Genomic DNA, 47,838 nt, shown 5'->3' on the forward strand with positions numbered 1-47,838 from the left:
CAGTTTCAGATTCTGCGCTGCGGTCATATTCGGGTAGATACCCGGGGACTCGATCAGCGTTCCCACACGGGCCAGACACCGGTACGCCTCTTTCCCGCTTCTTCCGAACAGAGTGAACTCCCCCTCCGTCGGTTTCGCAAGGCCGCATATCATCTTGAGAAATGTCGTCTTTCCGGCGCCGTTTCTGCCGATCAGACCGTAGATATCTCCCTGCCGGATATGGATGTTCACCGCGTTTACCGCCTTATGCCTGCCGTACTGCTTGGTCAGGCCGTTTGTGCTGAGTAAATACTGCATGTTTCATGCCTCCTTTGCTTTACATAAACTATCTTATCCGGCAGATACTAATGAAACGCAAAGCAAAGTTTAAGAAATGTTAAAGCTTCTTTGCAAGGCGGAATCCGATGCCCCAGACCGTCTCGATATACTCCTCGTCCGTCACTGCCTTTAATTTCTTCCGTATATTGCTGATATGCACATTGATCGTCTTGTCTTCGCCGATGTAGATGTCATCCCAGGCGTAATCGTAGATATCCTGTTTGGAAAACACCTTGTTCGGATACGAAAGCAGAAGCTCCAGTATCTTAAACTCCTGCCTCGTAAGTTCCAGTTTTTCTCCCCTTACCGACGCTGTAAAAGACTCCGTATCCAGCTTAAGCTCCCTGTACGCAAGCGCCTCTGATTTTCCCTCCCCGCCAGCCGAAAAACGGCGGATCTGTACGCCCACCCGGGCGATCAGTTCCTGAATATCAAAAGGCTTCGTCATATAATCTTCCGCCCCAGATGTGAGAAGCTCTACCTTACTGTCGATTCCGTCTTTCGCGGACACGACAATCACCGGGACGGACTGCGTCTCCTTAAGCTTCGGGAGCAGCTCTTCCCCGTTCATCCCCGGCAGCATCAGGTCGAGCACCGCCAGATCAAAAGATTCTCCCCTGGCATGCAAAAGTCCCTCTGTCCCGGAAAACGCCTGCGTACATTCATAGCCCGCCTTCTCAAGCGCCTCGGCCATCATGTTGTTGATATCGGTGTCGTCTTCAATAATCAGTATTCTGCTCACGTAAGCGTCCTCCTTATGCCTCGGTAACTGTGACGGACACGGTATCTCCCGGCTGTTTTCCGATCTTTTCCCGGATATCTTTGCGTATCCCGATGATATGGCAGACCGAACCGTCCTCATTCTTAACGCCCATATTCACAATGCTTCCGGTGTATGGAACACCGTCAAACGTCGCCCGGACTTTCACTCTACCCTTTCCGAACTCTTTCCTGATGTCGTACGGAAACCGGACATAGGCGCCGCCCTTGTCCGGCACCGGCTCGATCACGGCACGAAATTCATACACTTTTCTTTCCCTCTCTTTTCGTCTGACAGGGTGGCGGATCACTGTTTTTAACTTCTCCGGTTTGCATCTTCGCACATCGCTTAAATAGATCTCATGGTGGTATCTGTGTTCTGAAAAGTCCGGCACATACCCCTGTTCTTCAAGGAACCGGTTCATCTTCTCCACCGTCTCCAGCTCATCGTCATAGGGACCGATATGCATACACTGCACGCACACGCCTTCTTCATAAGTCAGAAATTCCACTCTGGAGAAATCTGTCTCCTTTTTTTCTGTGGCCTCCCGAACCGCCCAGTCAAATTCCTCCTTCGTCACAAATTCCGGCAGACGGATCAGGGAAATCCACTGGAAATCTTTCTTTCGGCTGTAATCCACACCTTTTGTCCCGTCCTGCCACCAGAATCCCTCCAGCGGAGGAACAACATAGTCGAAATACCCGTCCATTTTATGGTTTCCCATCTTGCTCATTTTGATCGTGTAGGCCATGCCGTATAACAGGCCGATCGCCTTCTTATAATCGCCGTCCTCCTCATTCGGGTTGCCTTTCCCTCTCACCGCAAGAAAATTCATGGACGGGATCTCGATGATCTGCGGCTTCTTCGGCGGCAGATAAAATTCTTTGTATTCTTTCTTATAATCAAATGCTGCCATTTTTCGTTCTCCTTTTTGCCTTCGCACAATGGATCTTCCACTTTTAATTTTCTTCACTCTGCAGTCCGATGTAAATGCAGACTTCGGCATGCTCCATATCCGCATTCTGATATTCCTCAAAATCGCAGATATACGTTCTCGGAAGATCCGTCTTCCATATTTCCTTCCAGACTTGTGCAACCGCAGCGGAAGATGTTCGCATATCGCACACGATCTTGAATCTGGCATATCGTCCGCCGGGAATGTTCCTCTTTTCGTATTCTCCACTCTTTCCGCCGCTACTGCCTCCTTCTTTTTCATCTACTGCACAGGCTACCATAATAGTATAGTCGTCGTCTACGCCTCCGTCATACTCCGTATACAGCCCGATGGCTTTCCCGTCAGTTTTATTCTTTATATTTTCATACACGCCGTCCTCATAGAAGCGTTTCCACAATCCGCCGATGGTCATTTCCATATCCGGCGCGTGATTGTTTGTACGGGCAGATATGCCCTCCACCGTTTTTTCCTTAAGTTCAATAATTTCATAATTCATAGTTTCTGCTCCTTTCGCTTTCTCCGTTTCATCTTACCAAAGCAAACAGGACAACAGTATGTCATGAATCTGAATATTGCTCTTCCAGTCTCTTCCCAATCTGCGACAGTTTCTCCCGCAGCTCCTCCGGTTCCAGAAGCTCTGCTTTGCCGCGGAAAGACAGAATCCATCCGAGAATACTCTCCTCGTCTGTAAACCCAAAAGAAAAAAGAAGCCTGCCGTCCTCCTGAACAGAAAAACAGTCCGGTCCGTACTCCTCCACAAGCCGCCACCGGTACATAGGTTCTATCAGCGCCTTCACCCGATACACACAAGGGAACAGCCGTTCATTTGAGAGATCCGGCAGAGGAGCCTTCCGCTTTTTAAATGTTTCGCCCGGTCTTAATCCGGTCATCCGGTTCAGCTTAAAGAGACGGTAATCTCCCCGCGCCGTACAGTATCCCCACACATACCAGCCAGCCCACCGGAAAATCAAATAGTACGGTTCCATTTCTCTGCTGCTCTCTCCTGTCGGCGAATAATACTGAAAACGAACCGTCCTCCCGGCGTCTGTCGCCTCCCGGAGCATCCTAATCTTCGGAACCAGAGAATCTTTGTACCAGGAGGACAGATCGATCAGAATACTCTGGCTGCCCGGCATAATCGCGGAAGATCCGGCGGAAAGTTTCTCCATAAGCTGCGCCACCTGATTCGTGCCGCTGACACTGTCCAGACTTCGAAGCCCCGCCAGAATATCCTGCATGTCCGACGAGGTAAGAAGAGTGCTGTCCATCTTATATCCGTCCATAATGGAGATTCCGCCGTTCGCCCCCTGGGTCGTCACGAGAGGGATGCCCGCCCTGCACAGATCCTCAATATCCCGGTTGATCGTGCGGCGGGAGACTTCAAACTTCTCTGCAAGATAAGGCGCAGTCACCTTGTCTTTCTGCAGAAGAACGGAAAGGATTCCTATCATGCGGTCGATTTTCAATCACTTTTTCCTCCTTAAACTCCAATACTGACAGTATGTCACATCTTTACATTTTTTTCAATCAGATATCAAAAGACAGGTCTTCTCAAAAACGGTCAATGGGATATAATGAAACTTAACAGTACCTGCAAAGGAGTACACAATGATGAATCAGAAATTTTATGATCTCCCGGAAGAAAAGCAGCGCTCAGTCATCAACGCAGGCTACCGGGTGTTTTCCATGAATACATACCGTAAAAGCCCAATGAACGAAATTGCCGCTGCCGCCGGGATCAGCAAGTCTCTCCTCTTTCACTATTTTGAAAACAAAAAGGACCTCTACATGTTCCTATGGGAGACATGCGGCGAACTCAGTATCCGCACACTCGGGGAGTACGGGTGCTATGAACAGAAGGATCTGTTTGAGATGCTGTACCTGGGAATGCGGGCGAAGATCCGGATTATGCGCGATTATCCGTACATGGCTTCCTTTTCCATCCGCGCCTACTATGAACCCGACCCGCAGATCGGCCCTGCAATTCGGCAGAGCTACAAATCTCTGAAAAACCGGTACGCAAACAATGCGCTCGCTGCTCTCGATCCCGCACAGTTTATCGAGGGGATCGATCTGTCCATGATGCTGCGCGAGATGTATCTTGCATCGGAAGGTTATCTGTGGGAAGTTCTTCAAAGAGGAGAACTGCTTTTAAAAGGCGCGCTTTCTGACAGAGAGATCGAGACTATCGAACACGATTTCAGCAAAATGATCGCTTTCTGGAAACAGATTTATTTTCGGAAGGGGGACTGACTATGTACGCGATCCAGACAGAAAAACTGACAAAATATTACGGGAAGGCAAGGGGGATCATCGGCCTTGACCTGGAGGTAAAGGAAGGGGATTTTTACGGCTTTATCGGCCCCAATGGCGCAGGGAAAAGCACCACTGTGCGGACGCTTCTCGGCCTCATACATAAAACCGAAGGGCGGGCCAGCATTCTTGGGATGGACATCGAAAAAGACCGGAACCGTATTCTCTCGGAAACAGGCTATCTGCCCTCGGAGGCTGCTTTCTATCCTGGCATGCGGGTCCGGGATATGCTCCGCCTGTCCGCCGGACTGCGGGGAAAAGACTGCCGCAAAAATGCCTCCGAGCTGTGTGAGCGGCTTCTGCTTAACCCGGACAGCCGGATGGATACCCTCTCCTACGGCAACCGCAGAAAAGCTGCCGTCGTCTGTGCGCTTCAGCATAAGCCGAGGCTCTGTATCCTCGATGAGCCGACAGGCGGACTTGACCCGCTGATGCAGCGCGAGTTCTTCTCCATCCTAAGAGAGTACAACGAGAAGGGAATGACAGTCTTTCTCTCCTCCCATGTTCTCTCGGAAATCCAGCGCTACTGTACCCGGGCGGCCATCATCCGGGAAGGTCGGATCATCGCATCCGGCAGCGTGGAAGAGCTTTCCCGTACAAATGCAAGACGGGTATCCGTCCGGGGCAGGTTCGACCTTTCCTCACTGGCAGGAGCTTCCGCCGGGCACGGGCGAACCGTACAGATCCGCGACGTGCAGGAGCTTGAAGACGGGGTAAGTTTTCTTTTTGACGGAGAGATCAATCTGCTCCTGTCCGCGCTGGCAGCGCATCCGGTTCAGGATGTAACCATCTCCGAACCGGATCTGGAAGAGATCTTCCTTCACTACTATACAGACGGAGGTGAAAAGCCATGAGGGTTATTACAGGACATGAATTAAGACAGGGACGGACTTCCCTGATTATATGGACGGCATCGATCGTGTTTCTCCTCGCTGTCTGCATCTTCCTTTTCCCGTAGATGAAAGGCGAAATGGATGAAGTCAGTCAGGTATTTTCCAGTATGGGAAGCTTCAGCGATGCATTCGGGATGAATCAGGTAAGCTTCGGCACGCTGACCGGATTTTATGCCATCGAGTGCGGCAATATTCTCGGACTGGGCGGCGCCTTTTTCGCGGCCTTAAGCGCCTCCGCCATCCTCGCGAAAGAAGAAAAGCGGAAAACCGCGGAATTTCTCTTCACCCACCCGGTCAGCCGCAGCCGTGTTTTAAGCGGGAAGCTTCTGGCAGTTTTCCTGCAGATCGTCATTCTGAACGCTGCTGCTCTTCTCTTCGCCCTCATCTGTATCCTCGCAGTCGGGGAAGGGATTCCATGGGAGGAGATTCTGCTGATGCACCTTGCCTATTTTCTTCTCCAGACAGAAATCGCCGCCGTCTGCTTCGGCATGTCTGCATTCCTGCGCTCAGGAAGCTATGGCGCCGGACTGGGCCTTGCGATTCTGTTCTACTTCTGCAATATTATTGCAAATATTTCCGAAGATGTGGAATTTCTGAAATACATCACACCCTTCGGATACGCGGACGGAGCGGACATTGCCGCAAACGGGCGTATCGACGCCGGCCCGCTTGTATTCGGCATATGCCTCGGTGTTCTTGGCATTATCGCCGCATATGCCCGATATACACGGAAAGATCTGTCATAAATGCTGTAAGAACAGAAGGTCAGCCGCGCCTTTTTGCAGAACTGCAAAACCTGCAAAACTGTAAAAAGTATTTGACATTTCACTCTCCCCGTACTATACTCAAAGTGTAAAAAGTTTTTGACACTTCAGGAAGAGTTTCCCTGCGAAAGGAGTCTGAATTATGGATGCAAAAGGTATGTCAGTCTTTGCCGTTCTGTTCCTCGTTTTCCTGCTTGTCCTTGTAATTCTGGACATCGCCATGGTCATCTCCCTGGCCCGCTCCGGCGATGAGCGGAGAAATCTGATCGTATGGAAAGCCAGCAGCTACACGCTGCTTGGTACCGCCGGATGCATGATCCTGCGTATCATCGAAAATATTGTCCGCTCCGAGTCCATGTCCATGAATCCCTTCACCATGCTCGGCACAATGGCGATTCTCTACTTTGTTCTGCTGCTTGTGTTCCGGAGAAAATACACCTGACGGGAAGGGGAAAGGGCGTGATCCGCATATGAGAAATATCATACGGGAACGGAGAAAGGAACTGGGGCTCTCCCAGGAAGCGCTGGCAAAAAAATGCGGCGTTACTCGGCAGACGGTAAACGCCATCGAGAACAACAAATATGATCCGACTCTCTCGCTGGCATTTGCCCTTGCGCGTGAACTGAAGCTGACCGTGGACGAACTGTTCAGCCCTTAAAACGGAAGCCGGAGATTTCGGACAAAAAACAGTACGCCGCCTTTAAAGAACAGCATACAGTATGCAATCTGACCACACGCCTTGAATACTCCATGCAGCCGATGCGCGTGACAAGTTTCAGCGCCGTGGAACTGGCCCGCCAGTGTGTAAGCGGATTTTTAAACAGCGGAATCGGCGGGCAGTATATTCTGGAATTTGAAGAAGATACCCCCGGCGGCACCAGCATCATGCCGGAAAGCGTCGGCAGCGGACATGGTCTGGGACTTAGAATCGTCCGGCAGATCGCAAAGGCCCACAAAGGCAGCGTATGCTTTTCGCAGACTGCCCCCCGCGGGCTTACTGTGCGGGCAGTAATCCCGGCTTCATAGCGCTGTCTCTCGGTTCCCTGCTGTCTATATACAAGGCAATACCCGCTGTATTTACCGCCGTTGTATAAAAGTTGTATAAATTTTTTCCTTTCTCTTACCGAATCATGAGATTTTATGATATATTATATCTAGCATAGCATCTAAGCAATATTGCAGTGAAAGGGGAAAATATTATGGAAAATACGTCAGAACACACACCTCCCGTAACCGAAAACATCGATGCCACTTTCCGCCGGCTGAGCGAGAAAGCGGATCTTGTCTACTTTTTTGTAGCTCTTTATTCCAATTATATCGGGAAAAACCGGCATTACGGCATCGGGCCTGAACTGACCATGACGGAGGCCCATATGCTCAACTCGATCGCACTGACTCCCGGCACGACCGTAACAGATCTGGCCCGGCGTTGGGAACGGACCACAGGCGCCGTCTGCCAGACACTTGCAAAGCTGGAGAAGAAAGAGCTCATCGAGCGGAAGAAGACCGAGGGAAACAAAAAGACCGTACGGCTCTATCCCACAGATCTCGGATGGGATGTAGACCGGGCCCACATGATGTACGACATCGCGGACATCACCGCGACTACACAGGAGCTGCTTGAAAGCTGTACAATGGATGAGCTCAATACTTTCTACAAGGTGCTGGGAATCTATCTGGAACTGATACGGAAAGACCAGCGTTCGGACAAGTAAAATCTTCTTGTGGAATCCGACCGCAATGACCCATAGCATTTTCCCATATTGTTGTACACTGTGCCTCTTTTGGACTATACTGGAACTGGACATAAGGAGGAAATAGGAGTTGGGGAAGAAATATAATGATTTGCTGAAAGACTATGCCAACTTGAACAGGGCATATGCGGAACTGCTGAAAAGCCACGAGAATCTGGAATCATTCATCCAGTGGCTTAATGACTGCTCCGTACAGTACCAGTTACAAAAGAAAAATCCCCGGGCTTCCGGGGATTTCCTTATGCTCAAATTATACAGTTTTCGCACGATTTACAGTTCCGGCTCATCTTCAGAAGCAGAAGGTTCCTCGTGTTCCATCTCCCGTATGATTTCCAGGGTAAAATTCCGCGTATATTCGACTGCACTTCTTGCTGTATCAATGTCCCTTTCTGTCGCAATAAAACTATCGTCACCTGGATATCTTGTTGTGAAATAAAAGCCATCAATTCTCCCCAGTTCATCCAATATCCGATCCGGGATCTCTATTTCCATATCATTCTCCAAATACGATGTTAATTTATGCAGACTATGAGTGCGCAGGACCGATTCCTTCTTATAAAACTCTGAATCATCTTCAGGATTTGCATATTCGTTAATAATATGCTTAAGGTAGCGTCAGTGTACAAGGGGCAATACGCTCCAAACCGCGTAATTTCGGTGATTTTCTGTGTTATCCTCAATCGGCGTACGTCCAGTACGCCTCTATCGTCTGCCTTGAAAATCACCGAAATTCCTGCGGTTGGAGTCTTCGAGTCGTGAAGGTGCTGATTTGAGCCCCTTCAAGGCACTTGATCGACGCGTACAGAGACGTACGCGGAGGGAAAGTAACGCAGAAGGAGCCCAAATCAGCCCTTCAACGACCGTATTGCCCCTTGTACACTGACGCTACCTTTCGCAAATACTCTGGCCCAACGCCGCCTGAGCCGGAGCTTTGATCCCCATTGCGTAAGATTTATTAAAAAACTGATAATCGTTTTCAGCAAAGTCAAAATAATTATTTAACCCCATACTTTCACTCCGTCCTTTCGAATATTTTTATAAAACAGACCTTGATCCCTAAGCCAATCATTCCCGATTACAATTTTCACTTCGATATCAGGCAATTCAATATTTTTATTTAATTGGCTTTTTAGTTGCACCACATGATCTGATTTAATTTCATACGTCGGCGTCAATTCCACAAGAAGATCTACATCACTTCCATATGACTGTTCCTGCCTGGCACAGCTTCCATATAAATAGACGGCTTTCACAAACGGTGCGATTTCTGATTTTGCTATTGTGTTAAGCGCATACTGAATTGCCTCATTACTGCGAAGGCTATAAACCTTTTGGACTTTTTGGCTTTTTCTTTTGCCTATAATCATGATCATTCACCGCCTTTTCTCTGCAATCGATTTTTCCTTATTCTTATTTCTGGAATAAGTATAACATATTTTTGAAATAGTATCATTTTTTCATAAGGTTTTAAGTAACAAATTTCCACCGGTAGAATGGGATTATTTCCGATCCCCCTGCAAAAACTCCGACATCCTGCTTTTTTGCTATATCAAGAAGCTTGCTGTCCCTGTATTTTGCCTTCCGGATCAGTCCCGGGAACCGGGATTCGTTGATCTCCAGCACGGGAGTTTGACAGTTGATAATGGAAAAACTTCTTCTCGCATTTATAAAAAGCTTGGGAAACTCAATGACCTTATCGCTCAGTTCGATGGGGACAAAGATAAGATGACTGAACTTCGCCTGGACAAGATCTGCCGGTCAATCAAAGGACATCATAAATATCAGTATGACCTGCTTGCTATTCTTACGGATTCCTCGTATACCCGCACAGAGCTCACGGGGAGGCCCATATGCTCAACTCAATCGCCCTGACTCCCGGCATAACCGTAACAGATCTTCCCCGCCTGCACTTTCCCTGACAACAGAGAAATCCCGGAAGATCATCCTCCGGGATTTCTGTTGAGGGCTGCAGACCTGCTGTTTGATCTAATAATTCGCCTCGTCCTCTTTCAGGAACTCATAGTACAGTTTCAATTCATCCATAAAGCTGTGTTTCGGCTTGTATCCGAGATCCCGCTCCGTGTCCGTCATATCCCACTTTCCGGGATTCTCATTCTCGATTCCGTTTACAATCTCTCTTCCGGGCCCTACTTCATATGTAAAGTCAGGGACAAACTCCTGAACCATCTTTACCACATCTTTCACATAAGCCCCGTAGCTCATTCCATTGTAGACAGCCATTTTGCTTACCTTTTCCGGAGCTACCGTCAGTGCCCGCAGAATCAGATCTGCGATATCATCTACATGTACCAGGATCATCAGCTGATCCGCTCCGTGTTCCATTACGAATTTCTCGCCGTGCACAGCGGCCAGCAGCATATCTTTGAGCGTATCCTTTGTCAGACGCCTTCCGCCGAACACACGGCCGCAGCGGATCGCAACACAGCTCATACCGAAGTTTATGTTGTAAACTCTTGCAAGCATTTCATTTGCGACCTTTGTCACCGCGTAAACCGTACGCGGATACATTGCGGAATATGCGTCGCAGACTTTATCTCCCTGTTCGCCGTATGCCGCGTCTGAACTGAATACGACGACTCTCTTGATTCCTGCCAGTCTTGCGGTATCCAGTACAGTGATTGTCGCGACCATGTTGGAGTTGATCGTCTCGATCGGGCTGTCAAGCGACACCCACGGACTGGACTGACCTGCCAGATGAAGAATCGCCTCCACATTATACTCTTTGTATACGTTCAAAAGTCTTGTCGCATCGTTGCACTCACCGTGAACGAAAATACGGTTCGGGTTTTTATAAGGCGGCATCTGGTCCCTGTCATAATCAATGATTGTATGTCCTTCTTTCAGAAGAAGATCTACCGCGTATCTTCCAATGTATCCTTTTGAACCTGTCACTAAAATTCTCATAATTTTTTCTCCTTTTCCGTATTTATTAAATTTATTAATTTTTCAGTAAGCGTCCGGGATCTGTCTCCCGGCTTTTCAGGATCTGCTTTCACACTATCTGCGGATTACCAGAGCGGGAATAACTCCCGCGAATGCGACAACTGCGCAGATATATACCGGTACGATATATGTTCCTGCCGCTGTTGCGGTGATCGTCATGAGCGGAGATGCAACCAGTCCTCCGAGTGTTCCCATCGTACTGCAGAATGCGCTTGCCATAACCGCCATCTTTCCTGTCACCAGTTCAGAAGGTACTGACCAGAAAGGTCCGCAGATAGAAGCGTTTCCGCCGTATGTCAGAAACAGTACCAGAGCCATCATCGGAACCGGCGTATGCGGAATCAGCAGGAACATTGCCCCTGTGAAGATCGCGCCGATCATCAGCATCGGATAGCGCACGCCGTGGAATACTTTGTCAGAAATAATTCCGCCCAGCGGACATCCGACCATCATTCCGAGGAACGCAAGTCCTGTAATTGAAGCCACCTGCGCATCTGACAGAGAGTAGTCAAACAAAAGAAGCTGCGGGAACAGGGAGCCGAGTCCAAGCTGCATCCAACCGGTAATAAACGTCAGGATTCCCGCCATCCATACACTTCCGGATCTGAAAAATTCTCCCATACTGTCTGGTTTGCGTGTTTCTCTGACCTTCATCCGTTTCTGGCCTTCCACTTTCTTCGGCATGGACACCGATTCCGGAAGAATATCATCCACAGACGCATATCCGGGATATGCCTCGCCAAAGTCTTTCACTGTCACAAAATAGATCACTGCCAGGCCCGCCGCCGGGATTCCTCCCATCACGGCGATCGTCTGCTGCCAGCTCAGGCCGCTGCTTACAAGCATCGGACAGCATACAGAAGCAATCGTAAACATGGAGCCGACCAGACCGGTAAAGATACCTGTCGCCAGTCCGCGGGAACGTGTGGGGAACCACAGACATGTCGCGCCGATCGCGGAACCACTGATAAAACCTCCGCCAACACCCTGCAGCAGACAGAGTGTAAATGCTCCTGCATAAGTTGTCGCTCCCCATGGGAATACCAGATTGGAGACGGCATTTAAAATAAGTCCCAGGGTAATCGTTCTCCTTGGTCCCAGTCTCGTTCCCAGCGGACCGCCAAGGAGGGTAAAGATCGCGAAACCGATCTTTGTCGCCGTCAGAAGCCAGGTGCACTCCGTTACTGTAATGTTTAAGTCTTCCATAACTGTCGTCGTCATGGATGAGATCAGCTGCATGATCATGAAAAAATGTCCATAGGCCAGAATACCCATTACCATGACCCACCATCTGGCCGCCGGTGGTTTCTGTAATAAGATTGTTTTTGTCTCCGCCATTTTCTCTCCTCCTTTACTCTAAACCCTTTTCTGCCGTTTTTCCTGCACTGGCCGGTTCATCTTCATCCGTCTTATCTGCGGAAGATTCTCCTGACGGAGAATACAGGATTACCGCAAGATACTTCAGATCGCAGTCTCCGTCATTGCGGATTCCATGGGAACTTCCGTCTCTGCACTGCATCATATCTCCGGGACCCAGTTCGTATTCTGTGCCATTGTCGTTTATCACAGCTTTTCCTTCCAGGATAAAATATGTCTCAAAATCCCCTGTATGAGTATGACAGCCGCCGGAACAGCCGGGCGGGATCACTGTCACTCCGAAAAATCTTCCCATATTATACATTTCATCCATTTCCAGAATATTAATCAGCTCTACCTCGCCTTTCCCGCCTTTCATGCATTCCACTTTCTCTGTGCTCATATCCTTCCATCTGCGAATCATCCGTCTCCACCTCCTTTCCTTTTCCATGTGAATCCCGGCAGCTTAAAAGCGCTGGAATGTGCTGCGTTTTACCAGTTTCCCGTGTCCGCGTTCTGCAAGAACTTTTCCATTCTCATAAAGAACTGTGCCGCGTGACATGGTAAGAACCGGGTACCCTTTTACTTTCATCCCTTCATATCCTGTAAAATCACAGTTGCTGTGCATCTGATCTTTTGAGAGAGTTACTTCGAGTTCCGGATCATAAATCATAATATCTGCGTCACTTCCGACTGCAATCGTCCCCTTCTGCGGGAACAGACCGGCAATTCTTGCCGGGTTTGTGCTGACAAGTTCCACAAAACGGCTTTCGGTAATGCGTCCTTTATTCACTCCCTCTGAAAATACAATCGGAATCCTTGACTCCACTCCCGGCGCGCCATGAGGAATCGTTGAAAAGTTTTCTCTTCCCATCCGAATCTTGTCGTCATACGGGAAGGCGCAGTGATCAGATGAAATCAGATCGATATCGCCGGATATAAGCCCCTTCCAGAGCGCATCCTGATCCTCTTTTTTGCGGATCGGCGGGGTCACTACGTATTTGGCTGCCTCTTCAAGCGGCTGGTCGTAAACACTGTCGTCCAGGACAAGGAAATGAGGGCATGTTTCCACATAAACATTATTTTTCTTCGCGCGTGCCTCTCTCGCGATCTCAATCGCACCCCGGCACGACATATGGACGATCAGCAGATTGCCATCCACCATCTGCGCCAGTTTAACCGCTCTTGACGTAGCGTCTTCTTCAAGAAGCGCCGGACGGCTCATCGGAAAGTATTTCGGCTCTGTTTTTCCTTCTGCCAGCAGCTTCTGGATCATGTAATCTGCTGCCCAGTCATTTTCGCAGTGTACTCCCAGGATTCCTCCGCATGAGGAAACGACGTCAAGCATTTTCACCAGTTCGTGATCCGGAATCCTGTGCCAGTATGCCATAAATACCTTGTATCCCGGGAAGCCTTCTTTTATCAGCTCAGGAATTTCTCTGTATACTTCATCGTTATACTGCGTGATCACAGGACTGAAACTGTAATCTACCACTGCTTTTCCGCCGGCTTTTTCTTTCCATTTCTCTATGATATCCCGGACGGAATGATCTGCTTCCTGTTTCGGATAATCTACCACACATGTAACGCCGCCGCAGGCAGCAGAAACCGTTCCCTGATACCAGTCATCCAGCGTGTAGGAGCCGTTCAGCGGCGTATCCAGATGGGTATGGATGTCGATCCCTCCGGGCATTACAAGTTTTCCCGACGCATCAATGATCTTTTCCCCATCTTCCAGTCTTTTTGCCAGGCAGACGATTTTTCCTTCCCGGATGCCGACATCTGCAAAAAAACCGCCGTCTGCCGTGACAATTTTGCCATTTTTGATAATTGTTTCAAATTTTGCCATTGGATCCTCCTTCTTTCTTTTTTGTAGATTGTCGACAATCTACATTTGATGAATTTATTGTATCACTTTATTATTCTCAGTGCAATTGACATTTTCGACAGTATTGTGTCGACAATTTTATTCTAATTGCACAAATACTCTGTAATATTTTTCAGACTTGTCATTTCTATCCGGATACAAAATTGTTCTGTCAGAGAAATCTACTTCTTTTCTTGAAAAAAACACAGAATAACTATATAATTTTAGCATGACAATGCTGCAGGAAAAAGACCGGAATGACCGGAAAAATCAGCAGCAATTCAGACAGGAGAATTATTGAATGACACAGATTATAAAACGAGTACCTTATCATCTTCAGGCCTATGAACTGTTGAAAAGACAGATACTGACCGGAAAGCTGTCCTGCGGTGACACTGTCAATGAACTTCTTCTCTCCCAGGAACTCGGCATCAGCCGCAGTCCGGTCCGGGAAGCTATCCGCATGCTGGAAAGCGACCGGCTGGTTGTAACAGAACGCGGTACCCACATCGTAAACCCGCTGGATGAAAAAACACTGAATGATGTTTATGAATGCCGGATATGCCTGGAATCCTACGCGGCCAGACTTGCGGTCCGCCACTGCACCAGAAAAGACTATGAAACGCTGCTTGGATTTGTTGAAAAATGCCGGAAAGCCGATCCGGTCAGCGACGCTCAGCTTCTGATCGATGAAAGTGCGAATTTTCACAGCTATATCGTTTCACTGGCGCAGAATACATATTTAAGCGAACTGATTGAACGTATCAGCAACCTTGTCACTCTCTCCCGGATCAAGGAGTTAAAATACTATAACCGTGATCTCTCCTACGCCTATGTTGACCATACGCACATTGCCGAAATCCTTCTGGAGGGCAATGAAGACAAAGCAGAACAGGTGATGCGGGAACATCTTCGCAATAACCGCAGTTCACTGATGCCATAATGTCAAAAAAGGATGCCTCTGCACACCTTCCATGCCGCAGAGACATCCTTTCTTAATTTTATTTTTTATCTTCTGTAGCGTCAGTGTGCAAGAGGACAATACGGTCGTCCTTGTACACTGACGCTATCCTGTGTTTTAGTTTGCAGCTTTATGTTTTGCCTGCTCAAAGAACCACTCGGAAGTCTTTCCTGCTTTCATTCTGCGGGAAACTACCATGTTGCAGAGAAGTCCTGCCAGAGCGAATACAAGGCATCCTCCGAATACCATGTAGTATCCTGTATTTCCATAGGAATCAATCATGTTTCCGGCAAGCGTGAACATGAACATATCCGGGATTCTCATGATGAGAGCCTCGATACCTACGGAAGTTCCGAACAGGTACATCGGAGTCTTGATTTCAACAAGCACCGTATTGGAGATCGCGCTTCGTCCCTTTGCAGAGAAGGAAAGAAGAATGATAACAAGGATTGCGATTATCGCAAACGCCGGCTGCCACGGAAGAACAATGATCAGCGCCATGCTGACGATGTATAATCCAAGCCACAGGAAGTAGGAGCGCACCGCGCCTTTCTTTGTAGCGATAAATCCGGCAATCAGCGGAGCGATCAGACCGATACCGCTGTTCTTGATTGTATCGAGCACTGTGATGATGGAAGCCTCAACGCCGAACTCTGACGCAAGAAGCGGGCTGATATATGTCATTCCCACATATGCTGTGTAGCCGAGTCCGATTGCAAGCCATGTCAGCCACTGATTCGGGTCGCGGAAAAGAATCATAACATTTTTGAAGTTCATTCCCTGCTCGCCGTTGCCTTTGTTTTTCTTAAACTCTTCCTTTGTCGAATTCACGGTGTAATTTTGTGCTATTTTCCCATAATTTTTCTTAGTATCTAAATTTAATTATTTATATGCTTAACCATTTTTTCCGGTGACCGTATTGCCACATGTACAAAAAAGGACGCATCCGCTTTTGGACACGTCCCCATATTTCTGTGATTCTTATTCTATCTGTTTTATATATGTTTTATTTCTTTTCTCTGTTTCTTCCGGTCTTTGAAAATTTTTTATCCTTTTACAGCTCCTGCTGCCACACCTTTGATGATGTGTTTCTGGCATGCCAGGTAGAAGATGATAACCGGGATGACCGCCAGGATCAGCGCTGCCATGATCGCGCCCATATCCACGCGTCCGTAGCTTCCCTTCATATACTGGATGGCAATGGAAATCGTTTTATATTTGTTCAGATCCAACACCAGATACGGAAGCAGGAAATCGTTCCAGATCCACATAGTCTCCAGGATTCCCACGGAAATATAAGTCGGTTTCATGATCGGAAGCACCACGTTGAAGAAGGTGCGCAGCGGCGTACATCCGTCGATCATTGCAGCCTCCTCAATCTCGAGCGGGATAGATTTCACAAATCCGCAGAACATGAACACGGCTAGTCCGGCTCCGAACCCAAGATAAATAATGATAATTCCCCACGGTGTATTCAGACCTGTTCTGTCCGCCACCAGAGATAGTGTAAACATTACCATCTGGAACGGAACAACCATTGAAAACACGCACAACAGGTAAAGAGCTTTTGTGAATCTGGTCTTTACCCTTGTGATATACCACGCGCACATGGACGTACACACCAGGATCACCAGCACGGAGCCGACTGTGATGAACACCGTCCAGCCCACTGAGCTGAGCAGGTCGTATTTATCAATCGCCGTCAGATAATTTTCCATACCATTCCATGTTTTTTCTATCGGAAGCGTAAACGGTTCCTTATTGATATAGACCTTCTTCTTAAATGAATTCATAAGCACGATCAGGATCGGTGCAATATAGATCAGCCCGAGTACTGTAAATACACCTGTACCGATCAGGCTCAGAGTCTTTTTCTTTTTCATTTACTGCTGCACCTCCTTTGATCGCGTCGCGCGAAGCTGGATCAGGCCAATCGCGACCACAATCACGAAGAATATCACTGCCTTCGCCTGTCCGACGCCTTCCCATCCGGTACGTCCATAGAATGTATTGAATATATTCAGCGCCATCATCTCGGACAGCTTCGACGGTTCTCCTGCTGTCAGCGACAGGTTCTGGTCGAACAGCTTGAATCCGTTTGTGATGGACAGGAACATACAGATCGTAATGGACGGCATCATCATCGGGATCGTCACCCGGAACAGCCGCTGGATACCGGAAGCCCCGTCAATCTGCGCTGCCTCCATCACATCGCCCGGGATAGACTGCAGTCCCGCGATATAGATAATCATCATATAACCGATCTGCTGCCAGCTCACCAGGATGATCAGTCCCCAGAAACCATACCATTCATTTAATCCCAGCGCTGTGTTGTATTTCGCCAGGATTCCGTTGAAAATCAGCTGCCATATATATCCGAGTACAATTCCTCCGATCAGGTTCGGCATAAAGAAGATCGTACGGAAAATATTAGTTCCTTTCATCTTCTGCGTCAGTGCCAGTGCCAGTGCGAACGCAACCACATTGATCACAATAAGAGATACCACCGCGAACAGCACCGTGTACCAGAACGAATGCCTGAATATCGTATCCTTAAATGCTTCTATATAGTTTGACAGACCCACAAACTCAGCGTCCGTAACCGTGGTAAATTCACAGAACGACAGCCAGATTCCCATGATAAACGGAACAATAAATCCCAGTATAAATGCACAGAATGTGGGGAGTACAAAAATCGGCATATAGCGCCGGATCGCTTTTTCCATAAAGTCGTCCTCCTTTTAAAAAGCGGCGTTCAGACCGTTCCTCTGCCCGCCGCTTTCTGTTTTTTATATCACTGTTTCTGTTTCACCGTCAAAACTGTACACCCTTATTTTGCTGCCGCTGCCTCTGTTGCCCATCCGTCTACGAAAGCGGTTACAACTGCATCCCAGTTCGCATCTGTCTGATCAGCCGCATAAGCTGTAAGAGCTGATCCCACACCGTTCTTCCACTCTTCAGACGGCATTGTTGAGAATACCCATGTCACAGGTGTCTTGCCGTCTTCCATGTACTTGTTCGCTTCATTTACAAGTGTATTCTCAGACTCAAGGTTGGAGTTAAACGGAATCACGAATCCCATATCCCTGCACATAGCCTCTACGCCTGCGTCAGAAGTTACACACCAGTTCATGAAATCAAGTGTTGCCTGAATGTCTTCCTCAGATGCTTTCGCATTGACACACCAGTAGTTCTCTGTACCTGTGCACACTCCCTGATTCTCTTCGCCCTCAACACCGATATAGATCGGGAGGATTCCAAGGTTCTCGTCGCCGATATCCGCGATATTGTTATATTCCCATGTTCCGTTCTGGTAGAATACAGCTTCTTCTGTCACGAATTCTGCTGTTGCGTCATCCGCTGTCTTTGTGGAGATCTCTGTCGGCTCACATGTTGCATTGTTGATATAGAGATCCCAGATCTGACGGTAATTATCCAGATATGTGCCTTTAATGGCATCTGTATTATTAATGCCCTCGTCTTTGTACTCATAGTAGATCGGAAGGTTTGCCAGATGCGTCTTGAATCTCCAGTCAGAAGATCCGTCCATTCCTGCTGATGTAAATGCGGAGAATCCGAGTTCATCCTTGCGTGCTGTAATATCTTCCACTACTTTCTTGAAACTTTCGAAATCCGTGATGTCATCCGCAGTGTATCCTGCTTTCTCCAGAAGCGCCTTGTTGTAGATGATTCCGTAATTCTCGATTACGTATGCAATTCCCGCCATCTTGTCGCCGTCCATCAGAGCGAAGCTGTCGTCTGTCAGCTCACCTGCGATGTCAGATCCGGACAGATCGTAGCAGTAGTCTTTCCAGCTTGCCAGTCCTACCGGTCCATTTACCTGGAACAAAGTCGGAGCATCTGTCTTGGCCATCTCTGACTTCAGTGTCTTCTCATACTCTCCGGAAGCTGCTGTCAGAACTGTCACCTCTACGCCGGTCTCCTCCGTGTATGTCTCCGCCAGCTCCTGCCAGTACTCATCTGCTTCCGGTTTAAAGTTCAGGTAATACACTTTTCCCTTTGCTTCATCCGATCCGCTGCCGCCTGATCCTGAGCTGCTTCCGCATCCTGCTGCCAGTCCTGTTATCATTGCAACAGTCAGAATTACCGATAATACTCTTTTCTTTTTCATTTTTTACCCTCGCCTTTCTGAAAACCCGTGTTTTAAAACCTCTGTTTTCTTTGTTCTGAGGGTATTATAGCAATACCGGCCATTCGGCCGGTAACAATTACAAAACCATGATTATCAAAAAGCATACCTGCCCTGACCGCCGGATTTACTGTTCTTCCATAAACTGCGCTATGCTCTCGTCCTCCCTCGCGGTAAACTCCTCCGGGGTCATTTTCCCCTGAGCCAGATCCGGCAGGATCTCACCCAGCGTCTTTTCCTGCAGGATCGAATTCCACTTCACCTGATAGTTCGGAACCAGCTGCGGTCCGTTCTTATAAGCGGCAATATAATCCCGCTCCGCCGGGATCATCTCTTCCGGATCTTTCGCGAACAGTTCCTCTCTCTGCTCCATGTTGAGCTGCGTTCGGAGTTTCAGGAGCGCCGCCGCTCCTTCCTTCACCTCATCGCTGTACCCGGATACAATCGCCCATCCGAACGTCTCCGGAGAAGAGACCATCTTGTTCTCCGGAAATGGAGAGAATCTGACCTTATCCTGCCACTCCTCCGGAATCTGGTCCATCATCCAGTATCCGTTGGGGATCATCGCCGCCTGGCCTGAGAAAAAGTTATCATAAGAAACGTCAAAATCCATGTACAGAGCGTCTTCTGTCGTATACCGGAACAGCTTCTGAAGCGTCTGTGCTATCCGCAGCCCGCTTTCATTCTGATAGGTGTCCGGATAGAATTCATTCATAAACGCTGCGCCTTCCTCCGTGGAAGCCGCCTCCGCCGTGGCGATCAGCATAGGGGCCCACGCCGTGCCTTCCGTATGAAGAGCCAGCGGGGTGATTCCGCAGGCAGAGAGCTGCTCGCAGCATTCCCAGAATTCCTCCCATGTCTCCGGGAATTTCTCTATCCCTGCCTGGGCGAAGAGCTCTTCATTCCAGAACATGCCGGAACAGGAGAATGCCGCCGTGCTGATCGGTCCGAGATAGATGCTCCCGTCCTCCTCGCTGCACGACTCGAGCACTGCCGGCTCAATCATCGTCGTCCACTCTTCGTCCTCATTGATATACTCTGTCAGTTCCTCGATCCGCCCGTCCTGTATCATCATATAATAAAATGCCGGGAGCATCCGCAGATCCGTGATTACTGCCGGAAGCGTATCCGTCACATTCTGACGCTTCAGATTCTGACGGTACTCTTCCTCCGTCTCCATGATCCACTGCACATCTGCCTGCCATTTTCCGTCATATATCCGATTAAATTCAGTAATCAGTTCCTCCTCATTTTTAATTCCAGTGGAAGAATCTACAATGAGAACCATCGGGATGGAGACCTCTTCCTCCCCGCCGCTGGTCTGCTCAGCTGTCTCCGAACATCCGGACACGAGCATTGCCAGAAGAAGCGCTGCTGCCGATGCCCGGACCGTTCTGCATTTCTCATTTTTCGTCATCTTTCAGTCCTCCATCCCCGGGAATCTTTATTGTACAGGTCGTGCCATCTTTTTCGGCTTTGCAATAAAACTCCGCGCCGTCCCCATATTTGAGCCTGAGTCTTGTCAGGATATTTACCACACCGTAGCCGTTTTTCTTATCCGGGAAACAGTCTTTGAGTTCTGAAACCGGCAGCCCATTCATGTGATTAATCTTCTCCATCATAGACTGCTCAATCGGCGTCCCGTTGTTGGCAACACTCAGATACAGGGCGCCCTCATCTTTCTTCACGACAATCCGGATGACGCCGCCTTCAAATATATCCTGAAAACCGTACTTCACCGCATTTTCCACCAGCGGCTGCAGAATCAGCTTCAGCACATAAGTCTGCGCAGCATCCACCTGACAGTCAATCTTATAGGTAAAAAGCGACTGGTTCCGGATCTGCTGGATCTCCATATAACTCTTCACATTCTCCAGCTCATCGTCCACTGACACGATATCGCTGCCCTTGTTCAGCGACAGACGCAGATATTTCGAAAGCGCCTGGATCATCCGCATGGTCGTCTCCTCTTTATTGATCCGCGCCAGCATGTAGATCGTATCCAGCGTATTGTACAGGAAATGCGGGTTGATCTGGCTGATCAGCATATTGAGTTCTGTCCGCCGAAGCTCCCGCTCCTGGCCTTTGATCTCTTCCAGCAGCCGATGGATATTGTCAAGCATCTTATTATAAGAATGTCCGATCTCGTCCAGCTCTGTGTTGGTGTGCAGGTCAATGGTCCGGTCGAAATTATTGCCGTCAAACTCTGTCATGGCTTCTTTGATCACCCGGATCGGCTTCGTAAATCTCCTGGAGAAGTAAATACTCAGGATAACCGCAAGCACTGCCACCAGAAGATAGATTGCCGCAAGCACGAGAAAGATCGGGATAAGCCCCTCATTGAGCACCCGGTCCGGCACAAAGGAAAACACCGCCAGCCCGCTGTTCTCGTCAAGATAGGCCGAGAGTATGCCGCCCTTCACTTTCTCTCCCGCGAGAATCAGCCCGGATGCCTGCGACTCCTGCCGGTCCGTGATCCGCTCCGCGATATCATCCGGCATCCGTTCTCCTTCTTCAAAATCTTCCGGCGACGATGACATGCAGATCTGTCCGTTTCTGTCGATCACACCCACTGCAGCCTCGTCTGTCAGCTCCTGGTTCATCCCCATGATCTCCCGCAGGAAACCGTCTTCCATCTTAAAAAACAGCATGCCCGGCTCATGAGCATACTCCAGACTTCTCACGTATCTTCCGATAAAAAGAGCATAATCATCCGTCCCAAACAGAGTATCCTTTGCCCAGAACCACTTTGTCCGTGAATACTCATCGCCCAGATATCTCCAGAAACCGCTCTCCTCCACATCCTGATAGGTTACATCAGAATAAGACCGGCTGTATACATTTCCCTTGTTGTCTACATAACAGTAATCCGCCACGTAGTCCAGACCGATATAGGCGAAATATTTGCTCAGAGCAATGTGCTTCACATTCTCCAGCCCCTGTGTCTGAAGACTCTCCTGCACGTCATCATAAAGAATACATTCCGCTGTTGCCTCATCCGTCTGCTGAAACATATTCTCCAATGTCAGTCCCATCCGTTCTGTCAGGAACTCGTATTTATCGACAATGGAATTCGTCAGCCGGTTCCTCACGCTCAGAACAACGCCGAAACTGGACAGCAGAAGCGCCAGCCCGAGAAGGGCTGCCGTATATTTCAGATATCGCTTCTGTATCCCGGATCTCTTCTTACTCTTTTTCATCTGATCTCACTCATACCTCGTATTCCTTTTTATATTCGCTGGGCAGCCTGCCCGTATACTGCTTGAACAGATGGGAGAAATAGGACGGATTGTGAATCCCCACTGCCTCACAGATATCTCCGATACTGCCATTCCCCTCCTCGAGCAGCCGCTTCGCCTTCTCCATCCGCTGCTGCATCAGATATTTCTTAAAGGTCATGTGGAATGTATTCTTAAAAACCCTTCCGAAATAAACCGGATTTAGGTAAATATGTCCTGCCACGGACACAATGGACAGTTCCTCTTCCTGAAGATGTTCATCAATGTAGGCAACAGCCTCTTTCATATAGTCCTTGAAATATCTGGTCTCATCCTCCGCCGCTGTCTTCTTCCTCACCTCAATGACATCGCACAGAATCTTATAACACACATCCACTGCTTTCGCCGCGCTGAGATTCTCGAGATTGTTGTAATAATTGCGGAACTTCTTTTTGATCTCATCTGTCAGACCGTAAGTATCCTGAAGCATAAACTCTGTCCTCAGCATCACGCGGTGCATGTACTGGCACTGCTTCTCCTCATCCTGTGGCAGACCGTAAATCAGCTGAACAAAAGTTTCTTTGAGCTCTTTTTCATTGTTTTTCCGAACTGCATTCACGATCAGGTTGTCTGTCTCCACAGCCTGCTCCTCCGCAGCGGTCACTTCCACCTCTTCCGAAACCGTAAACGCGCTGGCTCCGGATACGCTCGCCATGCCGAACAGCCGCTGCGCTTCCGCACAGCTCCGCCGTATCCCTTCTATTCCTTTATACGGCTTTGAGATCGCCGCCACCACCGGACTCTTCTCATCCTCTTTCACATGTTCCAGCAGATGTTTCAGCTCCATCACCGCACTCTTATCCTCTGTCCGGATAATAAAAGCACAGTTCCCCTTGCCTTCCGTCTTCCAGAAGAAATACTTCCCACCTATCACCTCCTCGAGCCGATTCATGAGGGCAAACCGAGCAGCCTCATAGTCCAGTGAGTGAGTGATCCTGTAAGCCAGATCTATGTCTACACATACCGTGATAAACCGTTCCGTATTTCTCGGCAAATCAGCAAGCATCTGCATCACTTCCTCCACCTTTTCCTTCGGTATCCGGTTCTGCACATACTTCTGGATCACTACCTGAAGGAAACTGTCGTGGTCTTTCACCAGGAGCTTCTCCCAGCTCTCATATTTCTCATCATTCTCAATCCGCTCCATGCAGACCCTGTAGGCGCTCTGCATCGTCTCCTGCAGCTTCTCATCCTCGATGGGCTTCAGAAGATAGGCAAAAGCCCCCAGGTCGCACGCCTGCTGCGCATAGTCAAAATCCCTGTACGCGCTCAGCACAATAAAAAGACATTCCAGGTCAGTCTTCTGGATCTCTTCCATAACCATCAGCCCCGTGATCTGCTTCATCCGGATATCCGTCAGCACCACATGAGGCTGTACCTCCTCGATCACCTGGATAGCCTGTTCCCCGCTCTGCGCTGTCCCGACTACCCGGAACCCCATGCTTTTCCAGTCATAAGTATCCAGCAGCCCCTGCAGTAAAATAGGTTCGTCGTCAACGATTACCAGTTTTAATAATTCCATAATACTCTCCAGTCCATACACTGAGTCTATTTTATCATATTCCCATTTTATTTTAGCGCTTTATTTTGGAGACCATTAGCAAAAAACATACATGGGGTGCAAAAAAATAAACAAGGGCAGGAGGTGCGCAGCTTCCTATTAAGGCTGAAGCCTAATAGCAAAAATGGCCTCGGCGCCAGCAGGTCAGGCTGATGCCGCAGCCATTTTTAAAAATCACTTTACAGTGCACTGATCGTATCCGCCACTGACATCTCCCGGATCCGTTTCGCCGGGCCCGCCACCGCTGCTGCTGCAGAAAGTGCCATCGCCGCAAGGATCACCGCCAGCTCCACAGCCGGGAACTCCCACGGATCTCCCCACCGGATCGAGATCAGAAGATCGTATATTTTATAATTCAGCGCCAGCCCCGCCGCGCATCCAATCACTATTCCCCATATCACGTAAGTGACCGCCTCGGCTGACACCATCCGCACCATCTGCCGCGACGTCATTCCGATGGCCCGCATGGCTCCGTATTCCCGGATGCGTCCGGATACACTCATGGCGATGCTGTTGATGATATTAAAGACAGAGATCAGCGTAATCACCGCAAGAAATCCGTACAGAAACAGAGCGAACGAGTAGTATGCGCCCCGGTTTTCCGCGTTTTCCATCCGGTTGTCCGACACAGACGCTCCATCGCCTGCCAGCGCGCGTATCTCCTCCACATCCTGATCCGTCACATCAGAGTCAAACTGAACGTCGATCACCGCATACCCGCTCTCCCCGGTCAGCTCCTCAAAAAGCGATTCCGAACAGATCAGCGCAGCCGACTGATCCTGGATATTGAACAGGCTCTCGGAGAGGATACCTGATACCCGCACCGTTTCCGTGCGGTCCCCGGCCGTCAGTTCAAACGTCTCCCCGGTCTGAAAATCCCCTTCGTTCATGTAGTACACGGCAAGTACACCGTCCCCGTTTTCCGCCTCCTCAAGAGAACCCTCCATCAGGTCGTCCCGGACCCAGTCAAACTGATATTTCTCATAAGAGATCAGCTGTACCGGGATCGTTTCTCCGCCGACAGAAGCAGTGAAGCCGTACATATAGCTTCTCCCGTACACCCGCTGCACCGAACCGATCTGCTCGATAGACGCGGCCAGATCTTTTGGAAGGGACCCGGCGCCGTCCCCGCTGCTCACCGTAAGATCCGCCGCGGACGGCTGCAGGGGCCGGACCGCATGATTCATAAAATCAATGGCCGGACTGAAGCTTAAAAACAGGATAATACTGAATGCAAATGAACATGTCATGAGTACAAAATTCTTTTTGCTCCCCGACGCGTGATGGATGCCCAGCGACGTCTCCACGTGAAGATGCCTTGTATTTGCCGCCTTCTTTACCGCGTGGGTCGTCCCGGCATTTCCTGACACCGCGGTCAGAGGGGAGACCTTCGACGCGTTTTTCGCGGGAGAATGAGCCGCAATCATCACAGTAACAATTCCGACAAGAGCGCCGAAAACAACTCCCGGAAGACTGATTCCGAACACCGGCATAGTCGAGAAATACATAGGGCTTAAATACCTGAGGAGAGCGCAGAGCCCCCACACGGCAGCCATACTGAGGATCAGCCCCGCCGGGACCGCACTTTTGCACCAGGAGAGCGCCTCCCTTCTGACGAACCGCCGGATCTGTTTTCTGTCTGCGCCGAGACATCTAAGCATCCCGAAGAACCGGGTTCTCTGTGATACATTGCTGTTCATGCTGCCCGAGATCATAAGGATTCCGGCTGCCGCCACAAGAACCGACAGAATCCCGGCCGCCCAGTAAAGCTGCATCATTGTCGTATTGCTCGTCTGAAAAATCAGTGTGAGAAGCATTGTATTTTCGCTCACTGCTTCTCTGGAAATACCGGTCTGCCCGCAGATGTCATCCACAGTCTTCTGAATATTGCAGAAGGGGACAAATTTTACATAGAGAGCAAAATCCTCGCCCCGGGTGTCGTCCGCAAAATACGTTTCATACGTCTCTGTATTTACAAAGATCCCGAAGGCGTCGCTGCTTGTCAGCATGGATGTGTCCCCGGAAAAACCGCTGACCGTAAACTCAATTCCCTCCCCTTCAGGAGTCATCAGCACAATCGGATCTCCCACATCCACTCCAAGCTGTCTTTTCATGCTCTGCGTGACGGCCGCCTCCGCGGTTCCTTCCGGGAAATGACCGTCCTCGATGGACGCCTGTTCCATGATCTCGTCGAAGTTCTCATCAAACCCGCAGATCACCGTCTCTTTTCCGCCAATCTCATACCCCCTGTCCAGACCGTAATTGAGAGCGGCGTACCTTGCGGATGTCTGCACCTCCGGCCGGGACTCAATCAGGCTGATCTGTTCCTCATCCGGCCCGGCAAACATGACATGCCAGTCTCCGTCATCCATCTGCGTCCTTCTGATCTGGCTCTGAATTTCCATATCCGCCATGCTGAATATGGAGGCCACGAGAAAGACCGCAAGGACGATGCACAGCCGGGTCATTCTGCTCTGCCGTTTTCTCCTCCGGGCGGAAATGGGGACGAGATCCAGGTAGCTTTTCATTCTCCGCTCTCTCATGTTCCCTTTTCTCTCTGCTCTCATGCCCTGACACCTCCCAGATCCTTGAGCACCCCGTCACGCACTCTCAGCACCCGGTCCACATTGGCAGTCAGCGCTTCATTATGCGTGATCATAAGGATCGTCTGCTGGTAGTGTCTGGAAGCTTTCATAAGCAGATCCATCACATCCTGACTGTTCTTTGAGTCGAGATTCCCCGTAGGCTCGTCGGCAAGCACAAGGGCGGGGCGCATAATCAGCGCCCTGCCGATGGCCACTCTCTGCTGCTGGCCTCCGGAGAGCTGTCCCGGAAGGTGATGTCTTCGCTCCTTCAATCCCAGAACTTCAAGAATCTCGTCCACCCGTTTCGGATCCGGCTTCTGATAGTCCAGAAGAAGCGGGAAAATGATGTTCTGCTCTACGTTTAATTCTTCCACAAGCTGGAAGGACTGGAACACAAACCCGATATTCTGTCTGCGGAATACGGTTCTTTTGTTCTCGCTCATCGCAAAGAGATCCCGGCCGTCCATCCACACGCTTCCTGACGTGGGCGTATCCAGCCCGCCGATACAGTTTAAAAGGGTGCTCTTTCCGGAGCCGGACTCTCCCACCACTGCGGCGAACTCGCCTTTTTCAAGCGAAAAGGAGACGTCCTTTAAGGCTTCCACCTTCGCCTCCCCACTCCCGTATGTCTTGCTTAAATGACTGACTTTTAATATTTCCATCTTTCTTTTTCACTTCCTTTCACGGAAAAGTATAGCAGTCTCACCTTACAGCCAGGTGAATACCGGCGTAATTCTTCCTTACAGTTCTGTCACCAAAATTCCGCTCCCCTGCTCCCGGGTCAGCTATTCTGCTGCCGCGCAGTAATTCTGCTCTCCGTCTGCCGCGCAGTAATTCCGCTTTCCGTCTGCCGCGGGAAGGCGATTGTAAATACCGTCCCCTCGCCCGGGCTGCTCTGAACCGACAGGACTCCCCCCTGTCCTTCCACAATGGATTTTGCAAGAGGCAGCCCCAGACCGATTCCCTGGGTGTCAAGCGAGCTTCCGCTCCGGTAAAACCGCTTGAAAATGTGATGAATCTCTTCCGGCGCGATTCCGCTTCCGTTGTCTTCCACACAGACCCGCGCCATCGACACAGACATGCTCCACGAGACGCGCACCCATCCGCCTTTCTCCGTGTGGTCCAGTCCGTTTTTCATCAGATTGACAAGCGCCTCCTTTGTCCAGTCCGCGTCGCAGACAAGTTCCATGTCCGGACTTCCGTCAAAGAGGATCTCCTTGCCCTCCTTTTCCGCCCGGGTCACAAGATCCTCCGCCGCCGAGACAGACAGCTCCTTTATCCTGACCGGATGTTTTTCAAACACCACGCTTCCCGCATCCAGTCTCATGACACGAAGGAGCAGATAGATCAGCCGTTCCATCCTTTCAAGAGACTGGGCGGATTTATCCGCAAATTCAAGAACCGTCTGCCGGTTGTCCGGCTCTCCGGAAATAATCTCGATATACATATTCAGTGCAGCAAGAGGCGTTTTCAGCTGATGGGAAATGTCGGAAACCGTGTCCTTTAAAAACTCTTTTGCCTTCCGCTCTGCCTCACTCTTTGCCTGAAGAGCCGTTGAGAGCCGGTCAACCGACTGGAAGAACCGGCGCACGGTTCCCGCAGATACTCCCGCCGTCTTCTCCTCTGTTTTCTCCGTAATCCGCTCCGAAAAATCCCCTTCCGCATACTTTCCCACAATCCCGGCCGCCGTCTCAAACATCCGCTCCCGCCGCTCCATGTACCCGATCAGAACAGCGCACAGAACCACTGTAAGCAGGATTCCCGCAAGAGCCGCCGTAAGAGCCGCGCTCAGGAAAGCGCTTCCCGGCTCCTCAAAAAGAAGAGGAATGTTCTCTTCTGTGTGTCCCATTTTCACAAGCAGACCCTCCCCTTGCGCGGTCACATCCGTGTTCGCAAAGGCCTGAGCAACGGCTGTCTCCGGCACGCCCTGCTCCAGAAGGGAAGACGCGGCTCTTCTCTCCCACATAAAAAGGCTGTCCCTCACCCGGATTCCCTGCTGCCATGCCATAAACAGCAGGATTCCGGTGAGAGACAGGCCAAACACAGCAGCAAAGATCATAAGTCTCTTATTCTGTCTGTCATACAGGCATCTCATATCTTCTCCTCCCATCGGTATCCCATTCCCCGCACGGTGATAATATACTCCGGATTCGACGGATCACTTTCGATCTTTCCGCGAAGCCTCCGAATATATACTGACAGTGTGTTGTCGTCCACATAATTTCCGTTCCCGTCCCAGAGCTCGTCAAAGATCGCGTCCCGGGTCAGCGTCTGCCCCGGGTGTCTGAGCATCAGGCTTAAAAGCCGGTACTCCGCGCCGGTCAGTTCAAGCAGTTCTCCGTTTAAATATACTTTTCCCGCAAGCTGGTCAACTTTCACCGGTCCGGATATAAGAAGAGACGAATCCGAAGATTTTGCCATGGCGCTTCTTCTAAGCTGTGCCCTGATGCGGGAACAGAGTTCTCCTAATTTGAACGGTTTCGTGATGTAATCGTCCGCTCCGCTGTCCAGTCCCCGGATCACACTCGTCTCCTCATCCGACGCCGTCAGAAAAATAATCGGCACCGTATCCCCTGAAGCGCGCACTTCCTCGCAGACCGTAAATCCGGTTCCGTCCGGAAGCGTCACGTCGAGAAGCAGAAGGTCAAAAGCCGGGCCTTTTGCCAGCCGCCTGCGCGCCTCCTTTACTGTCCTGGCCACTTCCATCTCGAATCCATTTTTCTTTAAAGCGTATTTAAGCCCGTCGATCAGGCCGATGTCATCTTCAAGCAAAAACAGTCTGTTCATAAAAACCTCCGTAAATGGGCTTGTATTTTTCTCACAGCAGGGCGGATAAAAAACGATCTGAATCGCGCCCCGTGCACTCATTATATCACAGGAGATAAAAAAACAGCAGAAGCTTACAAAAGTGTAAGCCGCTGCTGCTTTCTTTCAATCTCCGTCACCCTTATTCTTTTCTCCCATATCCTCCTGATATTCCAGAATATCTCCCGGCTGGCATTTCAGCTCCCTGCAGATAGCATCCAGCGTGGAAAAACGGATCGCCTTCACCTTCCCGGTCTTTAAATTCGAGAGATTGACATTTGATATTTCTACCTTCTCCGCCAGCTCCTTTAGAGAAATCTTCCTGTCCGCCATCACCCGGTCCAGCCTTAATATGATCGCCATCTCTTCTCACCTCACAATGTCTCGTCGGATTCTCGCTGAAGTACCGTCCCGTACTGGAAGATATAGGACAGACTCATAATCAGGGCCCCGAGTCCGACTGCCGCCGGATTCACTACGGTCACACTGCCGCCTCCGACCCCCATGACCAGATACAGAACCGGAAAGAGCAGGCATTTTACATGGGCGTATACGATGACCAGAACGCCGATCCGGAAGATCATCCTGACGTTCTTCTCACAGAATGGCGACTCGGCGTAATCAATATTTCGGAAGATCACTCTCAGACACCAGAAAATCCCGATCGCAACCGCAACAAGCACAATCCGCTGTGCAAATCCCATCAGAAATACTGTTTTAGGAATCTCTTTTGCCGCCACGGAGAGGATCCCGCTGCTGAAATGCACCTTCATCGGCTCATATCCGAAGAAAACGGCTTCAAGCGGTCCCGTGAAAGCCCCGGTTCCCGCCATACCGGACGGTGTCTGCGACAGAGTCAGGGAAAAATCTGTCTCCGGGCAGAACACCGCCATCCACACTTCACACACGAAAAGAAGAGCAATATATACAATACTTACCCAGAACAGCGCCCGGCACGCCATGCCGATCTCGCTGCACCTCTCCCTCATCACATTTCTGTCTCTCATAGTGCCACCTCCGTTTTGTTCCGTTTATTCTCTTCTATAACTTATTCTATAAACAGAGTAGCACCATGTTTTTCGTTTGTCAACAAATAATTAACGTTTATCATTAATTATTATTTATTTTTCATTAATTCACTCAAATCATTTCCCGTTTTCTGTTTTTATTCTGCCTTTTTCAGGTATTTCCCAAGATATGCCTCCACACACTCCTGTACCTGCCGTGCGGTCTGTTTTGCCTTCCGTCTGTCAATACCCGCTTCGTCTGCCACTTTCAAAACATCTGACATCTGCGGGTTTCTTCCGTTGCCGTGTATGGTTGTTGCATGTTCACCTCCGATGGAATAGCTGAAAGTGAGATCATATGCCGGTGAGAGCACCCACCTCTTTTCTGTTTCCTTATACAGGAATGTGAAGTTTTTAGAATGATCATCTCTGTTGTGCGCAAATACATTGAAGCACATCAGTCGGTAAAGCTTTTCAACTTCAGAAAAATCCTTCGTCAGCTCCATAGTCAGTTTCATAAGAATATCATAATCCAGATTCGGAATACGGTGAGATGTCTCGAGTTAAGCCTTTTGATTTTCTTCATTTACAATCTCCTCAATCGACTGAAACGGCACCTCTTCAAAAAGCCTCTCCAACTCCCCTTCTATTTCCAGTGCCGCCGCTATCTTTGTAAGGGAGATAAGCGATATCTCCCCGCTTCTTTCAAACCGTTTCAAAGATCCCAGACTGACTCCGGATTTTTCGCTCAGTCTCTGCTGCGATATTTTCCTCCTCCTGCGGATTCTCCGGATTCTTTCTGCGATCAGCCGATCTATTTCTACAGGTGTTCTTCTTTGAAAAATAAATTCGTTCATAGATAATATTTTATCCGTTTCATTTTTCTGTTTGCTCCAGCTCCCGGATCCGTCTGATAAAGAGGACTCCAGCCAGACACGCCATGACAAGATCGGCGATCGGGCCGGACCAGAGTACGCCGTCAAGCCCCATCACCCTCGGAAGCATAGAGAGAAGGAGCGGAAGCATAACGATCTGCCGGGTAAAAGAAAGCGCGATGCTCTGCCACGGTTTTCCCTGCGCAGAGAAAAATCCGCCCACCGAATTAAGCAGGCCGTTTAAGAAAATCAGCATAAGAAAAATCCGGAAATATCTCTCCGCGAATTCATAATACAGCTCATCCCCAGATCCAAAGCACGCAGTGATCTGCCTTGGAAAGAACTGGTAACAGAGGAAGATCAGGAAGGAAACTGCCAGCACGCTCCCGATCACCGCCTGTCCTGTCCGGATAACCCTCTTATAATTCTTCCGCCCGAAATTATAGCTGATGATCGGCTGCATTCCGTTCGCAAGGCCGGTAAACACGGCAACGGCAAGCGTATTCACCTTATTCGCCACGCCGGCTACCGCGAGCGTCGTCTCGCTTCCGTAAATACTCTGTGCGCCGTACGTCTTCAGTGCGCCGTTCATAAGGATCTGCACAAGCGCCTGGCTTAAGAAGTTGAACATGGGGCCGGCGCCCAGGGCGATGATCCTTCCGGTCAGAGCAGGGACAGGCATGAAAGCACACTCTCGCCTCCCGCTTCTGCTTTCTGCCTGACTCTGCAGTTTGGACACAGGAGACACTTCTTGCCGCTCTGCCTTTTTCGACAAAGCAGCCGGGTCAGAAAAAAGCGGGAACGACTTAAAATGAAGCAGATACCACACAAAGATCCCGGCACTGACCGCCTGCCCGATGACAGTCGCCCACGCCGCGCCTTCGATTCCCCACTCGAATCCGTAGACAAACAGGGCGTCCAGAAAGACGTTTAAGACAGCGCCGGCCGCCGTACACACAAGGGCAAGTCTTGGACTTCCGTCGGCACGGATGAGAAACAGCCCGGCTGCCCCCAGCATGGAAAATATGTACCCCAGCGCCGTGATTCTGGCATAGGGAAAGGCATACGGAAGCACAGAGACAATGCCAAGAGAAATCGAGACAGGAATCGCAATGACCAAGCATATGACAAAGATGATAAACAGAACAACTGCCGACATTCTACGCTTCCCCCTTTCCTCTCACTGTCTGAAACTCCACGATCCACCGCTGAAGCACCCGGACCGCAGTCAGTATAAATCCCACGAGAGGCGCCGCCTGTACAAAGTACATGGAGATTCCCATCGCGGGGCTTGTCTGGCCGTTCTCTACCGCTGACATCAGATATTTCCACGCGAACGGGATCAGGTAGAGAAACAGAATCAGCTCAAACGTATGATTCACTACTTTAAACACAGCTTTGCCGCGCCTCGGAAACAGCGCGACAAACTGCTCGATCTTGATGGAGATGCATTTCTTCGTACAGTAGCTTACGCTTAAAAATCCGGCCCATATAAAAATATAGCGGGTCAGTTCCTCGGACCAGGACAGAGATGCCCCGAGCACATATCTGCAGAACACCTGCACTCCCATAATCACTGCCATGGCCGCAAGCGCGGCCACGAGCAGTACCTCTTCCAGATATCCGTCAATCCAGCTTATTACTTTTTTCATACAGATTCTCCGGTTACATACTCTTGTGAAGAAGCTCAAGCACAGTCTGAAGATCCTCAGCGCCCATCTGCCCCGGCGCGGAAGCCTTTCCTACCGCTCCGAAGGTGAGTGCGGAGCCGAACGCCTCCCCGCAGAGGCGGCTGATCACGCCTGTCCCGGACATGGACATCGTGATGATCGGCCGGTCCGCATAGTCCGAAGCCATCTCTTCCGTAGCTGCAAGCAGTGTCAGCACATCTCTTCTGCTCTGCGGCATCACTGCGATCTTCGGAATGTCCGCCCCCAGCTCCTGCATCTTTCTAAGGCGGGATACGATTTCCTCCTTCGCAGGCGTCTTATGAAAATCATGGTTGGAGGCAACGACTTTCACGCCGCACTGATGCGCAGTTTCCACAACAGCTTTCACCGCGTCGTCCCCGGTAAACACTTCCACGTCAACCAGGTCGATCAGTCCGGTTTTGGCAGCGTTTTTGTTGAGCTCCACATAAGCGTCCGCGTCGATGGCCTTCTCGCCGCCCTCGTTTGAAGTGCGGAAGGTGAAAAGTATCGGCATGTCGCCGAGAACCGCTCTTAATGATTCCATCGTCTCTTTCGTCTTCTCAAAATCGAAGATGTCCTCGTACCAGTCCACTCTCCACTCTACAACGTCAGCCGCGGTCGTTTTGATCGTCTCCACCGCTTTTAAGATCTCTTCCCTCGTCTCTCCCACGATCGGGACACAGATCTTCGGAATCCCTGTACCGATCTCTATATTTCTTACTTTTACCGGGTTCATATCCGTTACCTCCTGTACTTTATTCTTCTGACATACCGGCGTTTTTAAGAAGCACGCCGTACTTCACATTTACAAAGACTGCAAGCAGCACACCGATTGCGGTAATCACGATGTTCATCACGATAACGCCGGAAGCGCTCATATTTGACGCCGCCGTCAGAATCGTGTAGTTGCAAAGGCTTGACGCGATCATGACGAGGCTTGTGAGCGTTCCCTTGATCTTCGGGAACAGATCGTTGGCAACCGCCGTCACCATCTGAAGCACTCCGCCTGCTCCTGAATATCCGATAACAAACGCTCCCACGTAGCAGACCGCCGGTGATTTGATCATATACACAAGTACAAGCATCACAAGGGAGATCACCGGGTAGATCACAAGGAAGCGCACCTGCTTAAACTTTGTAATCAGGACACTTGTGACAAACAGCGCAACCAGCGTTCCCGCAGAGTAATAGGTCTGCATCATTCCCACATCCCCGGATGCGATTCCCGCCACGTCTGTCCCGAATGTCTGCGCGCAGTTCAGCCAGAGCTGGAACGTGGCAGTACATGTAAATCCGATCAGGATCAGAGCGATACTCTCAACTGAGAAATGCGCATTCTTCAGGTTGCTGATAAAGGATTCCCCTTTTCCCACGCCTTCAATCTTCGGCATGGGCGCAAAGATGGCAAGCACTCCGAGCACCGCGATCGCTACGCCGCACACAAGCGGAAGCGTCAGAAATGACATCGACGTTCCCACACAGAGGCCGAGGAAGAACGGGAGCAAAAGCTGTGCCACAGAGATAGACAGCTTGATTCCCATTGTAGCGATTCCCGTGTATTTGTAAATAATTTCCGCGACTGCCGGATACGATACGTCGCCGTATCAAGGAAGGAGTTTGCGATACCCCCGAGAACCGCAGCCACATAGGCGATCGTCATGTTCGGAGAGAACGCGATTCCGACAAAGAAAATCACATAGGACGCGCAGCCGATCACTACGGAGATCTTTCTTCCGAATTTATCGGAAAGAGGACCCGCAAAGGGCAGGGAGATCAGCCGTCCCAGACCCAGAGCCGCCGCCACAGCCGTAACTCCCATGACGCTGTCCATGCCCCACTGCCCTGCCAGGCTCTCTTTCACAAGCTGCTGGCTTAAGATGGAGCATCCGATACCGTGGATAAAATAGTTTAAATAAAGAATCTGTGCACTTGGCAGATATTTTTTATTCATTGTTTTTTCCTCATTCCATTCTCACAGATTCATTGTATTTTAATCGTATTTGATGTCAAGCACTTCTTTCATGTGGTCGATCGGCATATGCTGGCCTGTCCAGAGATAGAACGCGGCGTCCCCCTGGAAAAGCATCATTCCGAGTCCGTTCATTGTCTTGCATCCCGCCTCTTTCGCCATCTTAAGAAGCGCCGTCTCTCTCGGGGAGTAGATCGTATCCGTCACAATCAGATCCGGGCGGAAGAAGGGCTTGTTCTGAGTATGCTCATGCCTGTCTCCTCCTTAATGTCCGTTCCGGCGGGATTCCGCTGAATCCTCCCCGGAACTTTATTTCCACAGGATTATTCTATAATATCATTCTTTCCAGATTCTTTCTCAAATCTTTCAAAAGTGAAAGAATGAAGACAGGCATTTGATCTGTGAAATATTTGATTTACGAAATTCTGACGCTATACTCAGCGGCAAGGCAGATACAGTCCGACTCCGACACCTTCTTCCTGCTGCACCTGCTTTCCCCTGTAAAATCTGCCGAAGATTCTGGCACGTTCCTCCTCCGGAATGCCGATTCCTTCATCCTCCACCTCAATACAGGCGTAGAATTCATATTTTTTTGCCCGGATCTCAACATGTCCTCCCTGCCTGGAATACTTCACGGCATTGTCCGCAACATTATTGAGCGCCTCCGCCGTCCACTTTCTGTCAAACACGCAGATGATCTCACTGTCCACACATGAAGAAAGGACTATCCCTTTTTCCGCTGCTTTTCCTTTTACAGATTCCATCACCTCTTCAATCAGGGGAGTCAGGCTCCCCTCCTCCGGCATAACTTCCAGAATGCCGGTTTCAAGCCGGGACAGTTCTGTCTCATCGTAACGTGATTCCTCAAAAGTCCCGTCAATGGCGGTCGCCAGCATCTCATCCAGCCGTTTTAGTGTATGTCCTGCTCCGATCTGTATTTTCATTGTTTCATCTCCTGTTCCAGACATATCCCAGCCCATACACTGTCTCCAGCGGACTTTCGCCTTTTTTTCCTTCCAGCTTTCTCCGCAGCCGGTTCACTGCCACACTCAGCGCATTTTCCTCCACAAACTGAGCATCGCAGGACCACACACTGTCCATGAGCTGTTCCCGTTTCAAAGTCTGCCCCGGGTGGCGCACAAGACATCGCAGCAGCTTCTGCTCCGTTCTGCTTAAGCTGGCTTCCTCCCCGTCCACATAAAACTTCATCTCATCAAAAAGGAAACGTTATCTTTCATCCGCGTATTCAGATTTCCGGACATCATCCCCGTTCTCTCTCCCCCTCGGCCCGGTTCTCTCCCGCATCCGCTCCACTCTGGCGCGAAGTGCCATCAGACCGAAAGGCTTTGTGATATAGTCGTCTGCCCCGAAGGAAAATCCTGTAATCTCATCGCTTTCCAGATCGTTGGCCGTAATCAGCAGTACAGGCACCTGGGAGCTTCGCCGTATGTTCTTCAGAAAGCCGTAACCGCTTCCGTCCGGCAGGTTTACATCCAGAAGGATCATATCCGCCGGGTCCGATCTCCACAGCTTTTCCGCCTCCTCCCTTGTATATGCCTGTGTGAACTTTATATCGTCACGGTTCAGGGCAAGAGCGATCCCCTGATTTAATCCACGGTCATCCTCCACAATCAGTATATGGTACATTGCACAGCCTCCCCGGTTTTAGTTTTCTTTGCCTCCCATTCTACTACAGAGTACTGAAAACCTGCAACTCCTGTAACCTTTCTCTGGCTGCAGCCGCCCAGGCTTCGGGCAAGCCCGGGCTTATGAACGTCGGAAAATGATTCAGATCATAAAATTCTCAATAACAGGCTATTGACACATATCCTGAAATTATTTATAATTATAACAGTGTTTTAAAACAGTGTTATGAATTAATCGAAAGGAAATGACACCGCTATGGCAAAACAGATCGAAGGCGTATACGAAGCAATACTTTCCTGCGCAAAAAAGGAATTTTTAGAGAAAGGCTACAAAGACGCTTCCCTGCGGGTCATCGCGCAGGAGGCCGGCACAAGCACCGGTTCCATCTATACCCGCTTCGGCGATAAGGAAGGGCTTTTTGAGGCGATCGTTGCTCCTGCCGCAAATCAACTCACGGAGATGTTTTTAGGGATACAGAAGGATTTCCATAATCTGAATGAAAATACGCAGCGTGCAGAAATGGGACAATATACATCCAGTCATCAAATCGCTATGCTGGATTTTATCTACGATCATTTCGATGAGTTCTGCCTTCTTCTGGACTGCGCACAGGGCACCCGCTTTTCTGCTTTTCTGGATAAGCTGGTAGATATCGAGGTGGAATACACTTATAAATACATGGAAGTCATCGGCTGTGAAAGCGTGAAATCCGGACTGATCACCGAAGAGTTTATCCATATCGTCACGACCGCCTATTTCAACGGTATGTTCGAAGTCGTGCGGCACCGGATGAACAAGACGGATGCGGTGAAATATATCCGTCTCCTCAACAACTATCACATGCAGGGATTTACCACCATCTTCAACCCGGAGCGGGAAGTTCCGTGTCCCGCTGAAACTGGGAGCACTGCCGGTTTCTGAGTACAGTGCAGGCAGTAAGCACCGGTAATCAGGCCGTTTCCTGTCCGGTACCGCAGGCGGCGGTCTTTTTATAAAACATATGGTTAGTACTTTCTAACCCAAAAAGGAGGAATTCTTATGCAGGCAAAAAGTCCTATGCTCCGGCTGTGGGAGCTTGGGGAACAATATCACGGCGGGCTGATACGCGCGGTCCTTTCCGCGTCCGCCGGCGTTTTATGCGGGATACTGCCGTATTTCGCGGCAGCACAGATCATCATAGGCCTTGTTCATTCTGAACAGGACACTTCATTTTATCTGTTCTGGTGCTGTCTGGCGCTGGGAGGCTACATCCTGCGGGCGGTACTTTACGCGCTCGCGCTCTCCATGTCACACAAAGCGACTTTTGCTATTTTGAAAAATATCCGGGAACGTATCCTTGCCAAACTTCCGAAGCTTCCGTTGGGAACTGTCATGGACACCCCAAGCGGGCAGATGAAGCAGATCATCGTGGATCAGGTCGAAAGTATGGAGCGTCCTCTTGCACATCTTCTGCCGGAGATGACGTCGAATATACTGGCTCCTGTGTGCATTTTAATCTATCTGTTTGTCCTTGACTGGCGGATGGCGCTGCTCTCTCTTGTCTCCATTCCTGTCGGCATGGCGTTTATGATGGCAGTCATGGCAAATTACGGAAAACAATATGAAGGATCTGTCAGGGTTACGCAGGCGATGAACTCCACGATCGTAGAATATATCGGCGGTATTGAGGTGATCAAGGCATTCAATCAGGGAAAAAATTCCTACGCGAAATTTTCCCAGCGTGTCCTTGCGAACGCATCCTACTTCTATCACTGGATGAAGAGCTGCCAGCTCCCGGTGTCCATTTCACGGACACTGGCGCCCACAACACTGATCACCATTCTTCCCGCAGGCTGGATCATGTATCTGGGCGGTTCTCTGGATATCGAGACATTTCTTACTGTTATCATCCTCTCCCTCGGCATTGCCGGCCCCCTGCTTGCCGCCATGGATTTCGTAGACAGCCTGGCAAAGGTCGGGACCATCGTAGGTGAAGTTGACTCCATCTTAAGCAGCGAAGAACAGCAGCACGGCCTGACGCCGGTATCTTTCAGCTCTAAGGATATCCGGCTGGATCATGTGTCCTTCGGCTATCACGCAGATCAGGAGATCCTGCATGACGTTTCCCTGTCCATCCCATCCGGAACGATGACCGCGTTTGTCGGTCCGTCCGGAAGCGGAAAATCGACAATCGCAAAGCTGATCGCAGGGTTCTGGGATATGAAAAAAGGCAGGATCATGCTGGGCGGACATGACCTGAAGGATATCCCTCTCCGGCAGCTTTATGAGCAGACTGCGTTCGTCTCCCAGGACAACTATCTGTTTAATGAATCGGTAAGGGAAAACATCCGTATGGGGAAACCCGGGGCAGGCGACGCCGAAGTAGAAGCCGCCGCAAAAGCAGCCGGCTGTGATTCCTTCATACGGAAACTGGAGAACGGCTATGATACCGTGGTGGGCGGAGGAGGCACTCATCTCTCCGGCGGGGAACGCCAGAGGATCGCCATCGCGCGGGCCATGTTAAAAGACGCGCCTATCGTGATCCTGGATGAGGCCACCGCATATATCGATCCCGAAAATGAGGCAGTCGTCCAGAAAGCTGTGGCAAAACTGGTAAAAGGAAAGACCGTGATCGTCATTGCCCACCGCCTCTCCACCATCACGGACGCAGACCGGATCTTTGTCGTGGCAGACGGGCGGATCTCCGCATCCGGCACACATGAGGAACTCTTAAAGAAAAGTGCGATGTACCACGAAATGTGGCAGGCACATATAGGAGCAAAGGACGGTGACGCAGCATGATCTCAGTATTGAAAAAACTATATCAGTTTGCAGGAGAGGAACAGAAAAACATCAAAAAATCTATCTTCTGGGGCTTCTTCTATGCAGTATTTCATATGTTCCAGGTAGGAGCGATCTACTTTGTCATACTTGCTCTCACCAGCGGAAACAAAACATACCATGCAGCATGGACCGCTCTGCTCTTACTGGTCGTAAGCATAGCCGGGCGTGCCATCATCAACCGCTTTACCCAGCTTCAACAGACTCATGCAGGGTACTTCATGGTCGCAAATAAGAGAATCGAGATCGGTGATAAGCTGAAACGGATCCCTATGGGATATTTCAATGCGAAGAGCCTCGGTGAGATCACCGGGATCTCCACGACCGTGCTTGACGTAGTAGAAAGCAACGGTCCGGTTGTACTGGTCAACATCCTGAGCGGTTTCATCAATTCCATCGTGTTTCTCCTCTGCGTGTTCGGCTTCGACTGGCGCATCGGACTTCTCGCCCTTGCGGGCACTGTACTCTACCTGTTCATCACTTCTGTAATGGAGAAGAAATCCGCCTCAGTGACTCCCCGCCGTCAGGAGTCCGAAGCGCAGCTTGTAGACGCCGTCCTGGAACAGATCCAGGGGATGAGCGTGATCAAATCCTTTAACCTGACCGGAAAAGGCGACCGCCGAGTCAGGGAAGCGCTGGAATATAACCGGAAGAGCAATCTCGATATTGAACGCCTCTTCACCCCTTATATGGTAGCCCAGGAATTAAGCCTGCATCTGTTTTCCGTGCTGATCATGGGAGCCGGGATCATTTTCTGCCTGAACGGGAACATGACGCTTTCCGATGCGCTGATGACCGTTGTCATCTCCTTTTTAGTATTCTCACAGATCCAGTCAACAGGAAGCGCGGTATCCCTGCTGCGTGTCGTCGGAAGTTCCATCGACCATGCGGATCAAATCGATGAGATCCCGGAAATGGACAGCACGGGAAGAACCATATATCCCAAAAAGCATGATATTTCTTTCGATCATATAGACTTTTCTTATGACAGGAGACCGATTCTGAAAAATGTGAACGTGACGATACCGGACCGCACCACCACTGCCATCATAGGGCCCAGCGGTTCCGGAAAGACCACCCTGTGCAGTCTGATCGCCCGGTTCTGGGATGTGGACAGCGGCTCCATCCGTATCGGCGGAACGGATATCCGGGAATATACGCTGGAATCCCTTATGGATCAGATCAGCATGGTATTCCAGAACGTATATCTCTTCGCAGACACGATTGAGAATAACATCAAATTCGGGAAACCTGACGCCACCCACGAGCAGGTTGTCGCCGCGGCAAAAAAAGCCTGCTGCCATGATTTTATCTCCGCTCTTCCGGACGGCTATGACACGGTGATCGGGGAAGGCGGCGCCACACTGTCCGGCGGTGAGAAACAGCGCATCTCCATCGCGCGGGCTATGCTGAAAAACGCGCCCATCATTATCTTCGACGAGGCGACGGCAAACGTTGACCCGGAGAATGAGGATAAACTCCAGAAAGCCATGGAGGAACTGATGCGCGACAAGACGATCCTGATGATCGCCCACCGGCTCAAGACCGTACAGAAAGCAGACCAGATCCTCGTACTGGACGGGGGTCGAATCGCGCAGAAAGGAACTCACGAAGAGCTTAAGGATATGCCCGGGATCTACCGGGATTTCCTGGAAGTCAGGAAAGAAGCTGCGGGGTGGAAGCTGTAGCAGGAGAATCTGAGAATCTGTCAAAAATCTATCCGTAAAAGCTCAGGAAGGCTCCTTCTGGAGCCTTCTGTATCTCATATTTCCGATATCCATTTTACCGTTTTACGAAAAGCGTCTTCGCGGCTGCGGCGGCAGTCTTCCGGATATTGTCTCTCAATTTTAAACATTTTCAGCTTAGGCGGGTTTAAAGGGACAAGAATGTGGCTTGCCTTTTCATATTCCAGGACATCCACCCTGAAAGCGAACCCATGCTTTTCCAGGCGCTCTACTATATACGCAACCGCCTCTTTGCTGGGCCACATGAGATCTTCCTTTGCGTAAATGAATAAAATGTTTCCCCGGATGTTCTCCACTGGGATGGCTGTATCCTCATTGAAATGTTTCAGCGGTTCTTCGTAGATGTAGGATAACTCGAACTGCTGATGAAGGATCAGGTTACGGATTGCCGGTCCATATTTCAGATGAGCTGTCATACACGGAAAATCTTTTCCCCTGTATGTGAATTCGGAGGCAGATGAAAAAGTTTTCAACGCCATGCTTTTATTCCCGTGCATACCTCCCCATATACAGTGGATCGGGGAGAGGGCAACAACGCCGCAGATATCCGGCATAAGAGAAGCGCAAAGCAATACCAGTTCAGCGCCTTTTGAAATGCCATACATGATAATCTTTTCATATCCTTTGTTTTTCAGCCACAGGATCGCTTTTTCAAATGGATCGACAGGCACCCGAACCAGTTCTTTCGGCAGCCCGTCTACGTTCCAGTAACAAATACCTAACGCGGCGATGCCGCACCTGGCAAACATAGCACCCACATTCATCGGGATATTTTCATTCCCTTCGCTGCCGCCTACTACGATGACGACCTTTTTGGGATCATGATCCTTAACAGGGACATGATAAAGTCCATAGAAGCCCTCCTGTGCAACCGTCACATATTCCACTTTCCCAACTCTCCCTGTTTTTGCAGCTTGGATTGCTGTCCGTATTTTCTTTCTTTATCCCATTTAGAGTCCTTTTTGCAAACATAGAAATCACACTTTTCTGCGCCCTCTGCAAGTGTACCTGTCCTGTATAACACGCCGCCCATGAGATCAGCAGAAATAAAATCCATGGCACACATATAGGGTATCAGTTCTTCCAAATGCTCCTGTTTTCCAAGCGCACACAGGCCGCACCTGTGATAGTTGATGGTGTATTCGTCTGCATCCCTTCCGGGAATCGTCTCCGTCATCCAGTTGAATTCGCTGTCGGATATGGCATTTGCAATTCTGTCCTTCTTGACTTTCTTTTTTTGATATTCCATATCAAATGGATTTTTACTCCCGAAAGCTTTTTTAATGAGCGACGCCTGCATCGTGGCTGTCACCATTTCCCCGAACTGCTCGTGACTCATCGCCCCATCCATTGCCTCATAAACTGATAGCCAGATAATCCCTCCGGTAAGACAGATCCGCAGAGGGTTTTTCGTAAAACCGCCTATGTCGGGCGTCCTCGACAGCATATCTTTAAGCTTTTTACGTGATTTCTTCTTTACCTCAGAAACATCCGAATTTCTGCAATGGGCTGCGATATATTTGAAAATAGAAGGCGTCATCGCTGACCACATCAGTTTTTCGCAGATGGTGTTTTTCATGTTCATGCTCCTTCAAAACATATTTCTAAGGGAATTATCTACAGTTCATCCTCCAACAGCCGGATGGCCTCAACCTGTCTGATCTTAGCCGGATAGGTCTCAAATATTTCTCCTGTAAAAGAAACCGATATATTATCCCCTACATCCAGATCCTCTATGGAAATATCCTTATTACGCCACGTTATCTCTGTTTCTTCCGAAACCGGGAACCAGTAAGCTCCCCTGTAATTCACGTCGTTTTCATCCATTCCCTGCACAGTAAGATTATTCCCCTCTATTTTCGAAACCGTTGCATAAAAAGTCTGAGCAGGATATGCATTTTTAGATCCTGCAAAACAGAAGATCCCTGCGGCCGCACCGGCGCATAACAGCAGCAATCCGGCTGTCACGGTCAATTTTTTCTTTGTCAAGGGTAAACACCTCCCCTTTGCAGATTGTTTTCCGATCCCCGCTTTTGTTTCATTTTAATTTCCTCTTTCTCTGATTAGTTGTGTCTAACTAAAATATAGCGCTTTTTGAGGAAAAACACAATGGGCAAGGCAATTAAAAACCGCATTTTCCGGATCTGGGGAAACAGTCGCCTCGTCAAGCAAAATGATCGGTGCATTTATCTGATAGCCGTCCGGCATTTCACGGACAAATTCATTACAATAGACTGCCTTTGCCGCAGCAATCAGCTGTAACCTGAAAATACTGATATACCCTCTGCTTCTCTACAACAAAATCCACCTCTGTGTTTCCGACTTTGCCACTCGTCACCTTATATCCCCGACGCAAAAGTTCAAAATAAACAAGGTTTTCAAGATACATTTTTCGGTTTGCTTTTAAAAGCTGTTTCCCGACAATGTCAAAACGTTCTGCAGGATCTTTGCAATCGTTTTTAGCAGCACAATATCTGTAATTTTCCTCTTGGAAGGATCGCTTTCCTTCCTTGCCTGTCTGTCCTCAATTTCTTTTACAATGACCGTATTGTACCCCCCTCCAAACAGGCGCCTACTTTCTCATTGGTACGATTCATAACGGCAATGTACGGCATGCGTTTATTGAAAAAGACTTATGGTTATGCCCGGGTCTCCTCTCGTGACCAACATCTGGACCGGCAGATCAAAGCACTGTTGGACTGCGGGGTGGCGGAAGCGCTCTTTACTTTATGGCGGGTTTATGGTCGGTATTACGACTGTTCTTCTTTGCTCACTCGGCATCTTTATCGGTAATTCATGGGCTGATAAACGAAATGATAAGGCTATGGAAGGATTCTGTGGACACTTGCTGCCTATATGGCACTGGCAGCCGTTGTTGTCTCCAGAGAATCACCGGAAGTGCCTGGCGGCACGTTCCGGGATTGTAAGCGGTCGCCAAGGCCTCGGGCAAGCCCGGGCTTTGGCTCGTCGCCTGTACAAAAATAAGGACAGCCACAGCAGCTGTCCTTACTAATCTGGCTTTTCCGTATTTTGCCGTTCCTTCAAGCGTTCCACCTGCTTTGTGTCTACAAAGTGCGTGGCGTACCGCCTCTCAATCTCCGGGTCTCCGCTTTTACTGAACCGAAGTGGGATCACCGGGTTATGCCTCTGTCCGTTTTTCTTTTTCACGCCCCATCGTTTGTAATAACAGAAAGATGGCTTCAATCCAGTGTTTTTGGCGTAAACCCGCATCTGGTTCATGATAAAAGAGAGCTTGCGCAGATTCACCGTACAGACCCGTTCCAGGTAGTCCACACGCCCGAAACGCCAGTCCTCATATTTATGATTTGGCAGGACGCCAATCTCCATCAACACATCTACCGGGGTTGCGTAACCTCGCCGCTGACATTGGTGCCAGACCGACGCATGAACTTTCCCAATCAGTTCTTTCTCATTCATGGCCGTAACTATCATTTTTCTCATGCCAGTTTTTCAAGACAGCTTCCACCTGCGCGATCAGTTGCTCCTTGTCTGGCATATAAAGTACATAGCGAGACGCAAAAATATTGTTGGAAAGACCGCCCAACGCATATTCCGCCGCCACGCTGTCTTTCTCGGTGCAGAGGATGATACCGATAGGCGGGTTGTCATCCGGGTCGTTGACTTCAGCGGCATAGTAGTTCAGATACATATTGAGCTGTCCTGCTGCTTCTGGTGTCAGTTTGGTGGTTTTCAGTTCAATCAAAACATACGCCCGCAGGATTTTGTTATAGAACACCATGTCCACATAATAGTGGATATTGTTCAATGTAACCCGCTGCTGTGTCCCAACAAACATAAAACCGCGCCCCAGCTCCAGCAGGAACTTTTCGATCTGTGCCACCAGGGCCTTCTCCAAGTCGCTCTCCAGCATAGGCTTGTTTTCCGGCACGCCCAAAAATTCAAACACATACGGATCACGGATAATATCAGATGGCTGGTTGATCTCGATCCCTTTCTGCGCCAGAGCAAGGACCTTTTCTTTATTAGAGTCCCCGTTGGACAGCAGTAGGCGCTCATAAAGGGAGCTTTCGATCTGCCGTTTCAATTCTCGGACAGACCAGTTGGAATTGACGGCTTCCTTTTCGTAAAAGCTACGTTTATTCTCGTCAGAAATGCTTAAAAGTTCGCAGTAGTGGGACCAGGACAATTTGCCAGACACCGTCTGGCATTTTTCATACGCCAGATAAAAAGCCCTCATATTTTGGAGATTTGACCGCGAGAAGCCCTTTCCAAATTCCCGCGTCAACTCCTTTGCCAACTCTTTCAATGTCTGCTTGCCATATTCCGCCCGGAGCCGGCTTTGCTGCTCATACTCCACAATCACACGACCAATCTGCCAGTAGGTTGTCAACAGCTGGGTGTTGACCTGTTGTGCCACTCTGTTTCTTGCGGTTTTCACCAACTCCCGGATTTCCTGGACCAACGGATTATTTGGCATCAGTTGATTTGCCATAAAATTCCTCCCTTATTTCATCGGCACATCCTGTTGTCGGTTTGCTTTTATTTATCAGTATATCCTATTTCTCGCGGAAAGTAAAATGCTAAAAATATTCTGTTGTTTCTTGTTCTGATAGAATATCTTGGTGATGTCTTGCGGCACGATTCTCATTACAAATCAAAAAGCATGACTCCCATAAATCATGCCTTTTATGCTTTGATATTATCTTACAGTCCCAGTCCGCTCACCCAGTCCTGAACATCCGCTTCGTCAGCACCTGACCGGAATCTCATTCCTTCCTGCCAGTTCCCGGTACCTGCCAGATCCGCCAGCAGGGTACCGCTATCGCCGATTCCTGACGAAGAGGAAATACAGAACGGAATCACTGTTTTTCCAGTAAAATCATTGTTCTCCACAAAGGTATTCATCGGCCATGCGGCGATACCCCGCCAGATCGGATACTAAACCGGGGGGGGCGTCTCCCACAGCCCTTGATTTTACTTGGATTAGCAGGATACAAAAGTGTGGCATCTTCTTTCAGACACACATCCAGTATAATGTCCACGATTGGGTTACACTTTGTCCGGATGGCCTTCTCTCCTGTACATAGAAAAAGAACGTATCCGCTTTCCGATACGTCCCCACTTTTCTGCGATTCTTATTCTATCGCGTAACTCATATTTCACAGATTACTTTATTCAATTGTTTTTACAGAATATCGATTCTATCTGTTTTGAATATGTTTCATTTCCCTTTTCTGTTTCTCCCGATCTTTGGAAAGTTTCAAAGCCAGGCTGCGGACTCTGTCAAAAGATTCCAGTTCGCTTCTCAACAAAACATAGACCATTTCTGAAAGATCTTCTCTTTTATCATATCTTCTGAATGCTTCTCTGTACTTTCCAGTCGGCTGGATTGAGACAGGCAGCAACCCGTTATTGATCAGTTGCTGATTCATGATCATCCTCCCGGTTCTTCCGTTTCCATCTGCAAAAGGATGGATCCGTTCAAACCGGACATGACTGGCTGCAATTTTTTCAAAAATCTCTTTCACTGCCGCCGCTTCTATATTTGTTTCTCTGATCCAGCTTTTCATAAGCCCCGGAATATCCTGCGGATCTGGCGGATAGTATACAGCTTCCGACAGATTTCCAATATAAACCGCGGTATCTCTATACTCTCCCTGCATATGTCTGATATAGCCATTCGCCTTCCGGATCCACTCTTCATCAATGACTGCTTTCGCAAAGGGAAGCAGCATTTTCTGAATTGCATAGTGCGCATTTTTTGCGTCTGTATATTCTGAATAAGTATGGTTCGATCTTACTTCATCGTAATCGATCACTGCAATTGTTTCTTCCAGCGACAGTGTATTTCCCTCGATTGCATTTGTACTCCAGGAAAACCTCTTAGCAAAATCTTCGACAAACGGCTGACGGATCAACGGATTTTCCATAAGCTTAAAAATTTCCTCTTTTTGTGTTTCAATCTGTAAGATTCTATTTTTGTTGTCAAATAATGGCATGTTATCTGCCTCCTAATATATAATAAAATGAGCGGTTTCTGCTTTTCTGATATTATCCTGCCCACAAAAGAAACAGCCTTTGTCCTGTGCATTCTTGGATTCTTTTTCCACATAGTATATCATAGAATCATAGCAATATCTATCAGAATATCAGCATAGTTATTGTTCCTCACAATAAGTGAATTACCTTTTTAGTTATTTTCAAGAAATTTAAAATGCCATTTAAAAATTACCTTTTAGCACTTTAAATGGCACATAAAAAGACAATTTCTTCATTTAATAAACGGATTTCTTCTCTCTGTTCCCGAATAATCTTATCTTTATTATCCATGTTTTTACCTGTTTGATTTCTAAAAAGAAATGTCCTGTATAATTTTTCTCATATTCTTAATGGTATCCTCATAAGACACAAAGTCTTCTGTAAAATAACTGGTGATAGACTGATAATCTTCTTCATAAAAGGAATTATCACAAAACTCTGTAATAATGGCAGATACATCTACTCCTTCTTTTGCGGATGGACATACAGTCATTTGAGCCCGATGCTCCCTGACCTCTTTGACCAATGAGACAAACTTATTATCAAAATCAATGAGCGGAGTAAGTTTATAGATGTAAATAACGGTCGCTCGTGACACACTGCACGGTTTAACTGTACCACCCTGCCGCTAATTCTGTACCATCTTACCGATTGGCTGTACCAGCCGTTAAAGTTCTCCTTATAATGATTGTGGCACACCTAATGTGTGACTACTATTATAAGGAGGGCGATAATCATGGTAGATTATCGAGAAATCCTGAGGCTTCATAATCTCGGG

Annotated in this window: 52 protein-coding genes and 2 pseudogenes (1 of these 54 cut by a window edge); 11 read left to right on the forward strand and 43 right to left on the reverse strand. The window is 49.2% G+C overall.

All coding sequences use genetic code 11. From position 1 onward, the window contains the following. The 6 genes and pseudogenes from LKD70_RS02800 to LKD70_RS02825 form a co-directional block, all read right to left on the reverse strand. Window positions 1-297, reverse strand: partial view of an ABC transporter ATP-binding protein gene (locus LKD70_RS02800; RefSeq protein WP_227706529.1) — the start only. It extends 618 nt beyond the left edge of the window; the window shows 297 of its 915 coding nt (coding positions 1-297); its start codon is at window positions 295-297; its stop codon lies off the left edge, out of view. A 79-nt stretch (window positions 298-376) separates the two neighbouring features. Continuing rightward, the gene (locus LKD70_RS02805; protein WP_227706530.1) at window positions 377-1,060 is read right to left on the reverse strand and encodes a response regulator transcription factor; all 684 of its coding nucleotides are present in this window, start codon (window positions 1,058-1,060) and stop codon (window positions 377-379) included. Between the two features lie 13 nt (window positions 1,061-1,073). Further along, complete coding sequence (locus tag LKD70_RS02810; RefSeq protein ID WP_227706582.1) at window positions 1,074-1,388, reverse strand: DUF1905 domain-containing protein; 315 nt, start codon at window positions 1,386-1,388, stop codon at window positions 1,074-1,076. Next, a pseudogene (locus tag LKD70_RS02815) lies at window positions 1,365-1,994 on the reverse strand (GyrI-like domain-containing protein); the annotation flags it as partial. The gene LKD70_RS02810 and the pseudogene LKD70_RS02815, both read right to left, overlap by 24 nt. Before the next feature lie 43 nt (window positions 1,995-2,037). Beyond that, entirely contained in the window at window positions 2,038-2,529 is a 492-nt protein-coding gene (locus tag LKD70_RS02820; RefSeq protein ID WP_227706531.1) for a GyrI-like domain-containing protein, read from the reverse strand. 61 nt (window positions 2,530-2,590) lie between these two features. Next, window positions 2,591-3,499: a helix-turn-helix transcriptional regulator gene (locus tag LKD70_RS02825; protein ID WP_227706532.1), complete on the reverse strand. Its 909-nt coding sequence runs from the start codon at window positions 3,497-3,499 to the stop codon at window positions 2,591-2,593. A 142-nt stretch (window positions 3,500-3,641) separates the two neighbouring features. Between LKD70_RS02825 and LKD70_RS02830 the strand changes: the two genes are divergently transcribed. From LKD70_RS02830 to LKD70_RS02860, 7 genes are all read left to right on the forward strand, one after another. Continuing rightward, window positions 3,642-4,286, forward strand: a complete 645-nt coding sequence (locus LKD70_RS02830; RefSeq protein WP_227706533.1) for a TetR/AcrR family transcriptional regulator — start codon at window positions 3,642-3,644, stop codon at window positions 4,284-4,286. 2 nt (window positions 4,287-4,288) lie between these two features. After that, window positions 4,289-5,200 carry an ABC transporter ATP-binding protein gene (locus tag LKD70_RS02835; protein ID WP_227706534.1) on the forward strand — a complete coding sequence of 304 codons (912 nt, stop codon included), beginning with the start codon at window positions 4,289-4,291 and terminating at the stop codon, window positions 5,198-5,200. Window positions 5,201-5,316: 116 nt separating this feature from the next. Then, entirely contained in the window at window positions 5,317-5,985 is a 669-nt protein-coding gene (locus LKD70_RS02840; protein ID WP_227706535.1) for an ABC transporter permease subunit, read from the forward strand. Window positions 5,986-6,145: 160 nt separating this feature from the next. Then, window positions 6,146-6,445 (forward strand): hypothetical protein, encoded by a 300-nt coding sequence (locus LKD70_RS02845; RefSeq protein WP_227706536.1) that lies wholly within the window; start codon window positions 6,146-6,148, stop codon window positions 6,443-6,445. A gap of 28 nt (window positions 6,446-6,473) precedes the next feature. Continuing rightward, entirely contained in the window at window positions 6,474-6,662 is a 189-nt protein-coding gene (locus LKD70_RS02850) for a helix-turn-helix transcriptional regulator (protein WP_227706537.1), read from the forward strand. Between the two features lie 107 nt (window positions 6,663-6,769). After that, window positions 6,770-7,030, forward strand: a complete 261-nt coding sequence (locus LKD70_RS02855) for an ATP-binding protein (RefSeq protein WP_227706538.1) — start codon at window positions 6,770-6,772, stop codon at window positions 7,028-7,030. Between the two features lie 173 nt (window positions 7,031-7,203). After that, window positions 7,204-7,719: a MarR family winged helix-turn-helix transcriptional regulator gene (locus LKD70_RS02860; protein ID WP_227706539.1), complete on the forward strand. Its 516-nt coding sequence runs from the start codon at window positions 7,204-7,206 to the stop codon at window positions 7,717-7,719. A 309-nt stretch (window positions 7,720-8,028) separates the two neighbouring features. On the opposite strand, the gene LKD70_RS02865 is transcribed toward LKD70_RS02860, so the two are convergent. The 6 genes from LKD70_RS02865 to hydA all read right to left on the reverse strand — a co-directional run bounded on the left by LKD70_RS02865 (window position 8,029) and on the right by hydA (window position 13,927). Further along, complete coding sequence (locus LKD70_RS02865; RefSeq protein ID WP_320442579.1) at window positions 8,029-8,358, reverse strand: HEPN domain-containing protein; 330 nt, start codon at window positions 8,356-8,358, stop codon at window positions 8,029-8,031. Window positions 8,359-8,756: 398 nt separating this feature from the next. Beyond that, window positions 8,757-9,125, reverse strand: a complete 369-nt coding sequence (locus LKD70_RS02870) for a nucleotidyltransferase family protein (protein ID WP_227706540.1) — start codon at window positions 9,123-9,125, stop codon at window positions 8,757-8,759. Window positions 9,126-9,744: 619 nt separating this feature from the next. Beyond that, the gene (locus LKD70_RS02875) at window positions 9,745-10,683 is read right to left on the reverse strand and encodes an NAD-dependent epimerase/dehydratase family protein (protein ID WP_227706541.1); all 939 of its coding nucleotides are present in this window, start codon (window positions 10,681-10,683) and stop codon (window positions 9,745-9,747) included. Between the two features lie 93 nt (window positions 10,684-10,776). After that, window positions 10,777-12,060: an MFS transporter gene (locus LKD70_RS02880; protein ID WP_227706542.1), complete on the reverse strand. Its 1,284-nt coding sequence runs from the start codon at window positions 12,058-12,060 to the stop codon at window positions 10,777-10,779. A 13-nt stretch (window positions 12,061-12,073) separates the two neighbouring features. Beyond that, window positions 12,074-12,502 (reverse strand): cupin domain-containing protein, encoded by a 429-nt coding sequence (locus tag LKD70_RS02885; RefSeq protein WP_227706543.1) that lies wholly within the window; start codon window positions 12,500-12,502, stop codon window positions 12,074-12,076. Window positions 12,503-12,544: 42 nt separating this feature from the next. Then, the gene (gene hydA, locus LKD70_RS02890) at window positions 12,545-13,927 is read right to left on the reverse strand and encodes a dihydropyrimidinase (protein WP_227706544.1); all 1,383 of its coding nucleotides are present in this window, start codon (window positions 13,925-13,927) and stop codon (window positions 12,545-12,547) included. 319 nt (window positions 13,928-14,246) lie between these two features. Between hydA and LKD70_RS02895 the strand changes: the two genes are divergently transcribed. Next, window positions 14,247-14,888 (forward strand): GntR family transcriptional regulator, encoded by a 642-nt coding sequence (locus LKD70_RS02895; RefSeq protein ID WP_227706545.1) that lies wholly within the window; start codon window positions 14,247-14,249, stop codon window positions 14,886-14,888. A gap of 135 nt (window positions 14,889-15,023) precedes the next feature. Here LKD70_RS02895 and LKD70_RS02900 read toward each other — a convergent pair whose 3' ends face one another. The 24 genes and pseudogenes from LKD70_RS02900 to LKD70_RS18595 all read right to left on the reverse strand — a co-directional run bounded on the left by LKD70_RS02900 (window position 15,024) and on the right by LKD70_RS18595 (window position 36,474). After that, a complete protein-coding gene (locus LKD70_RS02900) occupies window positions 15,024-15,737 on the reverse strand; it encodes an MFS transporter (protein WP_227706546.1) in 714 nt (237 codons plus the stop codon). 215 nt (window positions 15,738-15,952) lie between these two features. Next, a complete protein-coding gene (locus tag LKD70_RS02905; protein ID WP_227706547.1) occupies window positions 15,953-16,789 on the reverse strand; it encodes a carbohydrate ABC transporter permease in 837 nt (278 codons plus the stop codon). Beyond that, the gene (locus tag LKD70_RS02910) at window positions 16,790-17,632 is read right to left on the reverse strand and encodes a carbohydrate ABC transporter permease (protein ID WP_227706548.1); all 843 of its coding nucleotides are present in this window, start codon (window positions 17,630-17,632) and stop codon (window positions 16,790-16,792) included. Window positions 17,633-17,736: 104 nt separating this feature from the next. Next, entirely contained in the window at window positions 17,737-19,038 is a 1,302-nt protein-coding gene (locus LKD70_RS02915; RefSeq protein ID WP_227706549.1) for an ABC transporter substrate-binding protein, read from the reverse strand. Between the two features lie 145 nt (window positions 19,039-19,183). Next, entirely contained in the window at window positions 19,184-20,473 is a 1,290-nt protein-coding gene (locus LKD70_RS02920) for an ABC transporter substrate-binding protein (RefSeq protein ID WP_227706550.1), read from the reverse strand. Continuing rightward, window positions 20,460-22,256: a sensor histidine kinase gene (locus tag LKD70_RS02925; RefSeq protein ID WP_227706551.1), complete on the reverse strand. Its 1,797-nt coding sequence runs from the start codon at window positions 22,254-22,256 to the stop codon at window positions 20,460-20,462. The genes LKD70_RS02920 and LKD70_RS02925 overlap by 14 nt, the downstream gene beginning before the upstream one ends. A gap of 10 nt (window positions 22,257-22,266) precedes the next feature. Next, window positions 22,267-23,856: a response regulator gene (locus tag LKD70_RS02930; protein ID WP_227706552.1), complete on the reverse strand. Its 1,590-nt coding sequence runs from the start codon at window positions 23,854-23,856 to the stop codon at window positions 22,267-22,269. 218 nt (window positions 23,857-24,074) lie between these two features. After that, entirely contained in the window at window positions 24,075-26,462 is a 2,388-nt protein-coding gene (locus LKD70_RS02935) for an ABC transporter permease (RefSeq protein WP_227706553.1), read from the reverse strand. Then, complete coding sequence (locus tag LKD70_RS02940; RefSeq protein WP_227706554.1) at window positions 26,459-27,142, reverse strand: ABC transporter ATP-binding protein; 684 nt, start codon at window positions 27,140-27,142, stop codon at window positions 26,459-26,461. Before LKD70_RS02940 ends, LKD70_RS02935 begins: the two co-directional genes overlap by 4 nt. Before the next feature lie 119 nt (window positions 27,143-27,261). Continuing rightward, window positions 27,262-28,575 carry a sensor histidine kinase gene (locus tag LKD70_RS02945; protein ID WP_227706555.1) on the reverse strand — a complete coding sequence of 438 codons (1,314 nt, stop codon included), beginning with the start codon at window positions 28,573-28,575 and terminating at the stop codon, window positions 27,262-27,264. Further along, window positions 28,572-29,267 carry a response regulator transcription factor gene (locus tag LKD70_RS02950; protein WP_227706556.1) on the reverse strand — a complete coding sequence of 232 codons (696 nt, stop codon included), beginning with the start codon at window positions 29,265-29,267 and terminating at the stop codon, window positions 28,572-28,574. The genes LKD70_RS02945 and LKD70_RS02950 overlap by 4 nt, the downstream gene beginning before the upstream one ends. Window positions 29,268-29,411: 144 nt before the next feature. Continuing rightward, complete coding sequence (locus LKD70_RS02955) at window positions 29,412-29,648, reverse strand: helix-turn-helix domain-containing protein (RefSeq protein WP_227706557.1); 237 nt, start codon at window positions 29,646-29,648, stop codon at window positions 29,412-29,414. Between the two features lie 11 nt (window positions 29,649-29,659). Next, window positions 29,660-30,292, reverse strand: coding sequence for a DUF2975 domain-containing protein (locus tag LKD70_RS02960; protein WP_227706558.1), 633 nt, complete (start codon window positions 30,290-30,292; stop codon window positions 29,660-29,662). 158 nt (window positions 30,293-30,450) lie between these two features. Next, on the reverse strand, window positions 30,451-30,837 hold the full coding sequence (locus LKD70_RS02965) for a HipA domain-containing protein (RefSeq protein WP_320442580.1): 387 nt from the start codon (window positions 30,835-30,837) through the stop codon (window positions 30,451-30,453). 18 nt (window positions 30,838-30,855) lie between these two features. Beyond that, window positions 30,856-31,149: a helix-turn-helix domain-containing protein gene (locus LKD70_RS02970; RefSeq protein WP_227706560.1), complete on the reverse strand. Its 294-nt coding sequence runs from the start codon at window positions 31,147-31,149 to the stop codon at window positions 30,856-30,858. A 19-nt stretch (window positions 31,150-31,168) separates the two neighbouring features. Then, on the reverse strand, window positions 31,169-32,326 hold the full coding sequence (locus tag LKD70_RS02975) for an MATE family efflux transporter (protein WP_227706561.1): 1,158 nt from the start codon (window positions 32,324-32,326) through the stop codon (window positions 31,169-31,171). Window position 32,327: 1 nt separating this feature from the next. Next, complete coding sequence (locus LKD70_RS02980) at window positions 32,328-32,819, reverse strand: TRAP transporter small permease (protein WP_227706562.1); 492 nt, start codon at window positions 32,817-32,819, stop codon at window positions 32,328-32,330. Window positions 32,820-32,832: 13 nt separating this feature from the next. Then, a complete protein-coding gene (gene aroD / locus LKD70_RS02985) occupies window positions 32,833-33,594 on the reverse strand; it encodes a type I 3-dehydroquinate dehydratase (protein ID WP_227706563.1) in 762 nt (253 codons plus the stop codon). A 19-nt stretch (window positions 33,595-33,613) separates the two neighbouring features. Then, window positions 33,614-34,399 (reverse strand): MFS transporter, encoded by a 786-nt coding sequence (locus tag LKD70_RS02990; protein ID WP_227706564.1) that lies wholly within the window; start codon window positions 34,397-34,399, stop codon window positions 33,614-33,616. Then, the gene (locus LKD70_RS02995) at window positions 34,312-34,809 is read right to left on the reverse strand and encodes an MFS transporter (protein WP_227706565.1); all 498 of its coding nucleotides are present in this window, start codon (window positions 34,807-34,809) and stop codon (window positions 34,312-34,314) included. The genes LKD70_RS02990 and LKD70_RS02995 overlap by 88 nt, the downstream gene beginning before the upstream one ends. A gap of 39 nt (window positions 34,810-34,848) precedes the next feature. Then, window positions 34,849-35,055 (reverse strand): annotated as a pseudogene (locus LKD70_RS03000) (quinate/shikimate dehydrogenase); the annotation flags it as partial. Window positions 35,056-35,264: 209 nt separating this feature from the next. Next, window positions 35,265-35,771: a sensor histidine kinase gene (locus tag LKD70_RS03005; protein ID WP_227706566.1), complete on the reverse strand. Its 507-nt coding sequence runs from the start codon at window positions 35,769-35,771 to the stop codon at window positions 35,265-35,267. 4 nt (window positions 35,772-35,775) lie between these two features. Beyond that, a complete protein-coding gene (locus LKD70_RS18590; RefSeq protein WP_320442577.1) occupies window positions 35,776-36,024 on the reverse strand; it encodes a winged helix-turn-helix domain-containing protein in 249 nt (82 codons plus the stop codon). A 30-nt stretch (window positions 36,025-36,054) separates the two neighbouring features. Continuing rightward, window positions 36,055-36,474: a response regulator transcription factor gene (locus LKD70_RS18595; protein ID WP_320442578.1), complete on the reverse strand. Its 420-nt coding sequence runs from the start codon at window positions 36,472-36,474 to the stop codon at window positions 36,055-36,057. A 255-nt stretch (window positions 36,475-36,729) separates the two neighbouring features. Between LKD70_RS18595 and LKD70_RS03015 the strand changes: the two genes are divergently transcribed. From LKD70_RS03015 to LKD70_RS03025, 3 genes are all read left to right on the forward strand, one after another. Then, the gene (locus LKD70_RS03015) at window positions 36,730-37,395 is read left to right on the forward strand and encodes a TetR/AcrR family transcriptional regulator (RefSeq protein ID WP_227706567.1); all 666 of its coding nucleotides are present in this window, start codon (window positions 36,730-36,732) and stop codon (window positions 37,393-37,395) included. A 117-nt stretch (window positions 37,396-37,512) separates the two neighbouring features. Continuing rightward, complete coding sequence (locus tag LKD70_RS03020) at window positions 37,513-39,255, forward strand: ABC transporter ATP-binding protein (protein ID WP_227706568.1); 1,743 nt, start codon at window positions 37,513-37,515, stop codon at window positions 39,253-39,255. After that, window positions 39,252-40,982, forward strand: coding sequence for an ABC transporter ATP-binding protein (locus LKD70_RS03025; RefSeq protein ID WP_227706569.1), 1,731 nt, complete (start codon window positions 39,252-39,254; stop codon window positions 40,980-40,982). Before LKD70_RS03020 ends, LKD70_RS03025 begins: the two co-directional genes overlap by 4 nt. Window positions 40,983-41,056: 74 nt before the next feature. On the opposite strand, the gene LKD70_RS03030 is transcribed toward LKD70_RS03025, so the two are convergent. From LKD70_RS03030 to LKD70_RS03065, 7 genes are all read right to left on the reverse strand, one after another. Then, the gene (locus LKD70_RS03030; RefSeq protein WP_227706570.1) at window positions 41,057-41,926 is read right to left on the reverse strand and encodes an acyl-CoA thioester hydrolase/BAAT C-terminal domain-containing protein; all 870 of its coding nucleotides are present in this window, start codon (window positions 41,924-41,926) and stop codon (window positions 41,057-41,059) included. After that, entirely contained in the window at window positions 41,914-42,618 is a 705-nt protein-coding gene (locus LKD70_RS03035; RefSeq protein WP_227706571.1) for an L-2-amino-thiazoline-4-carboxylic acid hydrolase, read from the reverse strand. Before LKD70_RS03035 ends, LKD70_RS03030 begins: the two co-directional genes overlap by 13 nt. Window positions 42,619-42,656: 38 nt before the next feature. Further along, window positions 42,657-43,028 (reverse strand): DUF3221 domain-containing protein, encoded by a 372-nt coding sequence (locus LKD70_RS03040; protein WP_227706572.1) that lies wholly within the window; start codon window positions 43,026-43,028, stop codon window positions 42,657-42,659. 1,020 nt (window positions 43,029-44,048) lie between these two features. Continuing rightward, on the reverse strand, window positions 44,049-44,501 hold the full coding sequence (locus LKD70_RS03050) for a hypothetical protein (RefSeq protein WP_456115006.1): 453 nt from the start codon (window positions 44,499-44,501) through the stop codon (window positions 44,049-44,051). After that, the gene (locus LKD70_RS03055) at window positions 44,470-45,513 is read right to left on the reverse strand and encodes a PDDEXK nuclease domain-containing protein (protein WP_227706573.1); all 1,044 of its coding nucleotides are present in this window, start codon (window positions 45,511-45,513) and stop codon (window positions 44,470-44,472) included. The genes LKD70_RS03050 and LKD70_RS03055 overlap by 32 nt, the downstream gene beginning before the upstream one ends. 212 nt (window positions 45,514-45,725) lie before the next feature. Further along, on the reverse strand, window positions 45,726-45,953 hold the full coding sequence (locus LKD70_RS03060) for a flavodoxin (protein WP_227706585.1): 228 nt from the start codon (window positions 45,951-45,953) through the stop codon (window positions 45,726-45,728). 269 nt (window positions 45,954-46,222) lie between these two features. Further along, the gene (locus LKD70_RS03065) at window positions 46,223-47,020 is read right to left on the reverse strand and encodes a Fic family protein (protein ID WP_227706574.1); all 798 of its coding nucleotides are present in this window, start codon (window positions 47,018-47,020) and stop codon (window positions 46,223-46,225) included. Window positions 47,021-47,838 lie beyond the last annotated feature (818 nt).

The organism is Ruminococcus turbiniformis (genome assembly GCF_020687545.1).
Lineage (GTDB): Bacteria > Bacillota > Clostridia > Lachnospirales > Lachnospiraceae > Mediterraneibacter > Mediterraneibacter turbiniformis.

Bases quoted from the DNA above. Each gene is read 5' to 3' on its own strand.
- LKD70_RS03065 (WP_227706574.1), bottom strand. From the start codon at position 47,020: ATGCCATTATTTGACAACAAAAATAGAATCTTACAGATTGAAACACAA.
- LKD70_RS02875 (WP_227706541.1), bottom strand. From the start codon at position 10,683: ATGAGAATTTTAGTGACAGGTTCAAAAGGATACATTGGAAGATACGCG.
- LKD70_RS03020 (WP_227706568.1), top strand. From the start codon at position 37,513: ATGCAGGCAAAAAGTCCTATGCTCCGGCTGTGGGAGCTTGGGGAACAA.
- LKD70_RS02860 (WP_227706539.1), top strand. From the start codon at position 7,204: ATGGAAAATACGTCAGAACACACACCTCCCGTAACCGAAAACATCGAT.
- LKD70_RS03015 (WP_227706567.1), top strand. From the start codon at position 36,730: ATGGCAAAACAGATCGAAGGCGTATACGAAGCAATACTTTCCTGCGCA.
- LKD70_RS03055 (WP_227706573.1), bottom strand. From the start codon at position 45,513: ATGGCAAATCAACTGATGCCAAATAATCCGTTGGTCCAGGAAATCCGG.
- LKD70_RS02910 (WP_227706548.1), bottom strand. From the start codon at position 17,632: ATGGAAAAAGCGATCCGGCGCTATATGCCGATTTTTGTACTCCCCACA.
- LKD70_RS02930 (WP_227706552.1), bottom strand. From the start codon at position 23,856: ATGGAATTATTAAAACTGGTAATCGTTGACGACGAACCTATTTTACTG.
- LKD70_RS02835 (WP_227706534.1), top strand. From the start codon at position 4,289: ATGTACGCGATCCAGACAGAAAAACTGACAAAATATTACGGGAAGGCA.
- LKD70_RS03035 (WP_227706571.1), bottom strand. From the start codon at position 42,618: ATGAAAAACACCATCTGCGAAAAACTGATGTGGTCAGCGATGACGCCT.
- LKD70_RS02820 (WP_227706531.1), bottom strand. From the start codon at position 2,529: ATGAATTATGAAATTATTGAACTTAAGGAAAAAACGGTGGAGGGCATA.
- LKD70_RS02960 (WP_227706558.1), bottom strand. From the start codon at position 30,292: ATGAGAGACAGAAATGTGATGAGGGAGAGGTGCAGCGAGATCGGCATG.
- LKD70_RS03050 (WP_456115006.1), bottom strand. From the start codon at position 44,501: ATGAGAAAAATGATAGTTACGGCCATGAATGAGAAAGAACTGATTGGG.
- LKD70_RS02945 (WP_227706555.1), bottom strand. From the start codon at position 28,575: ATGAGATGCCTGTATGACAGACAGAATAAGAGACTTATGATCTTTGCT.
- LKD70_RS02870 (WP_227706540.1), bottom strand. From the start codon at position 9,125: ATGATTATAGGCAAAAGAAAAAGCCAAAAAGTCCAAAAGGTTTATAGC.
- LKD70_RS02845 (WP_227706536.1), top strand. From the start codon at position 6,146: ATGGATGCAAAAGGTATGTCAGTCTTTGCCGTTCTGTTCCTCGTTTTC.
- LKD70_RS02935 (WP_227706553.1), bottom strand. From the start codon at position 26,462: ATGAGAGCAGAGAGAAAAGGGAACATGAGAGAGCGGAGAATGAAAAGC.
- LKD70_RS02920 (WP_227706550.1), bottom strand. From the start codon at position 20,473: ATGACGAAAAATGAGAAATGCAGAACGGTCCGGGCATCGGCAGCAGCG.
- LKD70_RS02980 (WP_227706562.1), bottom strand. From the start codon at position 32,819: ATGAAAAAAGTAATAAGCTGGATTGACGGATATCTGGAAGAGGTACTG.
- LKD70_RS02950 (WP_227706556.1), bottom strand. From the start codon at position 29,267: ATGAACAGACTGTTTTTGCTTGAAGATGACATCGGCCTGATCGACGGG.
- LKD70_RS02990 (WP_227706564.1), bottom strand. From the start codon at position 34,399: ATGGGAATCAAGCTGTCTATCTCTGTGGCACAGCTTTTGCTCCCGTTC.
- LKD70_RS02895 (WP_227706545.1), top strand. From the start codon at position 14,247: ATGACACAGATTATAAAACGAGTACCTTATCATCTTCAGGCCTATGAA.
- LKD70_RS02925 (WP_227706551.1), bottom strand. From the start codon at position 22,256: ATGAAAAAGAGTAAGAAGAGATCCGGGATACAGAAGCGATATCTGAAA.
- LKD70_RS18595 (WP_320442578.1), bottom strand. From the start codon at position 36,474: ATGTACCATATACTGATTGTGGAGGATGACCGTGGATTAAATCAGGGG.
- LKD70_RS02915 (WP_227706549.1), bottom strand. From the start codon at position 19,038: ATGAAAAAGAAAAGAGTATTATCGGTAATTCTGACTGTTGCAATGATA.
- LKD70_RS02940 (WP_227706554.1), bottom strand. From the start codon at position 27,142: ATGGAAATATTAAAAGTCAGTCATTTAAGCAAGACATACGGGAGTGGG.
- LKD70_RS02975 (WP_227706561.1), bottom strand. From the start codon at position 32,326: ATGTCGGCAGTTGTTCTGTTTATCATCTTTGTCATATGCTTGGTCATT.
- hydA (WP_227706544.1), bottom strand. From the start codon at position 13,927: ATGGCAAAATTTGAAACAATTATCAAAAATGGCAAAATTGTCACGGCA.
- LKD70_RS02850 (WP_227706537.1), top strand. From the start codon at position 6,474: ATGAGAAATATCATACGGGAACGGAGAAAGGAACTGGGGCTCTCCCAG.
- LKD70_RS02880 (WP_227706542.1), bottom strand. From the start codon at position 12,060: ATGGCGGAGACAAAAACAATCTTATTACAGAAACCACCGGCGGCCAGA.
- LKD70_RS02995 (WP_227706565.1), bottom strand. From the start codon at position 34,809: ATGAATAAAAAATATCTGCCAAGTGCACAGATTCTTTATTTAAACTAT.
- LKD70_RS02970 (WP_227706560.1), bottom strand. From the start codon at position 31,149: ATGAACGAATTTATTTTTCAAAGAAGAACACCTGTAGAAATAGATCGG.
- LKD70_RS02830 (WP_227706533.1), top strand. From the start codon at position 3,642: ATGATGAATCAGAAATTTTATGATCTCCCGGAAGAAAAGCAGCGCTCA.
- LKD70_RS02885 (WP_227706543.1), bottom strand. From the start codon at position 12,502: ATGATTCGCAGATGGAAGGATATGAGCACAGAGAAAGTGGAATGCATG.
- LKD70_RS02840 (WP_227706535.1), top strand. From the start codon at position 5,317: ATGGATGAAGTCAGTCAGGTATTTTCCAGTATGGGAAGCTTCAGCGAT.
- LKD70_RS02905 (WP_227706547.1), bottom strand. From the start codon at position 16,789: ATGAAAAAGAAAAAGACTCTGAGCCTGATCGGTACAGGTGTATTTACA.
- LKD70_RS02955 (WP_227706557.1), bottom strand. From the start codon at position 29,648: ATGGCGATCATATTAAGGCTGGACCGGGTGATGGCGGACAGGAAGATT.
- aroD (WP_227706563.1), bottom strand. From the start codon at position 33,594: ATGAACCCGGTAAAAGTAAGAAATATAGAGATCGGTACAGGGATTCCG.
- LKD70_RS03005 (WP_227706566.1), bottom strand. From the start codon at position 35,771: ATGAAAATACAGATCGGAGCAGGACATACACTAAAACGGCTGGATGAG.
- LKD70_RS03025 (WP_227706569.1), top strand. From the start codon at position 39,252: ATGATCTCAGTATTGAAAAAACTATATCAGTTTGCAGGAGAGGAACAG.